This is a genomic window from Bacteroides sp. AN502(2024), assembly GCF_041227145.1.
In the GTDB taxonomy this organism is placed as follows: Bacteria; Bacteroidota; Bacteroidia; order Bacteroidales; family Bacteroidaceae; genus Bacteroides.
In genome coordinates, this window is sequence record NZ_JBGFSP010000003.1 from 230,685 (window position 1) to 288,355 (window position 57,671).

Here is a 57,671-nt window from a genome sequence, read left to right on the forward strand (position 1 = left end):
AAAACGAACAAGAACACCAGTGCCATCACCATACCTGTCTGACCACCCGCCTGCTTCTCCTGATAAGAGAGGCCGCTCCATTCCAGACCGATATGATCGGGAAGATGCTCACGGGCAATCTGTTCCATGATCGCCATCGCCTGTCCGGAACTATATCCTTGCGCAGCCACTCCACGAATAACGGCTGTAGTAAACATATTGAAACGTTTGATACTTCCCGGTCCTGTGGTATATGATGCATTCCCCACAGAAGTCAATGGTACCATCACTCCATTAGAGGCTTTCACAAAAAACAAATTAATATTGTCTTTGTGTTCCCGGTAAGGAGCTTCTGCCTGAATATAAACCTTATATATACGGTTGAACATATTAAAGTCGTTCACATACACCGAACCGGTATAAGCCTTCATGGTAGAAAACACATCAGCCAAAGGCACACCCAGCATCTTCACTTTGTCTCGATCCACGTCAAAATAGAGTTGTGGAATTTCCGACTGCAAAGAAGATGACAAGCCCGCCAACTCTTTGCATTTGGATGCATAATACATTAATGTATCTGTTGCGTCTACCAAGTTATCAAAAGTGGCTTCTCCACGAGCTTCCAATTGCATCTCAAAACCTCCCGAACTACCCAATCCCGGAATAACCGGAGGGGTGGAGAGATAGACTTTGCATTCCGGATATTCCTCAAGATGTTTTTCCACCGTATGCATGATCTTCTCAATAGTGGTATTCTTCCGTTCCTCCCAAGGCTTCAGGATCACTGTCAGTTCTGCACGCCCCTGGTTACTTCCGACACGCGGACTACTTCCCGTTACATTCTGTATATACTCAACGTATGGATTCTTTTCCAGATAAGCAATGGCACGGTCTGTCACGATACGAGTACGTTCCAGAGTAGCTCCTTCCGGCAATTCCAATTCAACCTTGAAATATCCCTGATCTTCCACAGGTAAGAAACTGGTGGGAATAATGCGATAAATCAACATGATAGCGATCAATACCATACCAAAAGCACTCAAAACTCTACGAGAATGCTTAATTGTACGAGTTACAGCCGCTATATACTTATTACTACCGATACCCAACCATTCATTAATCTTCCGGAAAACAATATTCTTTTTCTTCCCGCTATCCGGCTTCAGAATCAGCGAGCACATCACCGGACTCAATGTCAAAGCCACCACCGTAGAAATAAGTACGGACACTACAATTGTCACTGTAAACTGACGATACAACTGTCCTGTAATCCCACTTAAAAAGCTAACCGGGACGAACACAGCCGCCAATACCAGCGAAGTGGCAATCAAAGCACTGGTAAGTCCGTTCATCGCTTTTTTCGTAGCTTCATAAGGACTTAAGTGTTCCGTTTCCATAATATGTTCCACACCTTCCACCACCACAATCGCATCATCCACCACAATACCGATGGCAAGGATCAATCCGAGCAATGTCAGGATATTCAGTGAGAAACCCAAAATTAGCATGAATCCAAAAGTACCGATCAATGAAATAGGCACCGCCACTACCGGAATCAATGTTGCACGCCAGCTCTGCAAGGATAGATAAACTACCAGAACCACCAATACCAACGCCTCAAACAACGTCTTATACACTTCATGAATAGATTCGGAAATATAGGTCGTCATATCAAATGGAATCTCATAGCTCAATCCCTCCGGGAAATTCTTGCTAATCTCCTCCATCGCCTCTTTTACTCTCTCGGCCACTTCCATTGCATTGGCGCCCGGTAACATATAAATTCCAAGCACGGCAGCATTTTCACCGTTGATACCACTCTCTGTATTATAGGAAGAAGCTTCCAGCGATACGCGTGCCACATCTTTCAATCGAATGATAGAACCATTCGCATTGGCACGCACTACGATATCTTCAAATTGTCCTACAGTGGAAAGACGTCCCTGTGTCGTGATAGGAATCGTGATATCCAATCCCTGTACAGGCTGTTGTCCCAGCACACCCGCTGCCGATTCACGATTCTGATCTTTCAGTGCATTCTGCAAATCCTGTACGGTCAGTCCGAAGTTTGCCAGCTTATCCGGCTGCGCCCATATCTGCATGGCATAATAACGGCTACCGATATTGGATACACGTCCCACCCCGGGAATACGGCGAATCACATCGAGCACATTAATCGTAGCAAAGTTACTCAAGTAAATCTCATCAAATTTGGGGTCAGTAGAAGTCAAACAAAGCGTCATCAACTGACTGGGAGCCTGCTTTTCTACCGAAATGCCATTCCGAATCACTTCCGCCGGCAGACGGGATTCTGCCAGTTTCACACGGTTCTGAATCTCAACAGCTGCCAAATCCGGATCAGCAGATACGTCAAAAGTGACAGTTGCCGAAAAACCTCCGGAGTTAGAACTATTCGACTCCATGTAAAGCATCCCCGGAGTACCATTGATTTCCTGCTCAATCGGAGTAGCTACAGCCTGTGATACAGTAAGTGCACTCGCGCCCGGATAAGAAGCGCTGATTTTCACTACCGGAGGGGTAATCTGTGGATATTGATCCACCGGAAGCATTGTCAGGCCAATAATGCCGATAATCACAATCACGATGGAGATTACAATCGAAAAGACCGGCCTATCTATAAAAAAAGTAACTTTCATCGTTTATTCTCCTTTCGCTTTATCACCCAAACGTACTTTCATACCCGGAGTCAACTTATGGAATCCTTCCACAACCACCATTTCTCTTTCTGCCAATCCTCTTTCTACCACTACATTATTCCCGACTTCCGGTCCTAATTCGATAAAACGTTTCTCTACTGCATTATCCCTGCGCATCGTATAGATATATGCTCCACCCTTTTCGATGATAACAGCTTTCATCGGGACAACGAGTGCTCCTTCACGAACATCCAACAACAATTTCACCTTTGTAAATTGTCCCGGCAATAATACCTGTTTCGGATTAGGCATTTCTGCACGTACGGAGAAAGTACCGGTTTGAGGGTCTACTTGCGGTTCGGCAAAATCTACGTATCCTTTGAACGGATAGACCGTGTTATCCGCCAATGTAATGGTAATGTTGGGCTGCCAGGAACGGGTAGAATCCTGCTGTCCCAAATTAATATTTCTCTCTTTACTCTTCAGATAATCGAGTGCCGTCATACTAAAATCAACCAACACCGTATCACTCTTCACAATGGTAGCAAGCAATGATTTTCCTCCAGGTCCCACTAACGTACCCAAGTCCACATTTCTTTCACTAATGTGTCCCGCCAAAGGCGAACGGACAATGGTGTAGCCCAGCTCCAGTTCAGCCTGTGCCAAATCTGCCTCACTCATGGCTACCGTTGCCTCGGCACTTTCATAAGCAGCTTCCGCATTATCCAAGTCCAACTGGCTTGCAGCATTCTGCTCAAACAACGGACGGATACGTTTTAAATCACGTCCCGCTTTCAAGGCTTGCGCTTCGTCTTTTTTTAATTGCGCTCTGGCTTTATCTGCTTTGGCACGATACTGGTCCTGATTGATTACAAACAAAACCTGATTCTTATTGACATACGTACCTTCGGCAAAAAGCATATTTTCCAGATAACCTTCCACACGGGCACGTACTTCGACAAACTGTTGGGCACGAATACGCCCCACATACTCCCCGTATATCTCTACATCATCTTTCACTACCGGTCCTACTATGACTGTCGGCATTTCCGGTGTAGCCTTCTGAGGTCGGGTCAGTATCCAATACACCCCTAACACAACTACCATACATATAATAGCAGCAATGGTTCTTTTTCTCCTCAGTTTCAACTCATGTTTCGAAAAGAATACTCTCATATCGAATCTTATTATTTAATTTAACTTATGTTTGTTCTTTACTCTTTTATGCAATTCGTATACCCCAAATACGCCATATACATTATTCGCTTACAATCAAAGCTTTACATTCTCTTCTTCTTTTTGCCAAAGTGTGGAAATCTGCTGTATGGTGTAGAAAAGATCCACATTTCCGACTTTTAGAAACATTTTTTTAATTCCCTTTTCAACAACTAAACAAATTATGCTCTACATTTGTATCATATTAAACATTAACACTAGACCATGTCCTAATGAAAAAACAAATCTTTTCAACATTCATTTTATCCATTGGCTTATTATTGCCTTTTTCTTTGCATTCTCAAGAGCAAAGAAAAAAAGTAGGTGTTGTTCTAAGCGGTGGCGGTGCCAAAGGAATAGCACACATCAAAGCACTGCAAGTGATCGAAGAAGCCGGAATTCCGATCGACTATATAGCCGGTACCAGTATGGGAGCCATCGTAGGCGGTCTTTACGCCATCGGTTATACTCCGGAACAATTGGACAGTATGGTACGGAAACAAGATTGGACATTCCTGTTGAGTGATCGTATCAAAAGAAGCGCCATGTCATTAACAGATCGTGAGCAATCTGAAAAATATACAGTCTCTATCCCTTTTACCAAAAGGCCCAAAGATACCGCTACCGGAGGAATCATGAAAGGACAGAATCTGGCTAATCTATTTTCAGATCTTACCGTGGGGTATCATGACTCGATCGACTTTAATAAACTTCCCATTCCTTTTGCCTGTGTGGCTGCCAATGTTGTCAACGGAGAGCAAATCGTATTCCACAACGGAATACTTTCTACTGCCATGCGCGCCAGCATGGCTATCCCCGGTGTATTCACTCCGGTACGGCAAGACAGCATGGTGTTAGTGGACGGTGGTATTGTAAACAACTATCCGGTGGATGTAGTGAAAGCAATGGGAGCCGATATTATCATCGGAGTAGACGTGCAGAATGCTCTAAAGAAGGCCGACAAGCTCAATAGCGTCCCCGACATTCTGGGTCAGATTGTAGACATCACTTGTCAATCTAACCATGAGAAGAATGTAGACCTTACCGATACCTACATCCGTGTCAATGTAGACGGATATTCATCTGCCAGTTTTACTCCGGCTGCTATTGATACGCTGATGCGAAGAGGCGAAGAAGCTGCAAAAGACCAATGGGGTTCGTTGCTTGCCTTAAAAAAGAAAATAGGAATAGCCGAAGACTACATTCCGAAACCACACGGTCCCTATTCCTCTCTTTCCAATGCACGCACTATTTATGTAACAGACATTTCATTTTCGGGAGTAGAAATGAATGACAAAAAATGGCTGATGAAGAAATGTAAACTGGAAGAAAATAGTGAAATTTCCACTCAACAAATAGAACAGGCCCTGTATCAGTTACGTGGCAGTCAGTCCTATTCCAGTGCTAGTTATACGTTGAAAGAAACACCTGAAGGTTATCACCTCAACTTCCTGTTGCAGGAAAAATATGAAAGAAGAATCAATCTGGGCATCCGTTTCGACTCGGAAGAGATCGCATCTTTGTTGGTCAATGCAACGGCAGACCTCAAAACTCATATTCCTTCCCGATTGGCTCTTACCGGTCGGTTGGGCAAACGATATGCCGCCCGCATAGACTACACGTTGGAACCCATGCAACAACGTAATTTCAACTTCTCGTATATGTTCCAATACAACGATATCAATATTTACGAGGAAGGCGACCGCGCCTATAATACAACGTATAAATATCATTTGGCCGAATTCGGTTTCTCCGATGTATGGTACAAGAATTTCCGTTTCGGACTCGGTCTGCGTTTCGAATATTACAAGTACAAGGATTTCCTGTTCAAGAAACCTGAAATCTCCGACCTGAAAGTGGAATCGGAACATTTTTTAAGTTATTTTGCCCAAGTACAATATAATACTTATGATAAAGGACGCTTCCCTTCTAAAGGAAGTGACTTCAGAGCCGCCTACTCGCTCTATACGGATAACATGGCACAATACAATGAACACGCTCCATTTTCAGCACTGAATGCTTCGTGGGCAAGTGTGATCCCTGTGACCCGTCGTTTCTCCATCATTCCTTCCATTTATGGACGTATCCTGATTGGAAAAAATTTTCCTTATCCGTTGCAAAATGCCATTGGCGGTGACGTACCCGGCTTCTATATTCCACAGCAATTACCGTTTGCCGGTGTTACCAATCCGGAGTTAATGGACAACACCCTTATGATCGCCTCTATTAAATTCAGACAACGCATGGGAGCCATTCATTATCTCACGCTGACGGGTAATTACGGGCTAACGAATAGCACTTTCTTCGATATATTAAAAGGTAAGCAATTATTCGGCATCAGTGCAGGCTACGGAATGGACAGTATCTTCGGACCGTTGGAAATATCGTTGGGATACTCCAATCAGACGGACAAAGGAAGTTGCTTTGTAAATTTAGGATATTATTTCTAATGTAATACAATTACCTGATACACATTACCCCAATTTGTATGTTTACGCTCTATCCCTACCGTTACCAAAATTTGTGCCGGACTTTGACAATAAAAAGACAGATTATTCCTCTGCAGTTTCTGTTCTTCCTCCTTTGTGAACCAGTAACGTTCATCGGACAATACACTTTTCTTGTTCACAAAATTCCGTTTTTAATGTTTAATGAGTACGAATATAATATCTCCACAATACGATCCGCCACTTTTTTTAACCTCCTCATTTTCATAAATATAAACTTATCGTTTTATAGGGTTATTACTTGTTTATCTCCTAATTAAACCTTATCTTTGATGCAGATATTTATATCTTATCACAGTCATGATAATATCTTATCATAGCTATGATAATAAAGTTTCATTGCAATGATAAGCACTTATCACAATAATGATAAATAATAAATATCCAAGAAAAAATTAAGAAACATCAAGAAGATAATCTACTAATATCTAAAGAGCAAGGAAAGACTATGTCAGTACAATTTGAATTATACAAGACTCCCATGCCGAAGGAAAGAAAAAACAAAGTGAGATACCACGCCCGTCCGATCAGCTTTGAAACTGTGAATACAGAGAAGTTAGCGTATCGGATTCACAATCGTTGTTCACTAAGTCCATCGGATATAATAGCGACACTGGAAGAATTAAAATATGAAGTAGCCCAATGCCTCAAAGAGGGAAAGAAAGTACATATCGAAGGATTGGGATACTTACAAATCACTCTTAGTTGCAAAGAAGAAATACGTGACCCCAAAGCTAAACGGATACATAAAGTCAAATTAAAAGCTGTCAAATTCAAAGCAGATAAGGAACTTAAAGCAGAACTGTCAGATATGCAGTTTCAACGTTCGAAATACAAACCACACTCTGCCGGACTTTCTGAAGTAGAGATAGATATGGAATTGACGAAATATTTTGCCGAAAACCAAATAATCACCCGAAAAGACTTCCAGAATCTCTGTGGGATGACACAGATCACCGCCTATCGGCATATAAAAAGGCTGATTGCAGAAAAGAAACTGCAAAATAAAGGGACTACTCATCAACCTATTTATACACCGGTACCTGGTAACTACAAAGTTTCTGTAGACATAAAATACAAAGAATAAAGAACAATATCAGAGTGTATGGCAATTAATTATGTATATTTACACTATCTATTGAGTAAAACTAATGAATAGATTGAGTAAAATTGCGTTACCTATTGAGCAAAATCAAAAAGCATGTATAAAAGAGCACAATATCAAATCATTACAGAAAGACTGAAAGAGCCCCGGCATTTTCTACAAATGGTATTAGGACCTCGTCAAGTGGGAAAGACCACGGTTATCAAACAGGTAGTCAATGATCTGAAAATACCTTATCAAATCTATTCGGCAGACAACATTCCAGCTACGCAAACATCTTGGATTTCAGATTGTTGGAATACTGCAAGAGTCCAAATGCGGGTTGAAAAGCTACCTGATTTCATTCTGATAATCGATGAGATTCAAAAAATAAAGAAGTAGACTATATACTAAAAAAGAAAAGCCGGATTGTAGCAATCGAAGTAAAAAGCAACAGTGAAACGTACAATGCGGGACTTGAAGAAGTGCGCAATTTGTATCATCCTTATGCAACTTTTGTAATCGGAGAAGGAGGAATGAAAACCGAGCAGTTCTTAAGCATTAACCCGGCAAAATTATTCGAGTGAAAAGATGATTGAAAGAGCCCCCTTCACCCATATTCTCCTATCAGATAAAGGATACAGAGAAAAAGTGAAGGGAGTATTTCAGGAAAGTAAATACCGGAATGACCAAAGAAATGGTTGTTGCGACATGGAGCAAGCCTTATCATAAATCGGAAACAAAGAAAGCAGACAAAAACCTCTTACTTTTCATTTTTTCCCATCATTATTCGTCCAAATCAAAGAAAGTACCTATCTTTACCGCAGGTATTTTATTATTCACCATTAAATATAAAGATTATGGCAAGCAGAAGAGAACTTAAAAAGAACGTAAACTATATTGCAGGAGAATTATTCACCGAGTGTTTAATCAACAGCATGTTCATCCCCGGCACAGACAAAGCGAAAGCTGATGAACTGATGACAGAAGTACTGAAAATGCAAGATGAGTTTGTTACTCGTATCAGCCACACAGAACCGGGCAACGTGAAAGGTTTTTATAAGAAATTCCGTGCAGACTTTAATGCTAAGATTAACGAGATTATCGAAGCCATCGGAAATCTGAACAACAAACAGAAATGAAGAAAGCAATTTATAGCTTTATCTATTACCAACTGTTGGGTTGGAAGACAAATGTTACGGTACCTAATTATGATAAATGCGTGATATGTGCCGCTCCACACACGACAAACCTTGATTTATTTATTGGAAAACTATTTTATGGTGCTATAGGCCGTAAAACAAGTTTCATGATGAAAAAAGAATGGTTTTTCTTTCCGCTTGGAGTTTTTTTCAAAGCAGCGGGTGGAATTCCTGTTGACCGCAGTCGAAAAACTTCGCTAGTAGATCAGATGGTTCATAAATTTGCTGAATATAAAAAGTTTAATTTGGCTATTACTCCCGAAGGAACCCGCAAAGCGAATCCGAATTGGAAAAAGGGCTTTTATTTTATAGCCTTGAAAGCCCGGGTTCCTATCATTCTGATTGGCATTGATTACAGCAAGAAAACGATCTCGGCAACAAAAGTTATTATACCGTCAGGAGATATTAATCAAGATATGAAAGAAATCAAACTTTACTTCAAGGATTTCAAGGGAAAGCATCCGGAGAATTTTGCTCTGGGAGAGTTTTAAATTCAATTAGTAAGTATGGAGTCTATCCGCATTTCCATCATACAAACCGATATCGTTTGGGAAAATAAACAAGAAAATCTCCGTTTACTCTACGAAAAGCTACAAGGTCTTCGTGAAACAACGGAGATTGTTGTTTTACCGGAGATGTTTTCCACCGGATTCAGCATGCAGAGTAAAATGCTGGCGGAGCCAAATTCCGGAACGACCATTACAACACTCAAACAATGGGCTGCCCAATTTCAGCTAGCTATTTGTGGAAGCTACATAGCAACTGAAAACGACCGGTTCTATAATCGGGCATTCTTCCTGACACCGGAAGGAGAAGAATTCTATTATGACAAACGCCACCTGTTTCGTATGGGAAGGGAAGCTGAATATTTCTCGGCCGGTGATAAACGACTTATCATCCCCTACCGTGGATGGAATATCCGCCTGTTAGTTTGCTATGATCTCCGCTTTCCTGTATGGAGCCGGAACATAAATAACGAGTATGACCTTTTAATATACGTAGCCAACTGGCCTATCCCCCGTCGTCTGGTTTGGGACACTCTACTCCGAGCACGTGCTTTGGAAAATCAATGTTATGTATGCGGTGTCAACAGAGTGGGTATAGATGGATATCAGCTTACATATAATGGAGGAAGCAGAGTTTATTCGGCTTTCGGAGAAGAAATCGGCTCATTCCCAGATGCAAAGGAAGGAATAGCTACTGTGAGTCTTAATCTGAATACTCTCAAGCAATTCAGAGAGAAGTTCCCGGTATGGAAAGATGCAGACGAATTCCATCTGTGACATGAGCAAAACAACAAATGTTAAAAACAGATTCTTGCAGCAACAATACCTGGAACTCAATAGTTAATTATATAGACTTCTTTTGTATCTTTGTCATGAAAATACAGTCATAAGAACGCTAATCTTACATAACTTAATTAACAACTTTATGAAAACAAATCTTAGTTCTCAGATCAGTCTCCACCGGGTCTCCCCCAGATACTACAGACCGGAGAATGCATTTGAAAAATCAGTCTTGACAAGACTCGAGAAAATTCCTACAGACATCTACGAATCCGTAGAAGAAGGTGCTAATTATATTGCGCGCGAAATAGCACAAACCATACGCGAAAAACAAAAGGCAGGACGTTTCTGTGTATTGGCACTCCCCGGAGGTGATTCACCCAGACACGTATATACCGAACTTATCCGTATGTATAAGGAAGAGGGACTTAGCTTCCGCAATGTGATCGTATTTAATATGTATGAGTATTATCCACTGTCTCCCGATGCAGTCAACAGTAACTTCAATGCTTTGAAGAGTATGTTGCTGGATCACATCGACATCGACAAACAGAATATATTCACTCCCGATGGAAGCATTGCCAAAGATACCATCTTCGAGTATTGTCGTCTGTACGAACAACGCATTGAAAGCTTTGGAGGTATCGATATTGCTTTGTTGGGTATTGGTCGTGTAGGTAACATTGCGTTCAACGAACCGGGTTCCCGACTGAACTCTACCACTCGTTTGATTTTGTTGGATAATGCATCACGCAATGAGGCATCCAAAATTTTCGGAACGTTGGATAATACTCCGATCAGTTCTATTACAATGGGTGTATCCACTATTCTTGGTGCCAAGAAAGTGTATCTGCTTGCATGGGGGGAGAATAAAGCAGCCATGATCAAAGAATGTGTGGAAGGTGCGATTACGGATACAATTCCTGCTTCTTACCTACAAACTCACAACAATGCACATGTGGCTCTCGATCTTTCAGCAGCCATGAACTTAACACGTATTCAACGTCCGTGGCTGGTAACTTCTTGCGAATGGAATGATAAACTAATCCGTAGTGCTATCGTTTGGTTGTGTCAGTTGACCGGCAAACCGATTCTGAAGTTGACAAATAAAGACTATAACGAAAACGGTTTGAGTGAACTTCTGGCACTTTACGGTTCTGCGTACAATGTAAACATCAAAATCTTCAATGATTTACAGCACACTATTACCGGATGGCCGGGTGGCAAACCTAATGCTGATGACACCTACCGTCCGGAACGTGCAAAACCGTATCCGAAACGTGTAATCATCTTCTCTCCGCATCCGGATGATGACGTTATTTCGATGGGTGGTACGCTTCGTCGCTTGGTAGAACAGAAACATGAAGTACACGTAGCTTACGAAACTTCCGGCAATATCGCCGTTGGGGACGAAGAAGTAGTTCGTTTCATGCATTTCATCAACGGATTCAACCAGCTCTTCAATAATAGCGAAGATTTGGTTATCAATGAGAAATATGCAGAAATACGTAGATTCCTGAAAGAGAAGAAAGATGGTGATATGGACAGTCGTGACATTCTGACTATCAAAGGTCTGATTCGTCGTGGTGAAGCCCGTACAGCTTGTACTTATAATAATATACCATTGGAACGATGCCACTTCCTAGACTTGCCGTTCTATGAAACAGGTAAGATTCAGAAAAACCCGATCAGTGAAGCAGACGTGGAAATCGTACGTAACTTGCTTCGTGAAGTGAAACCTCATCAGATTTTCGTTGCCGGCGACTTAGCCGACCCACATGGAACTCACCGTGTATGTACAGACGCTGTATTTGCAGCTGTCGATCTTGAAAAAGAAGAAGGTGCCAAATGGCTGAAAGACTGTCGTATCTGGATGTATCGTGGTGCGTGGGCTGAATGGGAAATCGAAAATATTGAAATGGCAGTACCCATCAGTCCGGAAGAACTTCGTGCAAAACGTAACTCTATCCTGAAACATCAGTCGCAGATGGAAAGTGCTCCGTTCCTGGGTAACGACGAACGTTTGTTCTGGCAACGTAGCGAAGACCGTAACCGTGGTACAGCTACTTTGTATGATAAGTTAGGACTGGCTTCTTACGAAGCAATGGAAGCATTTGTAGAATACATTCCTTTATAAGAATAATATTCTTAATTAAGAGAATATAAAACAATGAAAGAAGAGTGGGAAGTTTCGATACTTCTCGCTCTTTTTTTGTTATTTTTGCGGGAGAATTCACCACAGAAGAAAGGAGGACATGGAGGTTAAATCTATGAAGCGATATAAAATGGTTGTTCATAATAACTCTGTGTCCTCTTTTCATCTGTATTGAAAATGAGAATAAAAGCATTGAATAATGAAAAAAATAATAGTGTTCCTTCTATGCCTTACTGTAAGTGCTAATTTTCTTTTCGCTCAAGATATTGAAAGAAATGTAAAAGAACGGCTGACGGATTACTTCAAAAAATATACCGCAACAGCCAAAATCAGCACTCCTAAACTGAACAGTTTCGATATAAATTATGATCGCAAGACAATTGCAATCTATGCATCGGAAAGTTTCGCCTATCAGCCTTTCCGTCCGGAAACTGTAGAAAACATTTATAATCAAGTTAAAAAACTGCTTCCGGGCCCTGTTCATTATTATCAGCTCACTATTTATGCAGATGGAAAACCTATTGAGGATTTGGTACCTAATTTCTACCGGAATAAGAAAAAGGATAAGGAACGGTTATCTTTAAATGTAGATTATAAAGGAGCTCCCTGGGTGAAAAACATTTCACGCCCCTATGAAATTTCACGCGGATTGCAAGACCGTCATATCGCAATCTGGCAAAGCCATGGCAACTATTTCAAAAATGATAAAGACGAATGGGGATGGCAACGCCCTCGATTATTCTGCACCACGGAAGATATGTTCACTCAATCTTTCGTTCTTCCATACGTGATTCCCATGTTGGAGAATGCTGGAGCGATTGTTTATACTCCCCGTGAACGGGATACGCAAAAAAATGAGATCATTGTAGATAATGACACTCCCAACGCTTCCCTTTATTTGGAAGTGGGTAGCAAAAAAACTAATTGGACAAATGCCCCGGTAAGAGGCTTTGCTCAAAAGAAAACGATCTATAAAGAGGGAGAAAATCCTTTCACTGATGGGAGTTGTCGTTTTATTCCAACACAAAGAAAGAAAAAGAAGAATAAAGACCAAGTATTTGCCGAATGGGTCCCCACTCTACCGGCAACAGGCAAGTATGCTGTTTATGTTTCTTATCAGACACTCCCCAATAGTGTAAGCGACGCTAAATATCTGGTATTCCATAACGGAGGAGTAACCGAATTTAAAGTTAATCAGAAAATAGGTGGAGGCACATGGGTTTACCTCGGAACTTTTGAATTCGATAAAGGGAACAACGATTACGGCATGGTAGTACTTAGCAACGAGAGCAGCGAACATGGAGTTGTATGCGCTGATGCAGTACGTTTTGGAGGTGGAATGGGAAACATTGCCCGTGGAGGAAGAACCAGCGGGCTGCCCCGTTATTTGGAAGGAGCACGCTACTCTGCGCAATGGGCGGGAATGCCATACGAAGTATATGCAGGACGTAAAGGTGAAAACGACTATACAGATGACATCAATACACGCTCCAACGCTATCAATTATTTGTCGGGCAATTCTGTCTACAACCCGAAACAATCGGGTTTAGGCGTACCTTTGGAAATAGCGATGTCGTTGCACAGTGATGCCGGATGCAGCAAGACTGATGAGCTTATCGGATCGCTCGGTATCTATACCACCAATTTCAATAATGGAAAGCTGAATACAGGAACGGACCGGTATGCATCACGTGATTTAGCCGATATTCTACTCACACAGATTCAAAAAGATGTTTATTCAAGTTACAGCATCCCTTGGACACGCCGCAGTATGTGGAACCGAAATTACAGTGAAACACGTCTCCCGGCTACGCCTTCTACGATTATCGAACTGCTCTCCCATCAGAACTTCGCAGATATGCAGTTTGGGCATGATCCGAACTTCAAGTTTACAGTGGGACGAGCCATTTACAAAGGTATTTTGCAGTTCATTACCAGCCAGCATGATAAAGAATATATAGTTCAGCCCCTGCCAGTCAGCAATTTCGCCATTCAATTCGGAAAGAAAAAAAATACGCTGGAACTTTCATGGAAAGGCGAAGATGATCCACTAGAACCGACTGCACGCCCACGAGAATACATCGTATATACACGCATCGGTTATGGAGGCTTTGACAATGGAACCTTAGTCAGCAAAACGTCCCACACCGTTAAAATAGAACCGGGGCTCGTTTATTCATTCAAAGTGACTGCCGTAAACCGCGGCGGGGAAAGTTTTCCCTCCGAAATCCTTTCCGCTTATAAAGCCAAACGCGAACAGGAAAAGGTAATTATCATCAATGGCTTTGACAGGATCAGCGGTCCGGCGGTCATTAATACTTCTGATAAAGCAGGATTCGATTTATCACAAGACCCCGGAGTTCCATATATATCAAACATTTCGTTTTGCGGAGCACAAACAGGTTTTGACCGTACACAAGCTGGAAAAGAAGGGAAAGGCAGCCTGGGACATAGCGGAAACGAGTTAGAAGGAATGAAAATAGCAGGGAATACATTCGATTATCCTTTTATTCATGGAAAAGCGATTCAGGCAGCCGGCAAATATAGTTTTGTGTCATGCAGTGACGAAGCAGTAGAAAACGGATTGGTTACGTTAGAAGATTATCCGGTGGTAGATTATATTCTGGGACTGGAAAAAGAAGATCCCGCAAATAAAGCGTACTACAAGACATTCTCCTCGGCTATGCAACGAATTATGACCAGTTATTGTCAGTCGGGAGGTAATCTATTTGTCAGCGGTGCTTATGTAGGAAGTGATATGAGCGGCACACAAGGCAACCGGGAGTTTACAGAGAAAATACTGAAATATGGTTATCAAGGTAGCCTGACGGATAAAAGTTCGAACCAGATTAAAGGATTAGGGCGCACAATCACGATCCCACGCCTGCCCAACGAGAACAGTTATGCGGTTCCTGCAGTGGATTGTATTGTTCCCGTAGATACTGCCTTCCCCGTATTTACGTATGCCCCCGGTAATCAGAGTGCAGGTATTGCCTACAAAGGAAACTACCGTACTTTTGTATTGGGTTTTCCTTTTGAAAGTATCCAGTCGGAAGCGGATCGGGCAACCATGATGGCAGGCATCCTGGGATTCTTTACTCAAAAATAAAAAATATCCTTTTTTTTAGTCCGTTTTTCTTTTTAAATTCTATCTTTGCTACTATAATAACCTTTAAAAGTAAAAGACAATGTATACTATACAAGCAAATCCCAGCGGTACACGCAGCATAGAAGTATCCGATGAAAACCTGAGAACAATTGAAAAATATGCGCTATTCCGTCATCTTATCGACAGTACCGGTATTGTAGATGAGGCCGTTCTGGATAAGTTGAAACTTAATATCCGATCCCTTATCGCCAGTCAGGAGGAAGACAGTAAAGACTTGCTGGACCTTTGTATCGATGTGATTTATCACAATAACATGAAGGCATTCGGCTTGCAACAGCTTATCAAACTCTATCTTACCTGGCTATCCAGTCCGGAAGTGGAAGAAAAAGAGGAATAATGATTACGGTAGACACCCGAGGAATAACGGCATACAGTCCGCTGATTCCTGCAATAAAAGCTATGTGCACTGCTTCTCCGGGCGAAACGATAGAGATTATCATGAGCCATGCCGATGCGTTTCAGGATCTAAAGGAATATCTGTCCGAGAAAGGTGTCGGGTTCCGTGAAATCTATGACGGAGAACAAATGACATTACAGTTCACAATCAACGGGAAGTTTAAAAAAAACTCCCAATGATTGAAAGAGAACTTCCCAATGAATGAAGTTAAACATCCCAATGAATAAAAAAATCATTGGGATGTTTTTTTATTATCTCTATCTTTGCATCATGAAAGAATATCGATTAACCGACTGGTTACCCACTACCAAGAAAGAAGTAGAACTTCGCGGATGGAATGAATTAGATGTCATTCTATTCAGTGCTGATGCTTATGTGGATCATCCTTCTTTTGGTGCTGCCGTTATCGGACGCATTCTCGAAGCGGAAGGTCTGAAAATAGCTATTGTTCCCCAACCTAACTGGCGTGACGATCTGCGTGACTTCAAGAAATTAGGACGTCCACGGCTATTCTTCGGTATTTCAGGTGGATGTATGGACTCTATGGTCAATAAATATACCGCTAACAAACGACTACGCAGCGAAGACGCTTATACTCCGGACGGACGAACGGATATGCGTCCGGAATACCCTACCACGGTTTATAGCCAGATACTAAAGAAACTCTTTCCGGATGTTCCGGTAGTCATCGGAGGAATCGAAGCTAGTTTAAGGCGATTGAGCCATTATGATTATTGGCAGGACAAAGTGCAGAAGAGTATTTTGTGCGACAGTGGGGCAGATCTACTCATTTACGGAATGGGGGAAAAGCCTCTTCCAGATCTGGTGAAGAATATGAAAAGTCTGCTCACTGCTGAAGAGGCGGTACTGACAAGTAACAAATTCAGAACAATGATCGGTTCTGTACCCCAAACAGCCTATCTTTGTCGTGCAACAGAATGGACACCTGCCGAAGATGATCTTCAACTTTATTCACACGAAGAGTGTCTGGCTGATAAAAAGAAACAGGCTAGCAATTTCCGACATATCGAAGAAGAATCCAATAAATATTCGGCTTCCCGAATCACGCAAGCCGTCGGAAACAAGATAGTAGTAGTCAATCCTCCATATCCTCCGATGAGTCAGGAAGATCTCGATCATTCGTTTGATTTACCATATACCCGGTTACCTCACCCCAAATATAAAGGGAAACGGATTCCAGCTTATGATATGATTAAGTTTTCCATCAACATTCATCGGGGATGCTTTGGTGGCTGTGCTTTCTGCACCATTTCCGCCCATCAGGGAAAGTTTATTGTCAGCCGCAGCAAAGAGTCTATACTGAAAGAGGTAAAAGAGGTGATTCAGTTACCCGATTTCAAAGGATATTTAAGTGATTTGGGTGGTCCTTCCGCTAATATGTATCAGATGAAAGGGAAAGATGAAGCTATTTGCAAGAAGTGCAAACGACCATCGTGTATTCACCCGAAAGTCTGTCCGAATCTAAATACCGATCACCGCCCTCTACTGGATATTTACCATGCTGTGGATGCCTTGCCTGGAATCAAGAAATCGTTTATCAGCAGCGGTGTACGCTACGACCTGTTACTTCATCAAAGCAAAGATGAAGCAATCAACCGCAGCACTGCCGAATATACCCGCGAATTAATAGTCAATCATGTGAGTGGCCGGTTAAAAGTAGCTCCGGAACATACCAGTGACCGGGTATTATCTATAATGCGCAAACCTTCTTTTGAGCAATTTGAAACATTCAAAAAGATATTTGATCGTATCAACCGGGAAGAAAATCTGCGTCAACAACTGATTCCGTATTTTATCTCTTCACATCCCGGATGCCACGAAGAAGATATGGCGGAGCTTGCCGTTATCACTAAACGTCTGGACTTCCACTTGGAACAAGTGCAGGACTTCACTCCTACTCCGATGACAGTGGCTACCGAAACTTGGTATAGTGGACTCCATCCATACACGCTAGAACCCATATTCAGTGCGAAAACCCAACGGGAAAAACTTGCACAACGCCAATTCTTTTTCTGGTATAAACCGGAAGAACGGAAAAACATCATCAATGAGCTGAGACGTATCGGACGTCCAGATTTGATAGACAAGTTGTACGGAAAGAAAAGATAAATTCTTTAAGAAGGGCTTTTCATTGCAAAGCCACAATCTCCTGCAACACACTGACTGCCGTCTCCACATTGGTAACATTCTTAATCAACATACTCCGTCTACCGCTCTGTTCACGCAAATCACAACGACGGGTATATTTCATCATATAATCTATCACTTTACCAAAAGCCTTACTTTGATAGAACGGACTATCCGGATTGGAAACAAAGAACAAGGTCATCCGTCCGCCTTTCAGGAAGATTTTCTCTGCACCCAAACGAGCTGCAAGACGACGTAAAGGCACAATACGGAGTAGTTCTTCCGTTTCCCGGGGAACCGGTCCGAAACGGTCTTCGAGACGGGCACGGAAAGATTCCACCTCTTTGTCCAATGTCAGTCCATCCAGTTCACGATAGAGCAACATGCGTTCGCTGCTGCCAGTTACGTAATTGGCGGGTAATAATAGTTCGAGGTCGCTTTCTACCTGACACTCGTCTACAAACTCTTCTCCACTAATTTGTCCTTCCCCCTTGATTTCATCCGCATACAGTTCTGCAAACTCATCTGTCTTCAACTCATGGACAGCTTCGGTTAGAATTTTCTGATATGTCTCATATCCCAAATCGGCAATAAATCCACTTTGCTCGGCTCCAAGCAGATTTCCGGCTCCACGGATATCCAAATCCTGCATAGCGATATGAATACCACTTCCCAGATCACTAAAGTTCTCAATCGCTTGAAGACGTCGTTTTCCTTCAGCAGTCAAACTACTTAACGGAGGAGCCAGCAGATAACAAAAAGCTTTCTTATTGCTGCGTCCTACCCGTCCACGCATCTGATGGAGATCGCTCAATCCAAAGTTTTGTGCCTGATTGATAATGATAGTGTTGGCATTCGGAATATCAATACCACTTTCAATGATTGTGGTAGCTAAAAGTACATCATAGTCATAGTTGACAAAATCCAGAATAATCTTCTCCAGCTCTGTCGGTTCCATCTGTCCATGTCCAATTGCGACACGGCAATCCGGGATATGACGTTCGATCATCGCCTTCAATTCCGGCAAGTTCGCAATTCGGTTATTGACAAAGAAGACTTGACCATTGCGGCTCATCTCAAAATTGATGGCATCCGTTATCACTTCTTCATTAAAAGTATGTACTTCTGTCTGAATCGGATAGCGGTTAGGTGGCGGAGTAGAAATCACACTCAAGTCGCGTGCACCCATCAATGAGAATTGAAGGGTACGGGGAATCGGAGTAGCAGTCATAGTCAGTGTATCCACATTCACTTTCAACTGACGCAGTTTTTCTTTTACGGAAACTCCGAACTTCTGCTCTTCGTCAACAATCAGCAATCCCAAGTCTTTAAACTGAACATCTTTACCCAGAATACGGTGGGTACCTATCAGAATACCTACATCTCCATCTTTCAATCCCTTCAATACAGCCTTAGTCTGTGCGGCAGTACGTGCACGGCTTAAATATTCCACCCGGCACGGTAACCCTTTCAGACGCTCACGAAAAGTCTGAAAATGCTGGTAAGCAAGCACTGTTGTCGGAACCAGAACAGCTACTTGTTTATTATCGGCAACGGCTTTGAAAGCCGCACGGATCGCTACCTCGGTTTTTCCAAATCCTACATCTCCGCAAATCAGACGATCCATCGGACGGTCACTTTCCATATCTGCCTTGACATCAATCGTTGCCTTGCTCTGATCCGGTGTATCCTCATAAATAAAGGATGCTTCCAGTTCACGCTGCAAGAAACTATCGGGACTGTAAGAAAAGCCTTTCTCCTGACGACGTTGCGAATACAATTTAATCAAATCACGGGCAATATCCTTGATTTTACTCTTCGTACGTTCTTTCAGTTTCTCCCATGCACCTGTACCTAATTTGTTAAGGCGGGGAGCCTCTCCTTCTTTACCTTTATATTTGGAAACCTTATGCAAGGAATGAATAGAAACGAACACCACATCTTCATTTTGAAACACCAGTTTCAAAACCTCCTGCGTAGTATCACCATTCGGAATGCGTACCAAGCCGGCAAAACGTCCGATACCATGATCTGTATGCACCACATAGTCCCCCGGAGTGAACTGGTTCAGTTCTTTCAAAGACAGTGCCACTTTTCCCGAACGGGCTTTATCACTTTTCAGATTATATTTATGAAAACGATCAAACAACTGATGGTCTGTGAAGATACAGAGCCGCAATGTGTTATCTACAAAACCTTCGTGAATGGTACGTTCTACTGAAGTAAAATTAATCTTATCACCCCGAGCCTCAAAAATCGCTTTGATACGATCTGTTTGCTTCATGCTGTCACTACAGATATAAAGCGAATAGCCATTTTCCAGATACCCCTTGAAAGAAGAAGCTACCAGATCGAAATTTTTATGAAAGATAGGCTGGACAGATGTATTGAAAGTAACGCTGGCATGGGGCGTTCCGGTCGGTTTGTTACCGAATTCCAACCGCCGGAAATCAAGTGCCCGTACAGAAAACTCATTACCATCTATCAATTTCCCTTCCAATGTAATGCCACCGTTCTCTTCAGCTTCCTGAACGGCTATTGCCTGTGGGGTCAGCGCCTCATCACGTACCACCTGAATCCGTTCGCGTAACCAAAGAAAATCGCGCATTGCCAAGATAGTCTCTTTCGGAATGAAATCCAGAAAAGAAGTCGTTACATCACCTGTCACCGCCAAATCGGGAACAATAGACACTCCATCTTTCTTCTCACGGGATAATTGAGATTCCACTTCAAAGGTACGGATACTTTCCACTTCATCACCAAAGAAATCGATGCGATAAGGATATTCCGAAGCAAAAGAGAAGACATCGATAATACTACCACGAACAGCATATTGTCCCGGTTCATATACGTAGTCTACATATTCAAAACCATAACTATGCAACACATCGGTAATGAAAGTGGTATCCACTTTCTCTCCTACATTCAGTTTCAGCGTTTTATTACTCAATTCCTTGCGCGACACCACTTTCTCCGCCAATGCATCCGGATACGTAACAATACATAATCCCTCTTCCCCTTTTTGCAAACGGGTAAGTACTTCTGTACGCAAAATCTCATTGGCCGCATCTTTTTGTCCGTACTTGATGGAGCGACGGAACGAAGATGGAAAGAACAATACTCTTTCCGTACCCAATATCTGTGTCAAGTCATGATAGAAATATCCGGCCTCTTCAAGATCACCTAAAATAAATACAAACGGGCAACTACCCTCTTGCACCAGTACGGAAGAAAAAAGAGAAGCGGCGGATGCACACAGTCCTCCGCAAAAAATAGTCTGAACGGAAGTGTCCTTCAACAAGCGCTTCATTACTGCCATATTGGGGTGGGCAGCATATTGTTGTTGCAACTCAGTTATTGTCATACCTATAAAATTTCCCCGCAAAATTACAAAAAAGATGGGAGTATGCACCCAAAGAACAGAAGTATTATAATAAGGTATCTACCGTCTTATTCCGAATGAAGCATGAAACACGTTAAATTTTCCTTAGTTCCGCTATAACTAAAGGAAAAAGAACTACTTTTGTTTCTAAATTTTATAGTATCTATATGCAGACATCGGATAGCATTGTAATTATTCCTACCTATAATGAACGGGAGAACATAGAAAATATCATCCGTGCCGTTCTCGGCTTTCCCCAAGTATTCCATATTCTGGTCATAGAAGACGGCTCTCCGGACGGAACGGCAACTATCGTAAGAAAACTGCAACAAGAATTTCCCGAACGGCTTTTTATGATTGAACGTAAAGGAAAACTGGGACTGGGTACTGCTTACATTACCGGATTTAAATGGGCACTGGAGCACGCATACGAATATATTTTTGAAATGGATGCAGACTTCAGTCATAATCCGAATGATTTACCCCGCTTGTATCAGGCTTGTTCGGAACAAGGAGGAGATGTATCCATCGGTTCTCGTTATGTCAGCGGAGTGAATGTAGTAAATTGGCCGATGGGACGGGTATTGATGTCATACTTCGCCTCTAAATATGTGCGGTTTATCACCGGAATACCTGTACATGACACCACTGCCGGATTTGTTTGCTACCACCGTCAGGTATTGGAAACAATCAATTTAGATCATATTCGTTTTAAAGGATATGCCTTTCAGATTGAAATGAAATTCACTGCTTACAAGTGTGGTTTCAAAATCATCGAGGTTCCCGTTATCTTCATTAATCGTGAATTAGGAACTTCTAAAATGAATAGTAGCATCTTTGGAGAAGCCATATTTGGTGTGATAAAATTAAAGGTTAATAGTTGGTTCCACAAATTCCCACAAAAGAAATGAAACGTACGCTGATTCAAAACGCCGTTATTGTCAACGAAGGAAGAAAAGTTCCGGGTTCTGTAGTAATCGAGAACGAAAAAATAGCCGAAATATGGGTCGGTGAAGAAAACGCGACTGCCCCCTGTGACGAGATCATAGACGCAACCGGATGTTATCTTTTGCCGGGTGCCATCGACGAACATGTGCATTTCCGCGATCCCGGACTGACTCATAAGGCAGATATCACCACAGAAAGTCGTGCTGCGGCAGCAGGAGGTGTCACCTCTATCATGGATATGCCCAATACCAATCCGCAAACGACTACATTGGAAGCTTTGGAAGAAAAATTTACTCTGTTAGGTAAAAAGTCGGCTGTCAACTATTCCTGCTATTTCGGAGCAACGAATAATAACTATATTCAGTTCGCACAACTGGATAAACACCGGGTTTGTGGAGTGAAGTTATTTATGGGGTCAAGCACGGGCAATATGCTGGTAGACCGGATGGTCAGTCTGCGTAATATATTCGATGGAACCGATCTGCTCATCGCTGCTCATTGCGAAGATCAGGGAATTATCAAAGAAAATACGGATAAATATAAGAAAGAATACGGAGACTATGTGCCTTTGGCTCTTCATCCACTCCTCCGTTCGGAAGAGGCTTGCTATCGTTCGTCCGAACTGGCAGTGCAGTTGGCACGTGAGACAAACGCCCGCCTGCACATCATGCATATTTCCACAGCTAAAGAGCTGAGCCTGTTTTCTAATAATGTACCTTTGGTAGAAAAGAAGATCACGGCAGAAGCCTGTGTTTCTCATCTGCTTTTTACGGAAGAGAACTATCAGACACTGGGTGCCCGCATCAAATGCAACCCTGCCATTAAGACAGCGCAAGACCGGAAAGCTTTGCAAGAGGCTGTCAATAGCGGTTTGATTGATGCTATTGCCACAGATCATGCCCCACACTTACTTTGCGAAAAAGAAGGCGGTGCTTTAAAAGCAATGTCCGGAATGCCGATGATTCAGTTCTCACTCGTCAGCATGTTGGAGTTGACAGAAAAAGGAGTGTTTACTATCGAAAAAGTAGTAGAAAAGATGGCTCATGCTCCTGCGCAAATGTATGAAATACAAAACAGAGGATTCATCCGCAAAGGTTATCAGGCCGACTTGGTACTAGTCCGTCCCGGAAGCGAATGGACGGTAACAGCCGATTGTATTCTTAGCAAATGCAAATGGAGTCCATTAGAAGGACACACATTCAACTGGAAAGTAGAGAAAACATTTGTAAACGGACACCTGTTATATAACAACGGAGAAATAGACGAGACTTATCGTGGACAGGAATTAAGATTCAGATAAACAGCTGCTCGTCTTCAACAAGCCTATGAGTACCATTTTATCAAATAAAATACATACAGTCACCCCCTACATCAACTGGATTTACTTTTTCCACGCATGGGGTTTCCAGCCGCGTTTTGCCGCCATCGCCAACATCCACGGATGTGATGCCTGTCGTGCCTCGTGGCTGACAACTTTCTCGGAAGAAGAACGTAATAAAGCTTCCGAAGCAATGCAGCTATTCAAAGAAGCCAACCGGATGCTAGATCTGCTTGACCGGGATTATGAAGTAAGGAGCTTATTCAAGCTTTGCAAAGCAAACTCTGACGGAGATAACCTGATTATTGAAAAAGAAAAAGACCGATTCATCACTTTTCCTTTACTGCGCCAACAAACCCCGAAAAGAGATGGCAGTCCTTTTCTTTGTCTAAGTGACTTTATCCGCCCGATATCTTCCGGCATCCCGGATACCATCGGTGCTTTTGCCTCTTCCATTGATGCGGACATGGAAGAACTGTACGAACAGGACCCCTATAAACATTTGCTTGTCCAAACCCTCTCCGACCGACTGGCAGAAGCAGCAACAGAAAAGATGCATGAGTATGTGCGCAAAGAAGCATGGGGATATGCCAAAGACGAAAATTTAAGCATAGCGGATTTATTGGTCGAAAAGTATCAAGGCATCCGACCTGCTATCGGCTACCCGTCCTTACCGGATCAATCTGTCAACTTCCTGTTGGATGAACTATTGGATATGAAACAGATAGGCATTTCACTGACCGAAAACGGAGCTATGTACCCGCACGCTTCTGTTTGCGGACTTATGTTTGCGCATCCTGCTTCCGAATACTTCTCCGTCGGAAAGATTGGACAAGACCAACTCGAAGATTATGCCCGTCGCCGGGGAAAAAGTATCGAAGAAATGTGTAAGTTTTTGGCAGCCAATCTTCAATAGTCCTTATTCTCCTGTGATTTTTCTCCTTTTCTCACGACTAACTAACCAGAAAAGTAATCATAGATTCCATGATAGAACAAACAACGGAGGTTAGCACCTCTATTGAGCAAGAGTTTTTATCAGTGATCTGCGAATATGAACGTGTGATCTACAAGGTATGCTATCTGTATGCCAATTCCAATGCTCCTCTCAATGATCTGTATCAGGATGTGGTATTAAACCTTTGGAAAGCCTACCCTAAATTCAGAAAAGAATGTAAGATTTCCACCTGGATTTACCGCATTGCCCTCAATACCTGTATCAGCTTCTATCGCAAAGAAAAGAATGTGCCGGAAATAGTCAGCCTCACCAAAGATACCAACTGGATCATAGAAGCACACGACCCGATCAACGAAATGCTGAAACAGCTCTATCAGAGGATTAACCAACTGGGACAGCTCGACAAATCAATTATCCTGCTTTATCTCGAAGACAAGAGTTATGAAGAAATAGCAGAAATCACCGGACTGACGGTTACCAATGTAGCAACCAAATTAAGTCGTATCAAAGACAAACTGAAAAGAATGAAAAAGGAGGAATAAGATATATGGAACTGGAAGAACTGAAAAAATCTTGGGATGCCCTGGATGAACATTTGAAAAACAAAAAGTTCATCAAAGAAGAAGAATTTGAAAAGCTTATAAGGCATGCGGACAAAAGTATCCATTCCATTGCCAGCCTGAACATCAAGCTTATTCTGATTTCTCTGCCGATACTGATCTTATTTTTAGCGGAGGTACTGTTGCACAACAGATTGAACCCGATCTATATCATTATCATTTTCGCATGGATTCCTGCCCTTTGTTGGGATATTATCACCACCCGTTTCCTCCAACGGACTCGAATAGACGAGATGCCCTTGGTAGAAGTGATCAGCCGCGTGAACCGTATCCATCGATGGACCATCAGCGAACGATTGATTGCTATCACCTTCCTCCTAGTCCTGGCTATACTTTCATTTATCTACTGGCAAGTGTGGCAGTATGGAATAGAGATGATCGTTTTCTTCATCCTGTTATGGGGAGGAGGACTGGGCTTGATCTTATGGATTTACCACAAGAAATTCTTAAATCGTATCCACGAAATCAAAAAGAATTTAAGCGAACTCCACGAATTAATGTAAAAGAATCGAAGGAGTGTGCTTACCCCACAACGGTAAGCACACTTTTTCCATTCATTTTCTTATGTACCTGTATTTGGACAGAAATCCGTTCACTCATCTCCTGCACATGAGAGATGACTCCTATTTTTCGTCCCTGCATCTGTAATTGTTCCAATGCTTCCATGGCCGTACGCAAACTTTCCGCATCCAAAGAGCCGAAACCTTCATCAATAAAAAGAGATTCAACTTTTAGATTATTACTTGACAAGGAAGACAAACCTAAAGCCAGTGCCAAAGAAATCAGGAATGATTCGCCTCCGGAAAGAGAATATACAGTCCGTATTTCATCACACATATCGCAGTCTATCACCTGAAGAGCCAACGTATCGGGTACCTGCTGTAGCTTATAACGTTTAGAGAGGTAAGACAAATGTTTATTGGCATGAAGCAGCAACAAATTCAAAGTATAACTTTGAGCAATCACTTTAAATTTCGCTCCATCCGCACTACCAATCAGTTTATTAAGCTTCGCCCAACGCTCAGCAACAGTCTGTTTCTCTGCCAGTTCCTTCGCAATCTGCTCCGCAGTCACCTTATTTTTAGCTTGTTGCAGCAGACAGGCTTCCATAGTAGAAAGGGCACGTTCGGTATTAAGATTTTCTTCCTGTTGCTTCTTTATTATTTCAGGAAGCAGTTCGGGAGACTCTATCTTTTTATACTGTTCCTGCAACTCTCCTATAGCCAGTGCTATTTGCTTCATCTCTCCTTGCAAACCGGAAAGCCTATTGTGTACTGCCTCTACTTCTTTACGCGCTTTCTCCAAAGCGAGATTCAGTTCTTTCTCTCTTTTTGCAACGACAGCCTCCGCTTCATCCGCACTTTTTCCTTTTAATAGCTGCGAACGCTCCTGACGAAGCACATTCAGTGCTTTTTCTATCACTTCAAATCTCTTTCGTTCGGCCGAAGCAGCATTCTGTAAGATTATCAGCTGTTCTTTGGCAGACGATACTTTCTGCGCAGCCAAACAACAAAGAGAAACATTTTCCCGAAAGGCTTCACAATGTGCGCGCATCTTTTTAATTTCTTCATCGCCACGCTGCCATTCTGTGTATAGAGTACGATATTCCAAAATACGTTCCGCCAGCTCCGCCAAACGATGTTGTATCCGTTCTTCGTTTCCAGCTTCAATCCCTACTTTATATAATGCTGCCAGCTGTTCTCCGATCTGTCCGTCCACCGTTTTTTGATGCGCCAAATCACGTTGCAGGGCAATGCTCCGGTTATTCATCTGCTGACAGTTGGTTGTCGCTGCATTATATTCCTGCTCTATACTCCGAAAAAGAGTATCTACCACCTCCTGATTCTGATGATAAGGATGTTCCGTGCTACCACAGACCGGACAAGCCTCCCCTTCCTGCAATTGCCGGCGCAATGCTTTTACATCTTTTCCCACTGCCATACGTGCATTTTCGTAAAGACGTTGAGTAACCTTCAATGCAGCTTCTTGCTCCGTCAATTGTTTCAGACAACCGGTCACTTCTTTCTCCAACCTTTCTATTTCCGCCTTTGCTTTCATCTGCGTTTCCGTTAATTGCCGGATATTCTGCTGACGAGCCAACTCTTTTTGCAACCTCACCTGCTCTTCGACCAATAACGGATATCCGAAAGAATTTAAGCGCAACAAACGTTCTTCATTCGTACTTGTAGCGACAGCCAGTTTACCTTCTTCTTGCCGTAGAATCTCTTCCACCTGTTCTAGTTGCAGTGCATCTTCTATCCCTACATGGCTTAACAAGCGATTCAGAGAAGAATAAGAAACCTGTAATTGTTCCGTAGCCACCCGCATTTTTTGTTCCTGCTCCGCTACCTGGCTGTTAGCTGCCTGTAACATCTGTTGCGACTGCATATAGCTGCTTTGTTGCGACTGTATCTGTACATCCAATTGACGCGCTTTCTTCAGATCCGGCTGTATGGCCTCCCATTGTGCCTTAAAATGCACCAGTCCTTCCTCCTGAGAAGCCAGTACCCCCTGCAGTACCTTCTCCCTAGTCTGCTCCTCCTGTTCTTCCTGCAACTTTTTCTTCCAAAGCTCTTCCTGTATTTTTAATGAACGAACCACATTCAGTTGTTCATTCTGTTCTGCCAGTAGTTTAATCCCTCCTGCACGCTTTTCTGTCAATAGTTCTTTCTCTTTTTGCAAAGCAATCAGTTCTTCTTCCGGCATCAATTCGATCACATTCATTCGATTCTGAATCAAGGTCACCTCCTCTTGTGCCGCCTTATTCCGAGCATAAACCTCTTGAGAAATCCGAGAATAAACACCGGTTCCTGTCAACTTCTCCAGTAATTCCGCTTTCGCCGCCCCTTTTGATTTCAGAAATGTAGCAAAATCATTTTGTGCCAATAATACTGTACGAGTGAACTGCTCATACGTCAGACCAACCAACTCTACCAACCGAATCAACAGTTCTTTCTTGGTACCTTGAAATTCCTTCTCTGTATCCAGTGCTTTCACTTCTATCGTTTGTGGCTGCAAAGAACCATTTATCTTGTTTCTTGTCCGCCTCACTGACCAACGAGAACGGTAACGCCATCCGTCAATACCTAGAAAATCGACTTCCGCATAACCGTCACTTGTCCCTCGGCGCAACAAATTTCTAACATCAGACTGATTAATCTGATTGTCTCCTACATCTGACAGGTTCACATTTTCCACTGAAGTAGTGAAACGGGGAGCCTTATCATACAATGCCAGACATAAAGCGTCTAATAAAGTAGACTTACCTGCACCGGTAGGTCCTGAAATGGCAAAGATACCCGCAGAATGTAATGGTTCTGTCATAAAATCCACCTCTACCGTCCCTTCTATCGAGGTCAGATTCTTCAATCGTATAGCTAGTATTTTCATTCTTCTCCCTCCTCTTCTTTACGGGTAACAGCCCAATAGGCCTCTTTAAACAAATTCGTAAGTTCTACAGGCATTTCCACCTGATAAATCTTCTCAAAGGCAGACTGTGCAATCTGTAAGGGAGACATCTCCTGCAACCCCCTCTTCCAGTTTTCATGTTCTTTCACCGTACTTCCGATATCAGTGCGATAGGTAGAAACAATACGAGCCAACCGATAGTTTTTATCTGCCAGTACCTCTTCAATCTCCTGTCGAAGCATGGGTTCCGGTTCCTCCAACAATACCTTCACTTCCAGATATGGAGCTACAGCTTCTGTCTCCGGCAGTTCTCTCAAGGCTTTCAAGATAACTTCCGCTGAAGCGGGTTCTCCATTCGGAACACTCACCAAAGGTATTAATTTTTGGCATTCCAACCGTTCTATATCCACCACACATCCTCCATCAAAAGTCACCATCACAACTCCATGATGATAATGTTTCTCGGCAAAAGACATCGGAATGGGGCTTCCGGCATATCTCACATTCTCTCTTCCAGACACTCGCTGCGCTTTATGTATATGTCCCAATGCCGTATAAGCTATCTGTTCGGAAAAAGCTCCCGGAGATACACATTCCAATCCGCCAATCACTGTACGCTCGCTATAATCCTTCTCTGCAATCTCCGATCCTATTGCCTGTAAATGACCGATGGCAAGAATCGCCTGATCCGATGTCCTCCGCTGCCATAATCTTTGCAAAAGTTGTGCATAAAGTTCGCGCACTCCCTCCGCATACGGGTTGCCCTCCGTTTGCACGACCGGATAATCTCCCTGACGCAAAAAAGGAACCGCCATGCAAAGCAACTCAACGTCCCCTTTCCGGTTCTTCAGTTCCACAGTCAAATGATCATAATCGATTTCTCCACCTTCGAGCTTGCGAACTACCCCTCTGACTTCCGTCCGCATAGCTTGCAACAGAGGCAAAGGAGCTTCCAGACGTCCTGCCGAATCATGGTTACCTGCAACAATGACAATCTGCAAATACGGATTCTCTGCTGTCACCCGATAAATAAACTGATAATACATGCTTTGAGATGCAGCGGAAGGATTGGAAACATCAAAAATATCTCCGGCTACAATCAATGCATCAATCTCTTTCTGACGAATTTCTTCTGCCAGCCAATTCAGGAAAACTTCATGTTCTTCCGTTCGATCATAACCGAAAAAAGTTTGTCCCAAATGCCAGTCGGCAGTATGTAATATACGTATCATAATTTTGTAACTATCTCTAATAACAAAAAACAAAAATAACACAATCGAAAAGATTATATCACATCCACTTCCCTTTTTTAGCAATAATCATGTATATTTGCAAAATAAAAATCCAACCCTATGAAGATTCTGTATTATATTTATCAGATTTGCATCGCTTTACCTATTTTATTAGTGCTGACCATCCTCACGGCAATCGTCACTATTGTAGGTTCTCTCTTGGGAGGAGCCCATTTCTGGGGATATTATCCGGGAAAAATATGGTCACAATTAATTTGCCTGTTCCTATTGATTCCCGTGAGAATTGAAGGACGTGAAAAGTTGCATGACAAAACGTCCTATATTTTCGTACCTAACCATCAGGGAGCATTCGACATTTTCCTTATTTATGGCTTCATCGGAAGAAATTTTAAGTGGATGATGAAAAAAAGCCTGCGCAAACTGCCGTTCGTAGGAAAAGCTTGTGAAAGTGCAGGACATATCTTTGTAGACAGAAGCGGTCCTAAAAAAGTGTTAGAAACGATCCGACAGGCAAAAGACTCATTGAAAGACGGAGTTTCTCTCGTTGTCTTTCCCGAAGGAGCACGCACATTTACAGGACACATGGGATACTTTAAAAAAGGAGCTTTCCAGCTGGCAGATGATTTACAGCTGGCGGTTGTACCCGTCACGATTGACGGTTCATTCGAAATCCTGCCACGCACAGGCAAATGGATACATCGACATCGCATGATTCTGACGATTCATACCCCTATTCCTCCCAAAGGGAAAGGGATGGAAAATATCAAAGCAACCATGGAAGAAGCGTATGTTGCAGTTGAGAGTGCCCTGCCGGAACAATACAAGGGAATGGTGAAAAATGAGGATCAAAACTGATAAGACTGAAATTACTTATTTGTTGAAGCATTTTGTTCCAAGCGTTGATGTTCTTCTATCAACTTCATATTTTCTCTTGCTTTAGACAAGAACTCCCTTACCAGCTTATTATCTTTAAAAGAATAAGGAGCATCCTTGATTATATCGTCAATCTGAGGAGTCATAATAGGATAGGGTAAAGAGCTGCAAAGCATCATAAATACACTAGGTCCCAACACATTTTCATAATTATCGGAGATGAACGTTTTCACATATTGATTCATTTCTTTCATCAATGAATCTCCTTCCACTACCAGCTGACCATGAATTTCATCCAGATCACCTCCATCCAATACCATACGGGTTTCCTTCTGCTCCAGTTCACCTATGCTTTCTTCCAACTGGTTTCTTTTGCTGATAAATTCATACAACGCATTATTCAAAGAGGTTCCGATTGCCTTCAGGTCCGTATTGCTAATAGTCACTGTTATCTTCCCACTTTCCAGCACAATCGGCATAATACTTTCTTCATCCATATACAGTGTTACCATCTGTACGGAATCAATTTTCCCTTTCATTGAGAACAAACCATGCACCACCTCGGCAGAATCTAGCTTCACCCACTCTCCATCACGCAGGGATTTAAGATACAGCATCTTTCCATCCAAACTATTCACAGAAGAAGTCCCTTCAATCTTGTACTTACTGGTGCAAGAAGCCCAAAACGGAAGCAAAAGCAAAAAAGGCAAAATTTTATTCACGTTCATCTATTCATTGATTCTAGGCACAAAGGTACAACTGATTCAGAATTCAATGAAACATTTTATCAATATTTAAATCTTGTAAGACTCTTTTCTTTAATAATCCTTATAAACATAAGTGTAAAGCTATATTTTTCATTTAGTTTATCTAATTTTGCAGACATGAAAAAAGCTACTTTTGCCCCCTTTGCTAAACCGCTTTATGTAATGGTAAAGCCTGTAGGTGCCGTATGCAATCTTGCATGCGAGTATTGCTATTATTTGGAAAAGTCCCACCTATACAAAGACAATCCGAAACACGTAATGAGCGATGAACTTTTGGAAAAGTTTATCAACGAGTACATAAACTCACAAACCATGCCGCAGGTGCTTTTCACCTGGCACGGAGGAGAAACGCTGATGCGACCGCTCTCTTTCTATAAGAAAGCAATGGAACTACAAAAGAAGTATGCCCGCGGACGGACGATCGACAACTGCATCCAAACCAACGGGACTATGCTCACCGATGAATGGTGTGAATTCTTTCGTGAAAACAATTGGCTGGTAGGAGTCTCTATCGATGGCCCCCAAGAGTTTCATGACGAGTATCGCAAAAACAAAATGGGAAAACCCTCTTTTGTAAAAGTGATGCAAGGCATCAATCTTTTGAAAAAACATGGGGTGGAATGGAATGCGATGGCGGTCATCAATGACTTCAATGCCGACTATCCACTAGACTTTTACCATTTCTTCAAAGAAATCGGTTGTCAGTATATCCAATTCGCCCCCATTGTTGAACGTATTCTCTCACATGAAGATGGTCGTCACCTCGCTTCTCTTGCAGAAAATAAAGCCGGAACTCTCGCCGATTTCTCGATCACTCCGGAACAATGGGGCAACTTCCTTTGTACTCTTTTCGACGAATGGGTGAAAGAAGATGTAGGCAAATACTACGTACAAATATTCGATTCGACTTTGGCAAATTGGATGGGCGAACAACCCGGTATATGCACTATGGCAAAGATCTGCGGTCATGCTGGTGTGATGGAATTCAACGGAGATGTTTATTCTTGCGACCACTTTGTATTTCCCGAATATAAATTAGGTAATATTTATAGTAAGACACTGGTGGAAATGATGCATAGCGAGCGGCAGCACAATTTCGGAAACATGAAATATCAGTCTCTGCCTACCCAATGCAAAGAATGTGAGTTTCTTTTTGCCTGCAACGGAGAATGCCCCAAAAATCGTTTCAGCCAAACGGTTGAAGGCGAACCAGGATTAAATTACTTATGCAAGGGATATTACCAGTTCTTTAAGCATGTAGCTCCTTACATGGACTTCATGAAAAACGAACTGATGAATCAACGTCCGCCTGCTAATATCATGGAAGCACTGAGAAACGGAGATTTAAAAATTGAATACTAACCAATCATATGTTGTAATTTTATTATTTAATAATGAACAGATTAAGACTTTATCTATTAGCGCTGACTGCGCTTTTTGTATTTTCCGTTAAAGCGGATGAGGGTATGTGGCTATTGCAACTGATGCAACAGCAACACTCCATAGACATGATGAAAAAACAGGGATTAAAACTGGAAGCACAAGACCTATATAATCCGAGTGGTATTTCTCTTAAAGATGCTGTAGGCATATTCGGCGGTGGGTGTACCGGAGAAATTATCTCGCCCGAAGGTTTGATTCTGACCAACCACCACTGTGGCTATGCCTCCATCCAGCAACATAGTAGTGTTGAACACGATTATCTGACTGATGGTTTCTGGGCTACTTCCAGAGACAAAGAGCTCCCTACTCCGGGGTTGAAATTCACATTTATCGAACGTATCGAAGATATTACGGATATTGTCAATGCCAAGATTGCAGCGAAAGAAATTACCGAATCCGAATCATTCAGCAATCTATTCCTTCAAAAGCTGGCTCATGATCTTTATTTAAAAAGTGACCTGGCAGGCAAAAAAGGAATTGCCCCACAGGCTCTTCCGTTCTATGCCGGAAATAGATTCTATCTTTTCTACAAGAAAATATATTCGGATGTACGTATGGTAGCCGCTCCCCCCTCTTCCATCGGTAAGTTTGGAGGCGAAACAGACAACTGGATGTGGCCGCGTCATACCGGCGACTTCTCCATGTTCCGTATCTACGCCGATGCGAATGGTGAACCGGCAGAATATAGCGAAAGCAACGTCCCATTGAAAACCAAGAAACATTTGTCTATCTCTATCAAAGGATTAAAAGAGGGAGATTATGCTATGATTATGGGATTCCCCGGAAGTACGAGCCGCTACCTGACTGTATCAGAAGTTAAAGAACGTATGGAATCAGAGAACGATCCACGTATCCGTATTCGTGGCGCACGTTTGGCTGTTCTGAAAGAGGTAATGAATGCCAGCGACAAAATCCGTATTCAGTATGCTAACAAGTATGCGGGTTCCAGCAACTATTGGAAAAACTCCATCGGTATGAATAAGGCCATCATCGATAATGATGTATTGGGAACAAAAGCTGCACAAGAAGCCAGATTCGCGGAGTTTGCAAAAGCACAAAACAATGCTGAATATGCAGCAGTAGTGAAGAACATTGATGCCCTGGTAGCTAAGACAACCCCTCTCAACTATCAGTACACTTGTTTGAGAGAGACTTTCTTCGGAGCGATCGAATTTGGCAATATTATGTTGACTAAAACACGCGAAGCATTACTCGAGAAAAATGATTCTGTAATCGCAGCATGTATGAAAGCCTTGGAAAGCACTTATGAAAGCATTCATAACAAAGATTACGATCATGAAGTAGACCGCAAGGTAGCGAAAGCCTTGTTCCCCTTATATGCTGAAATGATTCCGGCAAACCAACGTCCTTCTATCTACAAGGTTATTGAGCAGAAATATAAAGGCGATTATAACAAATTCATTGATGATATGTATGACAACTCTATTTTTGCCAACCGGACAAACTTCGAGAAGTTTACAAAGAAGCCTTCAGTGAAAGCGATTGACAATGACCTGGCATTGCAATACTGCCAGTCTAAATACGACTTGATGGATACACTGGCTTCACAACTCAAAGATATGGATCAGGAACTGGCTTTGCTGCACAAAACTTATATTCGTGGTCTGGGTGAAATGAAGTTGCCTGTACCTTCTTACCCGGATGCGAACTTTACCATTCGTCTGACCTATGGTAATGTGAAACCTTATGATCCGAAAGACGGCGTACACTATAACTACTATACGACCACTAAGGGAATTCTTGAAAAAGAAAACCCGGAAGACCGTGAATTCGTTGTACCTGCCAAACTGAAGGAACTGATTGAAAAGAAAGATTATGGCCGTTACGCCTTACCGAATGGTGATATGCCAGTCTGCTTCCTGTCGACCAACGACATCACCGGTGGTAACTCCGGCAGCCCGGTACTGAATGAAAACGGAGAACTGATCGGCTGTGCTTTTGATGGCAACTGGGAATCATTAAGCGGTGATATCAACTTCGACAACAACTTGCAACGTTGTATTAACCTAGATATCCGTTACGTCCTGTTCATTCTGGAAAAGTTAGGAAACTGCGGACACCTGATCAATGAAATGACAATCGTAGAATAAATGAAAAAACAAACCCTATTTGTCCTATTTTCACTGGCAACTCTTAGCATCCACGCCGACGAAGGCATGTGGATGCTAACCGATCTGAAAGCACAGAACGCTGTTGCCATGCGCGAACTTGGTCTCGAAATTCCGATCGAAGAGGTATACAACGCGAATGGTCTTTCTCTAAAAGACGCTGTTGTGCACTTCGGAGGAGGATGTACGGGAGAAATTATCTCTTCCGAAGGACTGGTACTGACTAACCACCACTGTGGTTATGGAGCTATCCAGCAGCATAGTAATGTAGAACATGACTATCTGACAGACGGTTTCTGGGCTATGAACCGTGATGCGGAACTCCCTACTCCGGGACTGACTGTCACTTTTATCGACCGGATTCTCGATGTGACCGATTACGTCAACGAACAACTGAAAAAAGATCCGGACCCGAATGGGGTCAATTATCTATCACCAAGTTATCTTGGCAAGGTAGCAGAACGTTTTGCCAAAGCTGAGAACATAGAAATAACTCCTGCAACCAAACTGGAACTCAAGGCTTTTTATGGAGGAAACAAATATTATATGTTTATCAAAACAGTGTATAGTGATATTCGTATGGTAGGGGCTCCTCCTTCTTCTATCGGTAAATTCGGAGCTGATACCGACAACTGGATGTGGCCTCGTCACACAGGCGACTTTTCCCTCTTCCGTATTTACGCGGACAAGAATGGAAAACCGGCAACATATTCTAAAGACAACATTCCTCTGCAAGTGAAAAAACATCTGAAGATCAGCCTCGCCGGAGTCCAGGAAGGAGATTTCACTTTTGTCATGGGATTCCCGGGACGTAACTGGCGGTATATGATTGCCGACGAAGTGGAAGAACGGATGCAAACGACCAATTTCATGCGCCAACATGTACGCGGAGCCCGCCAGAAAGTACTTATGGAACAAATGCTAAAAGATCCGGCAGTACGTATTCATTATGCAAGCAAATATGCTTCTTCAGCCAATTATTGGAAGAATGCCATTGGTATGAATGAAGGACTGATACGTCTCAATGTACTGAACACCAAACGTGCACAACAAGAAGAACTATTAGCCCACGGTCATGAGAAAGGAGATGACTCGTATCAGAAAGCTTTTGATGAGATTCGATCTATTGTATCTCAACGACGCGATGCGTTATATCATCAGCAGGCTATCAATGAAGCATTGGTCACCGCCCTTGATTTTATGCGTATCCCTTCCACAACAGAACTGGTTACCGCTCTGAAATCGAAAGATAAAGAGCAAATAAAAGAGGCAAAACTAAAATTGAAGCAAGAAGCTGAAAAATATTTTGCTTCTGTCCCTTTCCCTGGCGTGGAACGGCTGGTTGCCAAAGAGATGCTGAAAACTTATGCCAACTACATTCCGGCAGAACAACGAATCAATATCTTCGAAATCATCAATTCCCGTTTCAAAGGAAGTATCGATGCCTTCGTTGATGCTTGCTTTGAACATTCTATTTTTGGCAATCGGAAAAATTTTGAGAAGTTTATCAAGAAACCAAGTTTGTATAAAATAGGATATGACTGGATGGTATTATTCAAATATTCTATTACTGACGGAATCCTGAAAACAGCCATTGCCATGAAGGAAGCCAATCAGAACTATGACGCCGCTCATAAAGTTTGGGTGAAAGGCATGATGGATATGAGACAGGAAAAAGGTACACCTATTTACCCCGATGCCAATTCAACTTTACGGTTGACCTATGGTCGGGTACTTTCTTATGAACCGGCTGACGGTGTGGTGTATGATGCTCATACAACCCTCAAAGGTGTGATGGAAAAAGAAGATCAGGGAAACTGGGAATTCGTAGTGCCTCCCAAACTAAAAGAGCTATATAAATCCCAAGATTATGGACGTTATGGCAAAAACGGTGAAATGCCCGTCTGCTTTATCGTAAACACCGACAATACAGGAGGAAACTCCGGCAGCCCGGTATTTAACAGCAAAGGTCAGCTAGTAGGAACAGCTTTCGACCGCAACTTTGAAGGCTTAACAGGCGACATCGCTTTCCGTCCTTCATCACAACGAGCCGCTTGTGTCGACATCCGCTATACCTTGTTTATCATCGACAAATATGCGGGAGCCTCTCATATCATCAACGAACTTAGCATCGTTGAATAAATGAGAGTTATTCATCACCAATGATAATTTTTCCTTCTCCTTCACTTCTCTTCCGAACGTCCTATTCCCGTACGAAAGAGAGGTGAAGGATTACTATTTTATGAACAAAAAAAGCCTTTCTTCGTTATATAATAAAATAGAAAATTTATGGGCGGTCTTCATAGACTGCTTTTTAACCCTAAAAAAGGAAAGATTATGGAAAAATTTGAAGATTTAATACAGTCACCAGTACCCGTTTTAGTTGATTTTTTTGCAGAATGGTGTGGACCTTGCAAAGCAATGAAACCAGTTTTAGAAGAACTAAAACTTATTGTGGGAGATAAAGCACGTATTGCAAAGATAGACGTTGACCAGCATGAAGACCTGGCTACTAAATATCGCATACAAGCCGTACCGACCTTTATACTATTCAAGAATGGAGAGGCTGTCTGGAGACATTCCGGCGTAATCCATAGTAGCGAGCTGCAAGGCGTTATCGAGAAGCATTATACATAAAAAGATAATAATAACGAATGAAGAAAGTATTAGTAATGGTAGCCCTCGTCATGGCAAGCGTGATTATATACGCATTCAATGACAGTAGGAAAGCCAATCAAGGTAGAAAAGAGATAGCAGATAAGGGTGAAGTAGTCGTAATGGACAAAGAAATGTTTTTGAGAGACGTCTTCGATTATGAGAAATCAAAGGAGTGGAATTATAAAGGTAATAAGCCCGCCATCATCGACCTATATGCAGATTGGTGCGGACCATGTCGGCAGACAGCTCCTATCATGAAAGAATTGGCAAAGGAATATGCCGGAAAAATTGTCATCTACAAAGTCAATGTAGATAAACAAAAAGAACTGGCAACTTTGTTTAATACAACAAGTATTCCATTGTTTGTATTCATTCCCATGAAAGGAGATCCACAGTTTTTCCGTGGAGCTGCAGACAAGGCAACTTACAAAAAAGCAATTGATGAATTTCTCTTGAAGTAAGAAGAGAATCTTGCCAATCTTTATTTGAAGTATCCCACAGGATGATTCATCATTAGTATTTGACCATCTCTCAATTTCAAAACTTTCTTCAATTGTTCATTGTCCATGGAAGCACGTGGCACTGTTGCCATATTAGCAGCGGAACAGAATATTGAAATATTTTGAGAAACGATACCAGAATCCATCGCTCCCATCAACTGGCTGCGTGCACTCTTCGCATCTCCAAACTTCGAAAGATCACTGATTAACACCAAAGATACTGGAGCAGTCTTCACAAATGCCTGTCCACCGGCTACTGCTCCACGATAATCTCCTTCAGCAACCAAAGTCAACTGATGTTTTTTAGCATCATACAGATAACTCCCTTCAGGTAGTACTACATATACATCCACATCCTGCTTATTCAATGCCGATGGAGCTGTTCTCTTTCCGGATTCCTTACGGTTTATCCCATTAGCGGCCCACAACAAATCAGACAGATCCGACAAACTCAATGGCTTAGAAGCATACTCGCGGGTCGAATGTCGTTCAGACAATGCCTTCATCACCGCACCGATACGGTTTAAATTAGGCTTTGGCAATTTAATCACTTGATCAGCAGCAAAAGCAGCAGCCGAAAGAATTAAACAAACTAACAATAGTTGTACTTTTCTCATAACTGTGGTATTTAAAAGTTGACAGGCACAAATATATATAAAAAAGGTCTGTATTCCGCAATGAATACAGACCTTTTAAGAATTTATTAGGCTTACTTATTTCTTATCACCGAAATAACGATTGTACAATCCTTCAAAACCTTTACCGTGACGAGCTTCGTCTTTGCACATTTCGTGTACAGTATCATGGATAGCATCCAGATTCAGAGCTTTAGCACGAGTGGCGATACGCTTTTTATCTTCACATGCACCTTGTTCAGCATCTTTACGTTTCTGCAGGTTTGTTTTAGTATCCCACACGCAATCGCCCAACAATTCTGCAAACTTAGCAGCATGTTCAGCTTCTTCCCAAGCGTAACGTTTGAAAGCCTCAGCTACTTCAGGATAACCTTCACGGTCTGCCTGACGGCTCATAGCCAGATACATACCAACTTCAGTGCATTCTCCCATGAAGTGATTGTTCAAGTCCTTAATCATTTCTTCGTCACAACCTTTTGCAACACCAACAACATGTTCGTCTGCAAAAGACAATGCTCCACCTTCTACCTCAACAACTTCTACGAATTTGCTGGCAGGAGCTTTACACAACGGACATTTTTCAGGAGCTGCGTCACCTTCATAAACGTAACCACATACAGTACATCTAAATTTTTTCATTTTCGTCTCAATTTTAAATTAATTAATCAATACGTATTTCTCTATCTTTACTTAAACAAGTCTTGCAAATACCTTTATAATAATAATGAACTTCCGATACCTGATGACCATCCATGTCTACAGTCTCCACTGTTTTTATAGCTTCCGGACATTTCAGATCATAAATGTGTCCACAACGCTTACACAGAAAATGAGAATGTAGGGAAGTATCTGCATCAAAATTCGCATTCTTCTCATCAATCGTAAGCATCAAGGCCGCTCCTTGTTCCGAAAACAATTTCAATGTATTATAAACCGTAGTTTTTGAAAGTGTCGGCATCGATGGAGATAATGCAGTATAGATATCGTCAGCCGATGGATGAATCGGATTATCCATCAGATATTCCATGATAGCGATACGCTGCATAGAAGGCTTGATATGATGCTCTAATAATCGTTCGTATGGTTTCATCATCCTCTGCTATTACATATTTGTATTTATTACAAATATCAATTCAATGCAAAGATAAAAAGTCTTTGTTTTACTTCCAAATAAATCTTTGTTTTTTATATATCACAAAATAAAAACCCATATCTTTAGAATATGTTTCAATATTGTCCTAAATAAATTTTGAGCATGAGCTAACTGACTATACTGTTAAGTATAGCCTCGAGAGTTCAAAATCAATCCCCCCTAATCGTTTTCGATGGTTTCGGGAGGTGGTGTAAATGGTTGATCAAGCCATTTTTGGAGGTCGATTTTGGTAAATGTGTTCAGCCGGAGCGTGACCACAAGGTTAGCCAATGCCCATTTGTATCTTGCGATGTGCTTTAGCCATGTCAGAATCAGCATTGTAGTCATAGCAGTCCATATTTGGGTCTCTACGGCATTGCGGGATGTGCCGATAAAGCTCTTGATGCGTAGCAGTTGCTTGAGGTTGCGAAAGAAGATTTCTATGTTCCACCGAGCCTTGTACAGAGCCGCTATGCTTGATGCTGCCAATGTGAAGTTGTTTGTGAGTAACTCAATTTCAAAACCGTGTTCATCGTTCCATACTGCGATGCGACGTAAACGTTTGGGATATTTGGATTTGGCCGCCGAGAGTTCGAACTCGATTATTTCGTCAATAAGTACATTCTGAGCGTGTTTTTCAGGCAAAGGCAACTCCTCTATGGCTTTGTACCGGATATTGTCTTTATGACGCACTACAAAGAACACGTTGCTGCTGTCCCAATTATTCAGCAATGAGTAGTCACAGTAGCCTCGGTCGGCTACTACAATACTATACGGATGTAACTCAATATCAAAAGCAGCTTTGTTGTCGGTGGTTTTGCCATCGGTGATATTCACGAACTCCGGCAAAAGACTGTCATAGTCCAATAGCGTGTGCATCTTGACCGCCCCCTTGGTGGTAGTGTAATGTGCCCAGTCATATATTGACAGAGTCAATGACACCAATGTGGAGTCGAGCAGTTTTATCGGCATCTTGAAACGGAACTTTCTTCGTTGCCATAGGGCTTGCTGTCCGAAATACTGAAACAACGAGTAGAATATGCCGCGAAAAACCGAACTGTCTCGGTTGGCGTTCTGATATGCTACCGTTGACTTGGATGGTGCACGGTTGATTCCCAAATGATTGAGGTTGCCGGTGGCTGATTTCAGCCCGTTTGAGATATCTCTGACTGAATCACATCCTGAGAATTGGCTGAAAATCATGCTAACAAACTGACTCCATGTATTGTAGCCCTTACAATGCTTGTCTGACCCCGAAGATTTTATGATTTTCCTGATATTTTCTTTCGGGAGATGTGATATTACCTGTGCGAAAAGTGTTATATTTGCCATAGGAAGTAGATGAGTTGGTGGCTCGCTACTAAGGTAGTCATTTTACCTTAGTTCTACTTCCTTTTTATTTGTTCTCCCAATTTATTTAGGACAATATTGAATATGTTTATTCAAATAAGCCTGCCAATTCAACTTAATTCAAAACAATTCGCTATTTTTGCACCCATTATATAATGAAAGTATAAGATGAACTACGGATTTGTGAAAGTAGCTGCAGCTGTGCCACACGTAAAAGTGGCAGACTGCAAATTCAATGTAGAAAAGATAGAAAATCTGATTGCAATAGCCGAAGGAAAAGGGGTGCAGATCATTGTTTTCCCGGAAATGAGCATCACCGGATATACTTGTGGCGACCTGTTCGGACAACAGCTTCTACTGGAAGAAGCTGAAATGGGTCTGATGCAAATTCTGAACAATACCCGTCAATTAGATATCATTTCAATTGTGGGTATGCCTGTAGTAGTCAACTCGACAGTAATCAATGCAGCCGTAGTAATTCAGAAAGGGAAAGTATTGGGAGTTGCAGCCAAAACATATCTGCCAAATTATAAAGAGTTCTACGAACAACGTTGGTTCACCTCGGCTCTTCAGCTGACAACAAATAATGTGCGCTTGTGCGGACAGTTTGTTCCCATAGGTGCCAATTTGCTTTTTGAAACTTCAGATACGACTTTTGGCATCGAAATATGCGAAGATCTTTGGTCTACCATACCGCCCAGTTCTTCGCTGGCATTACAAGGAGCAGAAATTATTTTCAATATGTCTGCAGACAATGAAGGCATTGGAAAAAACAATTATCTCTGCTCTCTTATCAGCCAGCAATCTGCACGTTGTATTGCCGGATATGTATTCTCATCCTGTGGCTTCGGAGAGTCCACTACAGATGTCGTTTTTGCCGGTAACGGACTGATTTATGAAAACGGTTCACTTCTTGCTCGCAGTGAACGTTTCAGTATGAAAGAACAACTGATCATCAGTGAAATAGATGTTGAACGTATCCGGGCTGAACGTAGAACAAATACCACTTTTGCCGCTAATCAGGCAAACTTGGGAGATATGAAAGCATATTCTATCGCAACGGAACTTATTCACAGTAAAGAACTGACATTAACCCGGAAATTCAACTCTCATCCTTTCGTACCACAGGGAGCAGAACTGAATGAACATTGTAAGGAAGTATTCTCCATTCAGATAGCCGGATTGGCACAAAGGTTGGTTCATACCGGAGCCAAAACTGCCGTAATCGGTATTTCCGGTGGACTGGATTCAACACTGGCACTACTTGTTTGCGTGAAGACTTTTGATAAGTTGGGATTATCACGAAAAGATATCCTCGGGATTACAATGCCGGGATTCGGAACAACAGATCGTACATATCACAATGCTATTGATCTGATGAAATCGCTAGGTATTTCAATTCGTGAAATCAGTATACAAGAGGCCTGCATCCAGCATTTTAAAGATATAAACCATGATATAAATGTACACGATGTAACATACGAGAATTCACAGGCACGGGAACGTACACAAATATTGATGGATGTAGCCAATCAAACTTGGGGAATGGTTATTGGCACAGGAGATTTATCAGAACTTGCACTGGGATGGGCAACCTACAATGGCGATCACATGTCGATGTACGGAGTAAATGCAAGTGTACCGAAAACTCTGGTGAAGTACTTGGTACAATGGGTAGCGGAAAACGGTATGGATGAAAAATCAAAAGCGACTTTACTTGATATAGTAGATACTCCCATCAGTCCGGAACTGATTCCTGCAGATGAAAACGGAGAGATTAAACAAAAAACTGAAGATTTGGTAGGTCCTTATGAGCTGCATGATTTCTTCCTTTATTATTTCTTACGTTGTGGTTTCCGCCCATCCAAAATTTTCTATCTGGCAAATATCGCATTTAAAGATATATATGATGAAGAAACCATCAAGAAATGGCTCTCTACCTTCTTCCGTCGTTTCTTTAATCAACAATTCAAGCGTTCTTGCTTGCCGGACGGTCCTAAGGTAGGAAGCATTTCTATCAGCCCGAGAGGAGACTGGAGAATGCCCAGCGATATCAGTTCAACGATGTGGCTTAAAGAAATAGAGGCATTATAAGAGTCCTATCGATAAACTGTGCCACCGTGATGGCATAACTGTGACATCGCAGTGGCACAGTTGTGACATCACGGTGGCACAAACTAAACCATTAAAGAATACCCTTACTGGATGGAAGTTCAAAATGATAGATATCTCTTTTGATAGCCATTTTCAAAGCACGGGCAAGGGCTTTAAAAACGCCTTCTATCTTATGATGTTCATTCTGTCCTTCCGCTTTGATGTTCAAATTCATCTTTGCCGCGTCACTTAGTGACTTAAAGAAATGAAGGAACATTTCTGTTGGCATCTCTCCTATTTTTTCACGCTTGAATTCAGCATCCCAAACCAGCCAGGGACGACCGCCGAAGTCCAGGCAAACCTGACAAAGACAATCATCCATCGGCAAGGCATAGCCATAACGTTCAATCCCCCGTTTGCTCCCTAAAGCCTGATAAATACATTCACCTAAGGCAATAGCGGTATCTTCGATCGTATGATGCTCATCTACTTCCAAATCGCCCTTTACACGGATAGTCAGGTCCATGCCGGAATGCTTTCCAATCTGCTCAAGCATATGATCGAAAAAGCCAAGACCGGTAGATATGTCACAGATACCATTTCCATCGAGATTCAAAGCAACATAAATATCTGTTTCTTTTGTAGTCCGGCGTACTTCCGCTTTCCGTTCTCCGGCAAAAAGGAATTCGGCTATCCGGTCCCAGTCAGTAGTTGCAAGGGCACAGACTTCTTCTAATCCTTTTTCTTTCAAAGCTTTGGTTGAGTCTTGCAAATAAATTGCCCGGCAGCCCAGATTTTGGGCAAGTTCCACATCCGTAGGGCGATCACCTATCACAAAACTTCCGGCAAGATCATAATCAGGACTATTTAAAAATTTCGTCAACATTCCCGTACGCGGCTTACGAGTAAGCGCATTATCTTCAGGAAAACTACGGTCTATCAGAATTTCGTCAAAAGTAATCCCCTCTCCCGCCAATGTTTTAAGCATCAGATTATGAGCAGGCCAGAATGTCTCTTCCGGAAAAGAGGATGTACCCAATCCGTCCTGATTGGTAACCATCACAAATTCAAAGTCAAGTTTACTACGGATAAAACCCAAATTACGGAACACCTTCGGATAGAATTCCAGTTTTTCCAATGAATCCAGCTGATAATCAACGGGAGGTTCGATTACCAACGTACCATCTCTATCGATAAATAATACTTTCTTCTTCATACATTATCCTTGATAGTTTTTAAGAGCCGTCAATAAGGAATTATTTTCTACACGGGTACCGACAGTCACACGCAAACAGTTGCAACAAAGTGAAATGTGATGACGATTACGCACAATGATTCCTTCACCGACCAAATAGTTGTAGATGTTCACAGCATCTGTCACTTTAGCCAAAAAGAAGTTGGCATCAGAAGGAAACAGTTTGATGGTACATGGAAGTTTTTCAAATTCCGCTTCCAGATAATCACGCTCTTCCTTCAATGTTTTCACCCAACGTTCTATCTCATAATGCTTGTACAACATAGAAATAGCCTGTTGTTGAGTCAACTGATTGACATTATAGGGATATTTGATTTTGCTAAGGATACCTATAATTTCTTTGGAAGCAAAAGCCATTCCCAAACGAATAGCAGCACATCCCCAAGCCTTGGAGAATGTTTGGAATACGACAAGGTTAGGATATTTATCCAACTCTTCAAGGAAAGAAGGAGCCTGGGAAAAATCATTATAAGCTTCATCCAGCATCACCAATCCTTCGAACCGACAAAGTACCTTTTCAATTTCAGAACGGAGCAAATCATTTCCTGTCGGGTTATTAGGCGAGCAAAGGAAAATAAGTTTGGTATGTTCATCGGTAGCCGCCAGCAATTTGTCGGCAGAGAGCTGGAAGTCATCATCCAGCAATACTTTCCGATATTCCACATCGTTCACATCGGCACAAACCTGATACATTCCATAAGTAGGATCGATGGCTACGACATTATCTTTTCCCGGTTCGCAGAATGCACGAAAAACCAAGTCGATAGCTTCATCGCTACCGTTTCCAAGAAAAATATGCTCGGGAGATACTTTTTTGATTTTCGACAACAGCGTCTTCAGTTCACACTGCATAGGATCCGGATAGCGGTTATGAGGCGTATTGTAGGGGTTCTCGTTCGCATCCAGAAAAACAGAGGCTGTAACTCCTTTATATTCATCTCGCGCCGAAGAATAGGGTTTTAATTTCCAGATATTCGGCCGAGTTAGTTCTTGCAACGTTTTCACTTCTTTATGTTTTAAATTATGAATTTTGAATTGTTTGGAGGCGAACTGTAACAGCATTTTTATGTGCGTCCAGCTGTTCATTAGCTGCCATTTCTTCTATAGCAGGACCGATCGCTTTTATCCCTTCCGGAAGAATTTCCTGAAATGTAATCTTACGGATAAAACTATCCAAACTTACACCGCTATAGGCTTTGGCATAACCGTTGGTCGGCAGCGTGTGATTCGTTCCGGAAGCATAGTCGCCGGCACTTTCGGGAGTTAATGAACCTAAGAAGACAGAACCTGCATTTATCACATGTTCGGCCACTTCCATATAGTTTTCCATTTCTATAATTAAATGTTCCGGAGCATACGCGTTTGTCAATTCCAATGCTTCATTCAGCTCCTTCACTAAAATCAATTTACTATTTTCCAATGATTTCGCTGCAATTTCACGACGGGGAAGTTTTGCTAATTGACGCTCCACTTCTGCCATCACCTCTGTCTGAAGTTTCTCGGAAGTGGTAATCAATATAGCCTGACTATCTATTCCGTGTTCTGCCTGTGACAAAAGATCTGCTGCCACAAAAACCGGATTGGCAGAGGCATCGGCCAGAACTTCCACTTCAGAAGGGCCGGCAGGCATATCGATAGCCACATCACGCAGGCTCACCAATTGTTTGGCAGCTGTCACATATTGGTTACCGGGACCAAATATCTTATACACTTTAGGTACACTCTCTGTTCCATAAGCCATAGCGGCAATAGCTTGCACCCCACCCGCCTTGAATATTTTGCTGACACCAGCCAGTTGCGCGGCAAAAAGGATAGCCGGATGAATATTCCCGTTTTTATCGGGAGGAGTACAAAGAACGATTTCCTTACATCCTGCAATTTTAGCCGGAACAGCCAACATTAATACAGTAGAGAACAGCGGTGCTGTTCCACCCGGAATATATAACCCGACCTTTTCGATTCCCACCGATTTTTGCCAGCAAGTCACACCGTTCATTGTTTCTACCTTCTTTCCGACAAAGCGTTGGGAAGCATGGAATGTTTCAATATTCCGTTTTGCCAGGGAGATGGCAGATTTCAGTTCATCGCTTACTAATGTTCCGGCAACCTGCATCTCTTCAGGAGTTACAGCAAGTGCAGACAAGATTACCTTATCAAAAGCTGCCTCATATTCCAGTACTGCTTTGTCACCTTCTGTCCTTACCTTATTTATAATAGAACGAACAGTATCGAACAAACTTTCCGTATTTAGTGCCGGACGTTTCAATAGTTCCGTCCATTGCTCTTTTGAGGGATATTTAATCAATTTCATGGTTCATATTTTATTAGAAATGGATTTCCGTACCTATCTATACAATCATCTTTTCAATCGGCAGTACCAAAATACCTTCTGCTCCCAGTCCTTTCAGTTTTCCAATGATTTCCCAGAAACGTTTCTCATCAAGTACTGTATGAACAGAACACCAACCTTCCTGTGCCAGTGGCATCACCGTGGGACTCTTCATGCCCGGCAATACAGCAATGATTTCTTTCAGTTTATCTTTCGGAGCATTCATCAAAACATATTTTTTATCTTCGGCTGTTTTTACTGCATTCATGCGAAACAGCAGCTCTTCGAGCACTTCTTTTTTCTCGTCGTTCATCTTCTTGTTGCCAATCAGCAATGCTTCTGACTTCATTACAACTTCCACTTCTTTCAAACGGTTACTTACCAATGTAGAACCGGAGCTTACAATATCGAAAATAGCATCAGCCAATCCAATTCCCGGAGATACTTCTACAGAACCGGTAATCACGTGAATTTCAGCATTTACACCATTTTCCTTCAGGAAGTTACGAAGAATAACCGGATAGGAAGTAGCAATCTTCTTACCGTTAAACCACGACAAACCGGGATATTCAACATCCTTCGGCATAGCCAGTGAAAGGCGGCATTTACTAAATCCCAAACGTTTGATAATTTCCGCATCTTCTTCCTTTTCGATAAATTCGTTTTCGCCTACAATTCCCAAGTCTGCTACACCAGTAGCCACTGTCTGCGGAATATCGTCATCACGAAGGAATAGAACTTCAATAGGAAAATTGGAAGACTGTACCAATAAGGTACGTTTCGTGGTGCTTAACTTGATATCTGACTCTTCTAAAAGTGCCATTGTCTCTTCAAAGAGACGTCCTTTGGCTTGTACTGCGATTCTTAACATGACTTTATTTTATTTTTAATATAATATGCATGAGAAATCAAAAAAGGCTTACCGTATTCGGCAAGCCTTAGTTATCGTTTATATAGTTATCCACAATATCATCCACGCCCACCGATTATTCGTCAGGAAAATGATGATGATGATGTATAGCTGTATATTTCATTTCTCTTTTATTAACTGCGACAAAAGTAAAGCATTAGTCTGAGATAACCAAACATTTATCACAAAAACTTAAGTTTTTATTTCAAATTAAAGGTAATATTTCTTCCGGCTCTACATCACATTTCAAAAAGGCATTTCGTCTTTCATCGATTTACTTTCTAATACAACGAATGGCAAAAGCTTTTGTGCCAACACCGGCATTAGATTCTTCTATGATATTCGTACTACTTTTTATATAAAAAACGGTAGGCGCTATCTCTGTATTTGTGTTATCCAGCGTCCAATAACCCAAATGCTTCTTTTCATAATCACTTTGGAAAATCCCCACATACATTCCTATAGGCATTCCATTAAAACCGGATAAATTAGTTGCAGGTTGTACGGGCTCTTCGGTCTTTAAAGGCAGCCAAGTCCCTGATTTTATCAACGAAACATCTCCCTTCAGATACTCTTTTAGAAGATTCCAGTCTTCCCAGTTCGGTATATTCCAATGAGTCGGCAGGATCCTACCGGAAAGAGCAACATCAGCGGTATAGAAATAATAATTCCCGGTAAAAGATTGCAAATATCCGGTAGCATTTGCCGCTACTGCATCCAATTTGGGCAGCATTTCACCATCTGTATACAAAGAAGCCTCCAGATTATCCCGCATCCAATATTGAGTTCCGATCTTCACTAACGGATAATTATGAATGACTCCTCCACGTACATCACGAACGATATCCTCCAAAGCCAAAACAGAGAGTACGTCATCTGCCGTTGTAACAGATAAAGAAACGGTTCCATCTGCCATCACATATACATTATTACGAATCGGTAAAGTCCCGTCAACATAGGTCAATGAGTGTTCTTCCACATTCCATGAAACACTTCCTCCATTCACTGTTCCCGATTTCCCTAGCAGCTGTACTACCACACCTTGAGATAAATTCACACTACCATCTTCTTTCATCGGATAGACAACGATTGCCTGCGAGGAAAATGCAGAAGTAACAAGATACTCCATACATATTTCGGCTACTTGCTTTCCCGAATGTAACACTTTATACACATTTGACCTTTCAAAAGTCAACTTCGAAACATCTATGTATTTATGAAGCGCGACCGATTCGGTATGATCGACTTCAGTTCCATCCCAATCTCCGATTTCTCCATTCACTTTGCTCATCAAGACATCCTCGGCCGATACAAACTGTATTTCCAATTCGCGCTGCTTTCCGCTTATTAATTGCAATGTAGCCGGTAACATACTTATATATAGCTTTCCTGCTACTTCCAATGTTATGTATTGGTAACCCGGAGTCGCCTCCTGCGGTACCAGAATACATTCTTTTCCTATCAGTCGGCCGTCTTTTATCTCCCATTCCCCTGCGGGAACAATATCTTTCTCTTCGGAATAACCAGAGAAAGTCCTTTTCTGAAAATCATAATTTGTTTTAGTATAAAAGCCACTTACAGAAAGCGTAGGCTTAACAGATAACATATCTTCCAAATTCTCCTCCTCTCCAGGAGTAAGAACAATTTTCAGACGAAAGAACTGATGATTATAGGTCAGAGCGACCGCCTCCTTACTGGCTAACACATCTTCTTTAGAAGCAACCAGAAAATCTGAATGTGAATAATCGTCAGCCACATTTTGAGTCGTTGAAACCGCCACCTGCATGGTACTCTCTCCACTCCCCACTCCACTCGTTTGATAAGGATAATAACTGATCAGATTCAACGTTGCTCCATCATCCGGATAGTATACCGACTCGTTAGATTCAAACTCACCATTAGATGAACGTACGAAACGAAGATTATCCACATAACGTTCTTCTTGCATTGTAGTAGCTCCGGCAAGAGCGAACAACCCAACTTCATCCCCTTCATCAAAGTGATTATTTGCCATGCGGGTACCAACCGCCCCACGAATATCAGCGATAAATTTTAATGGAATATTTCCATTATTAACTATATCCGCCTCTTCTTCCGAAATATGGTTTACACAAGCACTAAGTAAGATAGAATAAAGGACAAGTAAACCCACGACCTTTTGCTGGTTACAAAATAATTTCATCACATTTGTTTTTTAATTTCTCAATAGAAACTTTTGATTGAACAGAAAGGATAACATAAAAGGAAGTATTAGCTTTCGGTTATGGGATACTAAACAACACGTCTGTTGCCTGTGGAATCATCAATTTCAAGATACCATTTTGATATCTTGGAAGCAAAAGTATATAATAATATCGAATTAAAGTATAATTTCTATAGAAATATTTTACATTTTCATCTAAATCACAAATAATCAACAAGTTACAAACGAACAGTCAGTAACCAAGAATTAAACTTCCACATTATTATATTAAGAGCCTACTCTTTTCAGAAAGAATATCCCACTTCTATACCGGCAATATGTCTGCCTTGTGAAGATGCATATTGATAACAATAGAATGTATCCAACGACCAACGTTTGGCTAAAGCAATTTCGACTCCGGGACGATAGCGCATACGATCGGCTCTCCAAAAAGAAGCGTCATCCAGACTCTGATAGATTTCAACAGAAAAATAAGGAGAAACAATTCCCTTTGTAGGAGCATAGGAAAATTTCAAGCGGGAACGCAAGCGAGTTTCAGAGTTACCACTATCAAAAGTCTGCTGGAATCTTTCCCTTACAGCTACTTTCAGCCATTGATAACGAAAACTGGCAGTAGCAGTTATATGATAGCGATGCCTGAACTTCCAGCCCGGGTCACCCAAATACCGAAGATGGGTTTCATAGCCAATACCCAGATTCAAAAACGAATAAGGCCGGTAACTTCCACCAACAATAAGTCCCCAACGATCCAATTTACTTACATCATCTTTCATGCGCCATTCCAAATCACCTGAAACTGAAAACCGGGGATCTATCTTATGATTCACCTTGAATTTAGTCCATGTATTGAAATCATCACCTTGTGCCCATGCGGAAAATGATATTCCAAACAATAGCACAAAAAATAGCCAAGTCTTAGCATTTAATATTACTTTATTCATTGATTTTCGGGTTAAAGTAGCAAAGATAATAAATTATTCTACGCAAAGGAAAAACATGATACTGAAAAGATTCTGAAAAGATTATATTCATATTCTGTCTAAATTCTCATATTGTATCTTTGCGTAGGAAACTATAATGGCATAGAAACACCTGCGTCTTCTTTTGCAGACTTGACTTTCCTAACGATGAGATACGTTACGGGGTCATTAATTTCCTTATTCCGTTTGTACACTCCAATGAAGAACAACGATCAGGGAAGGATTTTGCATCGGGAAATTCATTGATGAATGGGAAAAAGGTGATTATGTATCTTTCCTCACCCATTTGGAGACTTTCTTTACCGATATTCCGCATGAACTGAATGACCAGACTGAACGTCATTATCAGGTTATCTTCTATCTCGTATTCAAACTGATGGGGCAATTCACGGAAGTGGAGGTGCACAGTACCCGCGGACGTACCGATGCTGTGGTCAAAACACCCAATATGTCTATACCGTTTGAGTTCAATTTAAATGGTTGGTGTGGAATTTAGTGCGAAAACTCGTAATATCAATCGTTGGTTGGTAGAGATGACATAAATATGATAAAAACATTTCGGGAAGAATGGTAGCTACAAACTTCCCGAAATAAAAACCGATACCATTGAAAACAAACATTTATTATCCTCTTTTGGAAACAAGTTTTTCAATCTAATAATATATCTGCCATCTTTAGTATATCTGAACTAATCCTTCTCTTTTGGCTTTGCATTCCAAACCAATAACGCAAAAAGTACCGACAGTAGAGCCGCACCAATCCAGAAGCAATTGATGTAAGTGAAATCATAAACATCGACTCCATTCTGAACAGTCTTCTGACCCTCTATCAGAATACCACTCATTACGTCCTGTAATCCGGCTCCAATATAACTGGCAATGCCGACCACTCCCAATGCAGCACCGGAAGCATTACGGGGAGCAATATCGACTGCCATCAGACCACCCAGAAAACAGATGAGAACTCCGATACCCAACCCGAAAAGAACCATCGCAAGTACATCTACCCCAAAATGTACCCCCGGAACCAACAGGAACAGGCAGAGAGCAAAAACATTCATCAATCCGAATATCAGTGCAGGGACATTACGACGACCACCAAATAGTTTATCAGAAATGATTCCCGAAAACATGGTACCGATGATACCACAGACCGGACAGATGGAAATAATGAAACTGGCATCCAACGTGGAATATCCTTTCTGCGCTTCCAGATAAAAAACGCCCCAGCTATTGATAGCATAACGACTGATATACATAAAAGCACTCGAAAGAGCCAGTATCCAGATGGCAGGCATCAACAAAACCTGGCGTTGAGCCTTATTAAAGTCTGTCGTTTCCGTCACACTCACCTCCTTTTTCTCTTTGGGAGCATTCACAGGAGGAAAGCCCATACTTTCAGGAGTGTCATGAAAGAACTTCCAGACAATCAATGCACCAATCAAACCAACGATACCTGCCCCCAAGAAACCGTATCTCCACCCCAATACACTAACAATAGACGCAACAATCAGAAAAGTCAACGCTTCGCCGATATTGTGGCTGGCAGACCAGAATCCATAGTAGGAACCCCGTTCCTTATCCGTAAACCAGCGGGAAAGCCCTACTACGCAAGAAGCAGCCCCCATAGACTGGAACCAACCGCTAATCCCCCAAAGGAGAGCAAACAGAACAAAAGAATGGATAAAGCCGAGGCACAGGTTCACTAAAGCAGTTACCAGTAGACCGGTAGTCATAAAACGGTTGATATTGCTACGGTCGGCCAAAAAACCATTCGTGAATTTTCCGAGGGCATAAGTAAAGAACAATACCGAACCGATAATTCCCAGTTCCGTTTCAGAGAAGATTCCTTCATCTACGATGGGCTTCTTCACGACATTCAGGCTAAGACGACACACATAGTACATGCCGTAACCGAAAGTGGCTGAAAGGAAAGTAGACCATTTCAAGTATTTCAGGCGACGGGCGTCGGAATGAAGATGCTGTAAGCCTGATGAAGACAAAGCTTCCTCGTTACAAGGCCTCGGTGAAGAGACCTTGTAAAAGTTTATAAATTGTTTCAACATGAGAAAGTCTATTTAATCGTGAAGCTTCTTTTTGCGCAGATACTCCAATAAGAGGGCAGGACGGTCGGTTTGAATTAATTTGGCACCCTGATTAATGATCCATCCCCAGCTTTCGTCCGGTTGATGAAGTTCCACTGCACGGTCGTCATCACGACCACCACATAATTCAGGCCAAAGGGAATTTATAAACAACTTGGAACCTGTATTACGCACTTTTTTTATCAGGTTCAGAACCTCCGGACTATCATTATCAAATACTAACTCATAAGCAGCAGGCTTCATGTGAGTCTGAAAACTGTCAATAATGGCTTCGGCTCCTTTTTTATGCAACTGTACAATAGGCATAAAAATCACTTTATCCAATACAGCGCCGTTTTCGGCTTTCACTTGTTCATAAGGAAGACGGGCTTTGATAACACAGTGGTCAACCGTTCCCGTCTTTTCGAGTACAATATAAACTTCCTGAAAATAATCATACCCCTTATCAATATTTACCATGATCTTACCTTTGCAGAGCAACATCACTTCTTCCAATGTAGGAATCTGATGTCTTGTCTTACAAGCTACTCCATTTTTAAGACGCATCGCTTTCAATTCGGCCAATGTATAATCTTCCACCGGTCCCTTTCCGGTCATGGTGCGATTGATCGTTTTATCATGCATCACTACTAAATGTCCGTCTTTGGTTCTTTTCAAGTCGATCTCCACCATATCGACACCCATATCGATGCAATTCTGTATACCTTGCAATGAGTTTTCCGGGGCATTACGCCAGTCAGCCCGATGAGATACAACCAATATTCTATCCGGATGATTTCCCAGCAGATTTTCTCTGATTTCAGCTATTCTATTTTGGGCAACAGCCAATTGCACCAAACACAGAAGAAGTATGAAGTTATATATCCGTTTCATAAGTTCAACCATTAAATATTTTAATTCAGTTTATTGTTTTTCCAGACTAATTTCTCTCCCCACATTGGTACATAAGTCTGTTTACAGTTAATCCTCGAAGCCCGTTCGAGTGCCATATCCAATGACCACCTCGATTCATCAACACCTGCATGAGCCAGTTCCAAGATATGTGATAACAAGACATAATCCGGTTCCACCTGTCCCGCACCAGAACCCAGAATATTATTTTCGGTCAGTGCATTGGGAGCATAACGCGGTATCAATACATTCACATGAGAAGTCAGATTCGTATATTGTTCCGGTTTATAATTGGAGTCTCCTACATGCATAAAAACGAAATGACCGGTATCTTCCCCGCAATCGATTGAAAACACTGTCACAAAATTAGACAACCCGGCATTGTTATGATCTGTGATACAGGTTTTAATCTTGAATTTTCCAATTTCATAATCCTTATCCCCCTTTGCAGTGTAAGGATATGTCTTGTCTTTCAAATAGTTAGACAACACCGGTTTACCCAAATCAAACATAGCCTGGATAAGATCATTATTATAATGATCGGAATGTTTGTGGGTAACACAGAGAAAATCAATATAAGGTGCCAGTTCTTTCGCCCAACGATGGGAAATATCAATAGCAAAACATCCTGACGGAGTTTTTACCACATATCCCATATTATAGAGTAACCAGATCGCTACCGTACCATTTTCTACTTTTGAGTTTTTAATTCCATCCATCACACGATCAAATGCACTCCGATAAAAATAAAGAATCGGATCACACTTTTCCATACTCGTACTCGCCTGTTCAAAACCATTCAGATAATTGACGAAATAATTATCTTTACATTGATCCGCATATCCCTGGAGCTTGGTCAAAGTAGCGATACGTTCGGTATTGACCATCAAAGGAGAAGAACTCCACAACTGTTGTGCAGTGACATCTACTTCCTCTGCCAGTTGCGTAAGAATTCCTTCATGACCTGTTTCGATACTGCTGTTGTCATCATCATCACAAGCCACAAAACCTATTGCCAAAAGGCAAAACAGCAAATATTGTATTTTTCTTATTATATCCATCTCATTTCTGATTTTTATAGTCACTAATTATTTTATTGAAAGTCTTTCCTCTCCTATTCTCTTCATCGAAAACCGATATATCCAACGTACGTAAGAAAGGAAGATGTACATTATTGCTTACTTTTGACAGTTTGTACCTTGAATATCACCACCACGAATACTCCAGGAGTCTGTCGCTAATGTCTTATTGATAGCAAACGCCTTTACAGAACCGATATTATTAGATCCGATTGTTCCGCAATAAAGCCGTTTGTCCGGACCGATGGTTACAGCTGCCATGACCTGTTGTCCCACAGTCTCCTCAAAAACGATGTTGCCATCGGTGATATCAAGTCCCAGCACTTTGTTATTCGACTGGGTACCGATATAAAGAATGCCATCCGTACTCAAAGCACCTCCAATGTAAGTTAAATTGTTACCCACATTTTTCTCCCAGATTTTAGATCCGCTGGCATTTACTGCATGAACAGTCTTCGATCCCTTTTCTGTAAAATAGATATTACCATCTTTATCAACAATCGGGAAATAAGCGTCTCCTTTTGTAATCGGATACATCCATTTCTTTGTTCCGTTTGTCATATCAACAGCAACAAGTCCACCTCCTCCTTTTAAAGTCGCATAAAGCACCTGATCCTTCAAAGCAAACGCAGCCTGTTCTGTCACATTCACTTCTTCCAATTTCCAGTTCTGCTCTTTATTCGGTTTAAAAGAATAAATAGCTGCGCTCGTACCTGCATAAACATTCCCGGCTTTATCGATAGCCACAGCACTACCGGTTACCCCGTCAAGTGATTGTTGCCATTTAATAGCACCACTCGATGCATCCAACGCATACAGCGTACTCTTATTGGTGAGACAGTAAAGAATACCATCGGCCGACAATGCAGGAAAAGCTCCTATCGCAGCATCCAATTTTACAGCCCACTTTTGAGTTCCGTTCGGATTAATGGCATATACATTATTAATGGCGGCATTTCTTACACACTGATAGATTGTACCATCAGGAGCCACCAATGCACCTCCCCCATAGGTTATCTGACTGATAGCAAACACCCACTTGAATTCACCACTCACTACATCGATAGCAAACAAATGACCTGCAGGAGTGGATGTCGGAATATACATTGTTTTTCCATCCGGAGAGAACACCGGATTGGAGGTCTTTACATATCCGGTAAGCCCACCGAAGTTCAAATCAACAGAATTCCATTTATAATTGCCGACCGTGACAGTCAGACTGCCCGACTCGGTGAAATTATTTACATAAGTCACCGTTACGGTCACTGTATAAGTACCGGTAGTAGCAAAAGCATGCACCGGATTGTTTTCTCCCGATGTCGTACCATCCCCAAAATCCCAACTAACCGATTTCACTTCGCCAGCCATGAAATACATATCATTATACGCAAAGGTAGAAGGCTCCCACACAACCAGTTCCGTACTAGTGAGAATAGGATAGATCAATCCGGGAGTAGCAGACGTTTCCATCGCAATAGAATTGCCTGCAGGATAAACACAGACTACATTGAATGTATATTCCTGATCGTTAGTCAAACCATCAACAATGTATTCTTCCAATGAAATATCATCCAAATTGATAATTTGATTACCGGGATTCACGGTAACCTGATAGCGAGTGAAACGTTCACTTGCAGGTTTCGTCCATCTCAAACGCACTTTTCCATTGCCGGCTGCTGCCGTCAGATCAGAAATCGGATATCTTGCATTCTTCGGCGTACAAGCAACGGTAGTTTTACTGGCCAACCCTCCTGCATAACGAGGTTGTACAGAAAAAGTGTAAGTAACATCATTCACCAGATTATTGATAGTCGCAGTCATTGTTTTTGCATCCACAGTCATCTCACCTCCTTCCTCTTCTGATGATCCGGAAGTCCAAAGAATCAAATATTCATTCGGACGGGCATTCTCATATGCTTCCCAGGAAAGAGTCACATTCATATCGCCGGCAGTTGCTGTCAGCGACTTCAGTTCATATAATTCGAAACTTGCCTTTGGCAGATCTTCTTCACAAGCAGTGAAAACTACCGTGAGAATGAACCACAAGCTATATATTATTTTTTTCATTGTCTGATTTCTTTTAGTTTAATCCGATTAATATCCTGTATTCTGCCACAACAGCTCTGTGTTGTTTATTCTTTCCAATTCCGTTTTTGGAATAGGATATAGGAATTGGTAGTCCTGAATAATATGTCCTTCTGCTTTCACAGCCTCTTTAGCACCTCCCATACGTACCAAATCGAACCAACGCTGTCCCTCATAAGGAAACTCCTGTTGACGTTCCAACATAATCGCTTTACGGAAACTATCCTGATCGGGAAGTTCTGTTATCTGAAGCGGAGACAATCCGGCACGGGTATGTACGGCATTCAAAGCAACCATAGCTTCTGAATTCTGCAAATTGCTATAACTGATTTCATTCAAAGCTTCGGCGTACATCAACAGCACATCGGCATAACGGAGGATAATTTGGTCATTACCGACTGTATTATAGGTCTCACTTTTGACATCTTTAAATTTATTCATTACGCATACTTTGTTTTCCACCTTTACATAGGTAATCAGATCTTTGCGTTTATCCCCATCTTTGTAGCACTCTTTCAAAGCCTTTGTCTGATTGGTATCATCAGTCAGGTTTATAATAGAGAACCAATAT

44 protein-coding genes and 1 pseudogene (2 of these 45 cut by a window edge) are annotated in these 57,671 nt (G+C 41.9%); 23 read left to right on the forward strand and 22 right to left on the reverse strand.

Annotated elements, in window-relative coordinates; all coding sequences use genetic code 11:
- Both AB9N12_RS00985 and AB9N12_RS00990 read right to left on the reverse strand, forming a co-directional pair.
- Positions 1–2,636: the 5' portion of an efflux RND transporter permease subunit gene (locus AB9N12_RS00985; protein ID WP_369889077.1), read on the reverse strand. 469 nt of this gene lie to the left of the window's left edge; 2,636 of the gene's 3,105 nt are visible here — the first part of the coding sequence; it begins with the start codon at positions 2,634–2,636; its stop codon lies off the left edge, out of view.
- Between the two features lie 3 nt (positions 2,637–2,639).
- The gene (locus AB9N12_RS00990; RefSeq protein ID WP_369889078.1) at positions 2,640–3,812 is read right to left on the reverse strand and encodes an efflux RND transporter periplasmic adaptor subunit; all 1,173 of its coding nucleotides are present in this window, start codon (positions 3,810–3,812) and stop codon (positions 2,640–2,642) included.
- A gap of 272 nt (positions 3,813–4,084) precedes the next feature.
- Here AB9N12_RS00990 and AB9N12_RS00995 point away from each other — a divergent pair, with 272 nt between their 5' ends.
- A complete protein-coding gene (locus AB9N12_RS00995) occupies positions 4,085–6,301 on the forward strand; it encodes a patatin-like phospholipase family protein (RefSeq protein ID WP_369889079.1) in 2,217 nt (738 codons plus the stop codon).
- Here the strand turns inward: AB9N12_RS00995 and AB9N12_RS01000 are convergent.
- Positions 6,298–6,480: a hypothetical protein gene (locus tag AB9N12_RS01000; protein WP_369889080.1), complete on the reverse strand. Its 183-nt coding sequence runs from the start codon at positions 6,478–6,480 to the stop codon at positions 6,298–6,300. The two genes, AB9N12_RS00995 and AB9N12_RS01000, sit on opposite strands and share 4 nt — an antisense overlap.
- A gap of 326 nt (positions 6,481–6,806) precedes the next feature.
- Between AB9N12_RS01000 and AB9N12_RS01005 the strand changes: the two genes are divergently transcribed.
- The 10 genes from AB9N12_RS01005 to AB9N12_RS01050 all read left to right on the forward strand — a co-directional run bounded on the left by AB9N12_RS01005 (position 6,807) and on the right by AB9N12_RS01050 (position 17,781).
- On the forward strand, positions 6,807–7,445 hold the full coding sequence (locus AB9N12_RS01005) for an HU family DNA-binding protein (RefSeq protein WP_369889081.1): 639 nt from the start codon (positions 6,807–6,809) through the stop codon (positions 7,443–7,445).
- A gap of 114 nt (positions 7,446–7,559) precedes the next feature.
- Entirely contained in the window at positions 7,560–7,844 is a 285-nt protein-coding gene (locus AB9N12_RS01010) for an AAA family ATPase (RefSeq protein ID WP_369889082.1), read from the forward strand.
- A gap of 458 nt (positions 7,845–8,302) precedes the next feature.
- Positions 8,303–8,584 (forward strand): hypothetical protein, encoded by a 282-nt coding sequence (locus tag AB9N12_RS01015; protein ID WP_369889083.1) that lies wholly within the window; start codon positions 8,303–8,305, stop codon positions 8,582–8,584.
- Positions 8,581–9,135 carry a 1-acyl-sn-glycerol-3-phosphate acyltransferase gene (locus AB9N12_RS01020; protein ID WP_369889084.1) on the forward strand — a complete coding sequence of 185 codons (555 nt, stop codon included), beginning with the start codon at positions 8,581–8,583 and terminating at the stop codon, positions 9,133–9,135. Before AB9N12_RS01015 ends, AB9N12_RS01020 begins: the two co-directional genes overlap by 4 nt.
- A gap of 15 nt (positions 9,136–9,150) precedes the next feature.
- Positions 9,151–9,927 (forward strand): amidohydrolase, encoded by a 777-nt coding sequence (locus AB9N12_RS01025; RefSeq protein WP_369889085.1) that lies wholly within the window; start codon positions 9,151–9,153, stop codon positions 9,925–9,927.
- Positions 9,928–10,075: 148 nt separating this feature from the next.
- A complete protein-coding gene (locus tag AB9N12_RS01030) occupies positions 10,076–12,067 on the forward strand; it encodes a glucosamine-6-phosphate deaminase (protein ID WP_369889086.1) in 1,992 nt (663 codons plus the stop codon).
- Positions 12,068–12,284: 217 nt separating this feature from the next.
- Complete coding sequence (locus AB9N12_RS01035; RefSeq protein WP_369889087.1) at positions 12,285–15,194, forward strand: xanthan lyase; 2,910 nt, start codon at positions 12,285–12,287, stop codon at positions 15,192–15,194.
- 79 nt (positions 15,195–15,273) lie between these two features.
- Positions 15,274–15,591, forward strand: a complete 318-nt coding sequence (locus AB9N12_RS01040) for a hypothetical protein (protein ID WP_369889088.1) — start codon at positions 15,274–15,276, stop codon at positions 15,589–15,591.
- Positions 15,591–15,830 (forward strand): sulfurtransferase TusA family protein, encoded by a 240-nt coding sequence (locus AB9N12_RS01045; protein WP_369889089.1) that lies wholly within the window; start codon positions 15,591–15,593, stop codon positions 15,828–15,830. The genes AB9N12_RS01040 and AB9N12_RS01045 overlap by 1 nt, the downstream gene beginning before the upstream one ends.
- 91 nt (positions 15,831–15,921) lie before the next feature.
- A complete protein-coding gene (locus AB9N12_RS01050; RefSeq protein WP_369892777.1) occupies positions 15,922–17,781 on the forward strand; it encodes a YgiQ family radical SAM protein in 1,860 nt (619 codons plus the stop codon).
- Between the two features lie 19 nt (positions 17,782–17,800).
- Here AB9N12_RS01050 and mfd read toward each other — a convergent pair whose 3' ends face one another.
- Complete coding sequence (gene mfd, locus AB9N12_RS01055; RefSeq protein ID WP_369889090.1) at positions 17,801–21,163, reverse strand: transcription-repair coupling factor; 3,363 nt, start codon at positions 21,161–21,163, stop codon at positions 17,801–17,803.
- Positions 21,164–21,348: 185 nt separating this feature from the next.
- Here mfd and AB9N12_RS01060 point away from each other — a divergent pair, with 185 nt between their 5' ends.
- From AB9N12_RS01060 to AB9N12_RS01075, 4 genes are all read left to right on the forward strand, one after another.
- Positions 21,349–22,092, forward strand: a complete 744-nt coding sequence (locus AB9N12_RS01060) for a polyprenol monophosphomannose synthase (RefSeq protein WP_369889091.1) — start codon at positions 21,349–21,351, stop codon at positions 22,090–22,092.
- A complete protein-coding gene (locus AB9N12_RS01065; protein WP_369889092.1) occupies positions 22,089–23,429 on the forward strand; it encodes a dihydroorotase in 1,341 nt (446 codons plus the stop codon). Before AB9N12_RS01060 ends, AB9N12_RS01065 begins: the two co-directional genes overlap by 4 nt.
- A 25-nt stretch (positions 23,430–23,454) precedes the next feature.
- Entirely contained in the window at positions 23,455–24,363 is a 909-nt protein-coding gene (locus AB9N12_RS01070; RefSeq protein ID WP_369889093.1) for a vitamin B12 dependent-methionine synthase activation domain-containing protein, read from the forward strand.
- Between the two features lie 68 nt (positions 24,364–24,431).
- On the forward strand, positions 24,432–24,944 hold the full coding sequence (locus tag AB9N12_RS01075; protein ID WP_369889094.1) for an RNA polymerase sigma factor: 513 nt from the start codon (positions 24,432–24,434) through the stop codon (positions 24,942–24,944).
- Positions 24,945–25,544: 600 nt separating this feature from the next.
- Here the strand turns inward: AB9N12_RS01075 and AB9N12_RS01080 are convergent.
- Positions 25,545–28,412 (reverse strand): AAA family ATPase, encoded by a 2,868-nt coding sequence (locus tag AB9N12_RS01080; protein ID WP_369889095.1) that lies wholly within the window; start codon positions 28,410–28,412, stop codon positions 25,545–25,547.
- The gene (locus AB9N12_RS01085; protein WP_369889096.1) at positions 28,409–29,662 is read right to left on the reverse strand and encodes an exonuclease SbcCD subunit D; all 1,254 of its coding nucleotides are present in this window, start codon (positions 29,660–29,662) and stop codon (positions 28,409–28,411) included. Before AB9N12_RS01085 ends, AB9N12_RS01080 begins: the two co-directional genes overlap by 4 nt.
- A gap of 120 nt (positions 29,663–29,782) precedes the next feature.
- On the opposite strand from AB9N12_RS01085, the gene AB9N12_RS01090 reads away from it, so the two are divergent.
- Positions 29,783–30,538: a lysophospholipid acyltransferase family protein gene (locus AB9N12_RS01090; RefSeq protein WP_369889097.1), complete on the forward strand. Its 756-nt coding sequence runs from the start codon at positions 29,783–29,785 to the stop codon at positions 30,536–30,538.
- A gap of 11 nt (positions 30,539–30,549) precedes the next feature.
- Here the strand turns inward: AB9N12_RS01090 and AB9N12_RS01095 are convergent, their stop codons facing one another.
- Positions 30,550–31,284 carry a DUF4369 domain-containing protein gene (locus AB9N12_RS01095; protein ID WP_369889098.1) on the reverse strand — a complete coding sequence of 245 codons (735 nt, stop codon included), beginning with the start codon at positions 31,282–31,284 and terminating at the stop codon, positions 30,550–30,552.
- A 156-nt stretch (positions 31,285–31,440) separates the two neighbouring features.
- On the opposite strand from AB9N12_RS01095, the gene AB9N12_RS01100 reads away from it, so the two are divergent.
- The 5 genes from AB9N12_RS01100 to AB9N12_RS01120 all read left to right on the forward strand — a co-directional run bounded on the left by AB9N12_RS01100 (position 31,441) and on the right by AB9N12_RS01120 (position 38,014).
- On the forward strand, positions 31,441–32,685 hold the full coding sequence (locus AB9N12_RS01100; RefSeq protein ID WP_369889099.1) for an anaerobic sulfatase-maturation protein: 1,245 nt from the start codon (positions 31,441–31,443) through the stop codon (positions 32,683–32,685).
- Between the two features lie 32 nt (positions 32,686–32,717).
- Positions 32,718–34,877: a S46 family peptidase gene (locus AB9N12_RS01105; protein WP_369889100.1), complete on the forward strand. Its 2,160-nt coding sequence runs from the start codon at positions 32,718–32,720 to the stop codon at positions 34,875–34,877.
- Positions 34,878–37,037: a S46 family peptidase gene (locus AB9N12_RS01110; RefSeq protein WP_369889101.1), complete on the forward strand. Its 2,160-nt coding sequence runs from the start codon at positions 34,878–34,880 to the stop codon at positions 37,035–37,037.
- Between the two features lie 195 nt (positions 37,038–37,232).
- On the forward strand, positions 37,233–37,532 hold the full coding sequence (gene trxA / locus AB9N12_RS01115; RefSeq protein ID WP_004306008.1) for a thioredoxin: 300 nt from the start codon (positions 37,233–37,235) through the stop codon (positions 37,530–37,532).
- A 17-nt stretch (positions 37,533–37,549) separates the two neighbouring features.
- Positions 37,550–38,014 (forward strand): thioredoxin domain-containing protein, encoded by a 465-nt coding sequence (locus tag AB9N12_RS01120; RefSeq protein ID WP_369889102.1) that lies wholly within the window; start codon positions 37,550–37,552, stop codon positions 38,012–38,014.
- A gap of 20 nt (positions 38,015–38,034) precedes the next feature.
- Here AB9N12_RS01120 and AB9N12_RS01125 read toward each other — a convergent pair whose 3' ends face one another.
- The 4 genes from AB9N12_RS01125 to AB9N12_RS01140 form a co-directional block, all read right to left on the reverse strand.
- Positions 38,035–38,670 carry a SagB/ThcOx family dehydrogenase gene (locus AB9N12_RS01125; RefSeq protein WP_369889103.1) on the reverse strand — a complete coding sequence of 212 codons (636 nt, stop codon included), beginning with the start codon at positions 38,668–38,670 and terminating at the stop codon, positions 38,035–38,037.
- 96 nt (positions 38,671–38,766) lie between these two features.
- Complete coding sequence (locus AB9N12_RS01130) at positions 38,767–39,327, reverse strand: NADH peroxidase (protein WP_369889104.1); 561 nt, start codon at positions 39,325–39,327, stop codon at positions 38,767–38,769.
- A 22-nt stretch (positions 39,328–39,349) separates the two neighbouring features.
- Entirely contained in the window at positions 39,350–39,778 is a 429-nt protein-coding gene (locus AB9N12_RS01135; RefSeq protein WP_369892778.1) for a Fur family transcriptional regulator, read from the reverse strand.
- Positions 39,779–40,000: 222 nt separating this feature from the next.
- A complete protein-coding gene (locus AB9N12_RS01140) occupies positions 40,001–41,152 on the reverse strand; it encodes an IS4 family transposase (RefSeq protein ID WP_369888970.1) in 1,152 nt (383 codons plus the stop codon).
- Positions 41,153–41,338: 186 nt separating this feature from the next.
- Between AB9N12_RS01140 and AB9N12_RS01145 the strand changes: the two genes are divergently transcribed.
- Positions 41,339–43,264, forward strand: coding sequence for an NAD(+) synthase (locus AB9N12_RS01145; RefSeq protein WP_369889105.1), 1,926 nt, complete (start codon positions 41,339–41,341; stop codon positions 43,262–43,264).
- Between the two features lie 91 nt (positions 43,265–43,355).
- On the opposite strand, the gene hisB is transcribed toward AB9N12_RS01145, so the two are convergent.
- The 6 genes from hisB to AB9N12_RS01175 form a co-directional block, all read right to left on the reverse strand.
- A complete protein-coding gene (gene hisB, locus AB9N12_RS01150) occupies positions 43,356–44,480 on the reverse strand; it encodes a bifunctional histidinol-phosphatase/imidazoleglycerol-phosphate dehydratase HisB (protein WP_369889106.1) in 1,125 nt (374 codons plus the stop codon).
- A gap of 3 nt (positions 44,481–44,483) precedes the next feature.
- Positions 44,484–45,524 carry a histidinol-phosphate transaminase gene (hisC, locus tag AB9N12_RS01155; protein ID WP_369889107.1) on the reverse strand — a complete coding sequence of 347 codons (1,041 nt, stop codon included), beginning with the start codon at positions 45,522–45,524 and terminating at the stop codon, positions 44,484–44,486.
- A 16-nt stretch (positions 45,525–45,540) separates the two neighbouring features.
- Positions 45,541–46,830: a histidinol dehydrogenase gene (gene hisD / locus AB9N12_RS01160; protein ID WP_369889108.1), complete on the reverse strand. Its 1,290-nt coding sequence runs from the start codon at positions 46,828–46,830 to the stop codon at positions 45,541–45,543.
- 37 nt (positions 46,831–46,867) lie between these two features.
- On the reverse strand, positions 46,868–47,719 hold the full coding sequence (gene hisG / locus AB9N12_RS01165) for an ATP phosphoribosyltransferase (protein WP_369889109.1): 852 nt from the start codon (positions 47,717–47,719) through the stop codon (positions 46,868–46,870).
- 313 nt (positions 47,720–48,032) lie between these two features.
- Positions 48,033–49,940, reverse strand: a complete 1,908-nt coding sequence (locus AB9N12_RS01170) for a fimbrillin family protein (RefSeq protein ID WP_369892779.1) — start codon at positions 49,938–49,940, stop codon at positions 48,033–48,035.
- 305 nt (positions 49,941–50,245) lie between these two features.
- Positions 50,246–50,902 (reverse strand): DUF2490 domain-containing protein, encoded by a 657-nt coding sequence (locus tag AB9N12_RS01175; protein ID WP_369889110.1) that lies wholly within the window; start codon positions 50,900–50,902, stop codon positions 50,246–50,248.
- A gap of 170 nt (positions 50,903–51,072) precedes the next feature.
- Here AB9N12_RS01175 and AB9N12_RS01180 point away from each other — a divergent pair.
- Positions 51,073–51,483 (forward strand): annotated as a pseudogene (locus tag AB9N12_RS01180) (PD-(D/E)XK nuclease domain-containing protein); the annotation flags it as partial.
- A 146-nt stretch (positions 51,484–51,629) separates the two neighbouring features.
- Here AB9N12_RS01180 and AB9N12_RS01185 read toward each other — a convergent pair.
- The 5 genes from AB9N12_RS01185 to AB9N12_RS01205 form a co-directional block, all read right to left on the reverse strand.
- Entirely contained in the window at positions 51,630–53,006 is a 1,377-nt protein-coding gene (locus tag AB9N12_RS01185; protein ID WP_369889111.1) for an MFS transporter, read from the reverse strand.
- A 12-nt stretch (positions 53,007–53,018) separates the two neighbouring features.
- Positions 53,019–53,918 carry a glycerophosphodiester phosphodiesterase family protein gene (locus AB9N12_RS01190; RefSeq protein ID WP_369889112.1) on the reverse strand — a complete coding sequence of 300 codons (900 nt, stop codon included), beginning with the start codon at positions 53,916–53,918 and terminating at the stop codon, positions 53,019–53,021.
- Between the two features lie 20 nt (positions 53,919–53,938).
- The gene (locus tag AB9N12_RS01195; protein ID WP_369889113.1) at positions 53,939–54,997 is read right to left on the reverse strand and encodes an MBL fold metallo-hydrolase; all 1,059 of its coding nucleotides are present in this window, start codon (positions 54,995–54,997) and stop codon (positions 53,939–53,941) included.
- Between the two features lie 117 nt (positions 54,998–55,114).
- Positions 55,115–57,082, reverse strand: a complete 1,968-nt coding sequence (locus AB9N12_RS01200) for a PQQ-binding-like beta-propeller repeat protein (protein WP_369889114.1) — start codon at positions 57,080–57,082, stop codon at positions 55,115–55,117.
- Positions 57,083–57,109: 27 nt separating this feature from the next.
- Positions 57,110–57,671 carry the end of a RagB/SusD family nutrient uptake outer membrane protein gene (locus AB9N12_RS01205; protein WP_369889115.1) on the reverse strand. The gene runs 830 nt beyond the window's last position, so only the last 562 of its 1,392 coding nucleotides appear in the window; its start codon lies beyond the right edge, outside the window; the stop codon is at positions 57,110–57,112.

Bases quoted from the DNA above. Each gene is read 5' to 3' on its own strand.
- AB9N12_RS01085 (WP_369889096.1), bottom strand. From the start codon at position 29,662: ATGATACGTATATTACATACTGCCGACTGGCATTTGGGACAAACTTTT.
- AB9N12_RS01185 (WP_369889111.1), bottom strand. From the start codon at position 53,006: ATGTTGAAACAATTTATAAACTTTTACAAGGTCTCTTCACCGAGGCCT.
- AB9N12_RS01125 (WP_369889103.1), bottom strand. From the start codon at position 38,670: ATGAGAAAAGTACAACTATTGTTAGTTTGTTTAATTCTTTCGGCTGCT.
- AB9N12_RS00995 (WP_369889079.1), top strand. From the start codon at position 4,085: ATGAAAAAACAAATCTTTTCAACATTCATTTTATCCATTGGCTTATTA.
- AB9N12_RS01050 (WP_369892777.1), top strand. From the start codon at position 15,922: ATGAAAGAATATCGATTAACCGACTGGTTACCCACTACCAAGAAAGAA.
- trxA (WP_004306008.1), top strand. From the start codon at position 37,233: ATGGAAAAATTTGAAGATTTAATACAGTCACCAGTACCCGTTTTAGTT.
- AB9N12_RS01090 (WP_369889097.1), top strand. From the start codon at position 29,783: ATGAAGATTCTGTATTATATTTATCAGATTTGCATCGCTTTACCTATT.
- AB9N12_RS01045 (WP_369889089.1), top strand. From the start codon at position 15,591: ATGATTACGGTAGACACCCGAGGAATAACGGCATACAGTCCGCTGATT.
- AB9N12_RS01140 (WP_369888970.1), bottom strand. From the start codon at position 41,152: ATGGCAAATATAACACTTTTCGCACAGGTAATATCACATCTCCCGAAA.
- AB9N12_RS01135 (WP_369892778.1), bottom strand. From the start codon at position 39,778: ATGAAACCATACGAACGATTATTAGAGCATCATATCAAGCCTTCTATG.
- AB9N12_RS01190 (WP_369889112.1), bottom strand. From the start codon at position 53,918: ATGAAACGGATATATAACTTCATACTTCTTCTGTGTTTGGTGCAATTG.
- AB9N12_RS01025 (WP_369889085.1), top strand. From the start codon at position 9,151: ATGGAGTCTATCCGCATTTCCATCATACAAACCGATATCGTTTGGGAA.
- mfd (WP_369889090.1), bottom strand. From the start codon at position 21,163: ATGACAATAACTGAGTTGCAACAACAATATGCTGCCCACCCCAATATG.
- AB9N12_RS01040 (WP_369889088.1), top strand. From the start codon at position 15,274: ATGTATACTATACAAGCAAATCCCAGCGGTACACGCAGCATAGAAGTA.
- AB9N12_RS01035 (WP_369889087.1), top strand. From the start codon at position 12,285: ATGAAAAAAATAATAGTGTTCCTTCTATGCCTTACTGTAAGTGCTAAT.
- AB9N12_RS01060 (WP_369889091.1), top strand. From the start codon at position 21,349: ATGCAGACATCGGATAGCATTGTAATTATTCCTACCTATAATGAACGG.
- hisB (WP_369889106.1), bottom strand. From the start codon at position 44,480: ATGAAGAAGAAAGTATTATTTATCGATAGAGATGGTACGTTGGTAATC.
- AB9N12_RS01195 (WP_369889113.1), bottom strand. From the start codon at position 54,997: ATGGATATAATAAGAAAAATACAATATTTGCTGTTTTGCCTTTTGGCA.
- AB9N12_RS01120 (WP_369889102.1), top strand. From the start codon at position 37,550: ATGAAGAAAGTATTAGTAATGGTAGCCCTCGTCATGGCAAGCGTGATT.
- AB9N12_RS01080 (WP_369889095.1), bottom strand. From the start codon at position 28,412: ATGAAAATACTAGCTATACGATTGAAGAATCTGACCTCGATAGAAGGG.
- AB9N12_RS01015 (WP_369889083.1), top strand. From the start codon at position 8,303: ATGGCAAGCAGAAGAGAACTTAAAAAGAACGTAAACTATATTGCAGGA.
- AB9N12_RS01020 (WP_369889084.1), top strand. From the start codon at position 8,581: ATGAAGAAAGCAATTTATAGCTTTATCTATTACCAACTGTTGGGTTGG.
- AB9N12_RS01200 (WP_369889114.1), bottom strand. From the start codon at position 57,082: ATGAAAAAAATAATATATAGCTTGTGGTTCATTCTCACGGTAGTTTTC.
- AB9N12_RS01070 (WP_369889093.1), top strand. From the start codon at position 23,455: ATGAGTACCATTTTATCAAATAAAATACATACAGTCACCCCCTACATC.
- AB9N12_RS01110 (WP_369889101.1), top strand. From the start codon at position 34,878: ATGAAAAAACAAACCCTATTTGTCCTATTTTCACTGGCAACTCTTAGC.
- hisD (WP_369889108.1), bottom strand. From the start codon at position 46,830: ATGAAATTGATTAAATATCCCTCAAAAGAGCAATGGACGGAACTATTG.
- hisG (WP_369889109.1), bottom strand. From the start codon at position 47,719: ATGTTAAGAATCGCAGTACAAGCCAAAGGACGTCTCTTTGAAGAGACA.
- AB9N12_RS01170 (WP_369892779.1), bottom strand. From the start codon at position 49,940: ATGAAATTATTTTGTAACCAGCAAAAGGTCGTGGGTTTACTTGTCCTT.
- AB9N12_RS01075 (WP_369889094.1), top strand. From the start codon at position 24,432: ATGATAGAACAAACAACGGAGGTTAGCACCTCTATTGAGCAAGAGTTT.
- AB9N12_RS01105 (WP_369889100.1), top strand. From the start codon at position 32,718: ATGAACAGATTAAGACTTTATCTATTAGCGCTGACTGCGCTTTTTGTA.
- AB9N12_RS00990 (WP_369889078.1), bottom strand. From the start codon at position 3,812: ATGAGAGTATTCTTTTCGAAACATGAGTTGAAACTGAGGAGAAAAAGA.
- AB9N12_RS01065 (WP_369889092.1), top strand. From the start codon at position 22,089: ATGAAACGTACGCTGATTCAAAACGCCGTTATTGTCAACGAAGGAAGA.
- AB9N12_RS01130 (WP_369889104.1), bottom strand. From the start codon at position 39,327: ATGAAAAAATTTAGATGTACTGTATGTGGTTACGTTTATGAAGGTGAC.
- AB9N12_RS01095 (WP_369889098.1), bottom strand. From the start codon at position 31,284: ATGAACGTGAATAAAATTTTGCCTTTTTTGCTTTTGCTTCCGTTTTGG.
- AB9N12_RS01030 (WP_369889086.1), top strand. From the start codon at position 10,076: ATGAAAACAAATCTTAGTTCTCAGATCAGTCTCCACCGGGTCTCCCCC.
- AB9N12_RS01005 (WP_369889081.1), top strand. From the start codon at position 6,807: ATGTCAGTACAATTTGAATTATACAAGACTCCCATGCCGAAGGAAAGA.
- AB9N12_RS01010 (WP_369889082.1), top strand. From the start codon at position 7,560: ATGTATAAAAGAGCACAATATCAAATCATTACAGAAAGACTGAAAGAG.
- AB9N12_RS01145 (WP_369889105.1), top strand. From the start codon at position 41,339: ATGAACTACGGATTTGTGAAAGTAGCTGCAGCTGTGCCACACGTAAAA.
- AB9N12_RS01175 (WP_369889110.1), bottom strand. From the start codon at position 50,902: ATGAATAAAGTAATATTAAATGCTAAGACTTGGCTATTTTTTGTGCTA.
- AB9N12_RS01100 (WP_369889099.1), top strand. From the start codon at position 31,441: ATGAAAAAAGCTACTTTTGCCCCCTTTGCTAAACCGCTTTATGTAATG.